This window comes from Serratia sp. CY44782 (assembly GCF_052168715.1).
In the GTDB taxonomy this organism is placed as follows: domain Bacteria; phylum Pseudomonadota; class Gammaproteobacteria; order Enterobacterales; family Enterobacteriaceae; genus Serratia; species Serratia nevei.
On record NZ_JBJNME010000004.1, the window covers coordinates 277,001 to 334,434 of the forward strand.

General features: G+C 60.2%; 50 protein-coding genes and 6 tRNA genes (1 of these 56 cut by a window edge). 25 read left to right on the plus strand and 31 right to left on the minus strand.

Going from position 1 to position 57,434, the window contains the following annotated elements; all coding sequences use genetic code 11:
• The 8 genes from ACJ8HT_RS09590 to miaB form a co-directional block, all read right to left on the minus strand.
• Positions 1–547, minus strand: partial view of an amino acid ABC transporter permease gene (locus ACJ8HT_RS09590; RefSeq protein WP_019454074.1) — the 5' portion only. It extends 194 nt beyond the left edge of the window; the window shows 547 of its 741 coding nt (coding positions 1–547); it begins with the start codon at positions 545–547; the stop codon falls past the left edge of the window.
• A 212-nt stretch (positions 548–759) separates the two neighbouring features.
• Positions 760–1,656 (minus strand): amino acid ABC transporter substrate-binding protein, encoded by an 897-nt coding sequence (locus tag ACJ8HT_RS09595; protein WP_038877465.1) that lies wholly within the window; start codon positions 1,654–1,656, stop codon positions 760–762.
• Positions 1,657–2,048: 392 nt separating this feature from the next.
• The gene (gene lnt, locus ACJ8HT_RS09600; RefSeq protein ID WP_197652258.1) at positions 2,049–3,578 is read right to left on the minus strand and encodes an apolipoprotein N-acyltransferase; all 1,530 of its coding nucleotides are present in this window, start codon (positions 3,576–3,578) and stop codon (positions 2,049–2,051) included.
• A 7-nt stretch (positions 3,579–3,585) separates the two neighbouring features.
• The gene (gene corC / locus ACJ8HT_RS09605; protein ID WP_004939973.1) at positions 3,586–4,464 is read right to left on the minus strand and encodes a CNNM family magnesium/cobalt transport protein CorC; all 879 of its coding nucleotides are present in this window, start codon (positions 4,462–4,464) and stop codon (positions 3,586–3,588) included.
• Positions 4,465–4,548: 84 nt separating this feature from the next.
• On the minus strand, positions 4,549–5,022 hold the full coding sequence (gene ybeY, locus ACJ8HT_RS09610; RefSeq protein WP_033637441.1) for an rRNA maturation RNase YbeY: 474 nt from the start codon (positions 5,020–5,022) through the stop codon (positions 4,549–4,551).
• A complete protein-coding gene (locus ACJ8HT_RS09615; RefSeq protein ID WP_004939969.1) occupies positions 5,019–6,074 on the minus strand; it encodes a PhoH family protein in 1,056 nt (351 codons plus the stop codon). Before ACJ8HT_RS09615 ends, ybeY begins: the two co-directional genes overlap by 4 nt.
• A 234-nt stretch (positions 6,075–6,308) precedes the next feature.
• Positions 6,309–6,644, minus strand: a complete 336-nt coding sequence (locus ACJ8HT_RS09620) for a zinc ribbon domain-containing protein YjdM (RefSeq protein ID WP_004939967.1) — start codon at positions 6,642–6,644, stop codon at positions 6,309–6,311.
• 117 nt (positions 6,645–6,761) lie between these two features.
• Positions 6,762–8,186 carry a tRNA (N6-isopentenyl adenosine(37)-C2)-methylthiotransferase MiaB gene (miaB, locus tag ACJ8HT_RS09625; RefSeq protein ID WP_197652257.1) on the minus strand — a complete coding sequence of 475 codons (1,425 nt, stop codon included), beginning with the start codon at positions 8,184–8,186 and terminating at the stop codon, positions 6,762–6,764.
• Between the two features lie 197 nt (positions 8,187–8,383).
• Between miaB and ubiF the strand changes: the two genes are divergently transcribed.
• Complete coding sequence (ubiF, locus tag ACJ8HT_RS09630) at positions 8,384–9,565, plus strand: 3-demethoxyubiquinol 3-hydroxylase (RefSeq protein WP_197652256.1); 1,182 nt, start codon at positions 8,384–8,386, stop codon at positions 9,563–9,565.
• 87 nt (positions 9,566–9,652) lie between these two features.
• Here ubiF and ACJ8HT_RS09635 read toward each other — a convergent pair.
• The 12 genes from ACJ8HT_RS09635 to nagB all read right to left on the minus strand — a co-directional run bounded on the left by ACJ8HT_RS09635 (position 9,653) and on the right by nagB (position 18,074).
• Positions 9,653–9,727: transfer RNA gene (locus tag ACJ8HT_RS09635), tRNA-Gln, on the minus strand.
• 4 nt (positions 9,728–9,731) lie between these two features.
• Positions 9,732–9,808, minus strand: a tRNA-Met gene (locus ACJ8HT_RS09640).
• A 41-nt stretch (positions 9,809–9,849) separates the two neighbouring features.
• A tRNA-Gln gene (locus ACJ8HT_RS09645) sits at positions 9,850–9,924 on the minus strand.
• A 44-nt stretch (positions 9,925–9,968) separates the two neighbouring features.
• Positions 9,969–10,043: transfer RNA gene (locus tag ACJ8HT_RS09650), tRNA-Gln, on the minus strand.
• A 30-nt stretch (positions 10,044–10,073) separates the two neighbouring features.
• Positions 10,074–10,158, minus strand: a tRNA-Leu gene (locus tag ACJ8HT_RS09655).
• Positions 10,159–10,173: 15 nt separating this feature from the next.
• A tRNA-Met gene (locus ACJ8HT_RS09660) sits at positions 10,174–10,250 on the minus strand.
• Between the two features lie 219 nt (positions 10,251–10,469).
• A complete protein-coding gene (gene asnB / locus ACJ8HT_RS09665; RefSeq protein ID WP_004939961.1) occupies positions 10,470–12,134 on the minus strand; it encodes an asparagine synthase B in 1,665 nt (554 codons plus the stop codon).
• A gap of 284 nt (positions 12,135–12,418) precedes the next feature.
• Positions 12,419–13,858 carry a carbohydrate-binding protein gene (locus ACJ8HT_RS09670; RefSeq protein ID WP_197652255.1) on the minus strand — a complete coding sequence of 480 codons (1,440 nt, stop codon included), beginning with the start codon at positions 13,856–13,858 and terminating at the stop codon, positions 12,419–12,421.
• A gap of 189 nt (positions 13,859–14,047) precedes the next feature.
• On the minus strand, positions 14,048–14,800 hold the full coding sequence (locus ACJ8HT_RS09675; protein WP_004939957.1) for an HAD-IIA family hydrolase: 753 nt from the start codon (positions 14,798–14,800) through the stop codon (positions 14,048–14,050).
• A 67-nt stretch (positions 14,801–14,867) separates the two neighbouring features.
• Positions 14,868–16,088 (minus strand): DNA-binding transcriptional regulator NagC, encoded by a 1,221-nt coding sequence (gene nagC, locus ACJ8HT_RS09680; protein ID WP_194572726.1) that lies wholly within the window; start codon positions 16,086–16,088, stop codon positions 14,868–14,870.
• 27 nt (positions 16,089–16,115) lie between these two features.
• Positions 16,116–17,255, minus strand: a complete 1,140-nt coding sequence (gene nagA, locus ACJ8HT_RS09685; protein ID WP_174137927.1) for an N-acetylglucosamine-6-phosphate deacetylase — start codon at positions 17,253–17,255, stop codon at positions 16,116–16,118.
• An 18-nt stretch (positions 17,256–17,273) separates the two neighbouring features.
• On the minus strand, positions 17,274–18,074 hold the full coding sequence (gene nagB, locus ACJ8HT_RS09690) for a glucosamine-6-phosphate deaminase (RefSeq protein WP_004939952.1): 801 nt from the start codon (positions 18,072–18,074) through the stop codon (positions 17,274–17,276).
• A gap of 335 nt (positions 18,075–18,409) precedes the next feature.
• Here nagB and nagE point away from each other — a divergent pair, with 335 nt between their 5' ends.
• From nagE to ACJ8HT_RS09715, 5 genes are all read left to right on the plus strand, one after another.
• Positions 18,410–20,446: an N-acetylglucosamine-specific PTS transporter subunit IIBC gene (nagE, locus tag ACJ8HT_RS09695; protein ID WP_197652254.1), complete on the plus strand. Its 2,037-nt coding sequence runs from the start codon at positions 18,410–18,412 to the stop codon at positions 20,444–20,446.
• 240 nt (positions 20,447–20,686) lie between these two features.
• Positions 20,687–22,351 (plus strand): glutamine--tRNA ligase, encoded by a 1,665-nt coding sequence (gene glnS, locus ACJ8HT_RS09700; protein ID WP_060440515.1) that lies wholly within the window; start codon positions 20,687–20,689, stop codon positions 22,349–22,351.
• A 578-nt stretch (positions 22,352–22,929) separates the two neighbouring features.
• On the plus strand, positions 22,930–24,333 hold the full coding sequence (gene chiP / locus ACJ8HT_RS09705) for a chitoporin ChiP (protein WP_038877490.1): 1,404 nt from the start codon (positions 22,930–22,932) through the stop codon (positions 24,331–24,333).
• Positions 24,334–24,379: 46 nt separating this feature from the next.
• Positions 24,380–24,706, plus strand: coding sequence for a ChiQ/YbfN family lipoprotein (gene chiQ, locus ACJ8HT_RS09710; RefSeq protein WP_004939944.1), 327 nt, complete (start codon positions 24,380–24,382; stop codon positions 24,704–24,706).
• Between the two features lie 13 nt (positions 24,707–24,719).
• Positions 24,720–27,377, plus strand: coding sequence for a beta-N-acetylhexosaminidase (locus ACJ8HT_RS09715; RefSeq protein ID WP_060423601.1), 2,658 nt, complete (start codon positions 24,720–24,722; stop codon positions 27,375–27,377).
• A gap of 245 nt (positions 27,378–27,622) precedes the next feature.
• Here ACJ8HT_RS09715 and fur read toward each other — a convergent pair whose 3' ends face one another.
• The 4 genes from fur to ybfF all read right to left on the minus strand — a co-directional run bounded on the left by fur (position 27,623) and on the right by ybfF (position 30,520).
• Positions 27,623–28,069, minus strand: coding sequence for a ferric iron uptake transcriptional regulator (fur, locus tag ACJ8HT_RS09720; protein WP_019454058.1), 447 nt, complete (start codon positions 28,067–28,069; stop codon positions 27,623–27,625).
• A 329-nt stretch (positions 28,070–28,398) separates the two neighbouring features.
• Entirely contained in the window at positions 28,399–28,938 is a 540-nt protein-coding gene (fldA, locus tag ACJ8HT_RS09725) for a flavodoxin FldA (protein ID WP_004939938.1), read from the minus strand.
• A gap of 264 nt (positions 28,939–29,202) precedes the next feature.
• On the minus strand, positions 29,203–29,490 hold the full coding sequence (ybfE, locus tag ACJ8HT_RS09730; protein WP_004939936.1) for a LexA regulated protein: 288 nt from the start codon (positions 29,488–29,490) through the stop codon (positions 29,203–29,205).
• Between the two features lie 256 nt (positions 29,491–29,746).
• Positions 29,747–30,520, minus strand: coding sequence for an esterase (gene ybfF / locus ACJ8HT_RS09735; RefSeq protein ID WP_197652253.1), 774 nt, complete (start codon positions 30,518–30,520; stop codon positions 29,747–29,749).
• Between the two features lie 224 nt (positions 30,521–30,744).
• Here ybfF and seqA point away from each other — a divergent pair, with 224 nt between their 5' ends.
• From seqA to ACJ8HT_RS09755, 4 genes are all read left to right on the plus strand, one after another.
• Entirely contained in the window at positions 30,745–31,287 is a 543-nt protein-coding gene (seqA, locus tag ACJ8HT_RS09740) for a replication initiation negative regulator SeqA (protein WP_197652252.1), read from the plus strand.
• A 77-nt stretch (positions 31,288–31,364) separates the two neighbouring features.
• Positions 31,365–33,008, plus strand: coding sequence for a phosphoglucomutase (alpha-D-glucose-1,6-bisphosphate-dependent) (gene pgm, locus ACJ8HT_RS09745; RefSeq protein ID WP_197652251.1), 1,644 nt, complete (start codon positions 31,365–31,367; stop codon positions 33,006–33,008).
• Between the two features lie 192 nt (positions 33,009–33,200).
• Complete coding sequence (locus tag ACJ8HT_RS09750) at positions 33,201–33,842, plus strand: PadR family transcriptional regulator (RefSeq protein ID WP_197652250.1); 642 nt, start codon at positions 33,201–33,203, stop codon at positions 33,840–33,842.
• Positions 33,842–34,141 carry a DUF3861 domain-containing protein gene (locus tag ACJ8HT_RS09755; RefSeq protein ID WP_038877504.1) on the plus strand — a complete coding sequence of 100 codons (300 nt, stop codon included), beginning with the start codon at positions 33,842–33,844 and terminating at the stop codon, positions 34,139–34,141. The genes ACJ8HT_RS09750 and ACJ8HT_RS09755 overlap by 1 nt, the downstream gene beginning before the upstream one ends.
• A gap of 27 nt (positions 34,142–34,168) precedes the next feature.
• Here the strand turns inward: ACJ8HT_RS09755 and kdpE are convergent, their stop codons facing one another.
• The 6 genes from kdpE to ACJ8HT_RS09785 all read right to left on the minus strand — a co-directional run bounded on the left by kdpE (position 34,169) and on the right by ACJ8HT_RS09785 (position 42,106).
• Positions 34,169–34,858 carry a two-component system response regulator KdpE gene (gene kdpE / locus ACJ8HT_RS09760; protein WP_038877506.1) on the minus strand — a complete coding sequence of 230 codons (690 nt, stop codon included), beginning with the start codon at positions 34,856–34,858 and terminating at the stop codon, positions 34,169–34,171.
• Positions 34,859–34,874: 16 nt separating this feature from the next.
• On the minus strand, positions 34,875–37,571 hold the full coding sequence (gene kdpD / locus ACJ8HT_RS09765; RefSeq protein WP_197652249.1) for a two-component system sensor histidine kinase KdpD: 2,697 nt from the start codon (positions 37,569–37,571) through the stop codon (positions 34,875–34,877).
• Positions 37,572–37,644: 73 nt separating this feature from the next.
• Positions 37,645–38,214: a potassium-transporting ATPase subunit KdpC gene (gene kdpC, locus ACJ8HT_RS09770; protein WP_055311935.1), complete on the minus strand. Its 570-nt coding sequence runs from the start codon at positions 38,212–38,214 to the stop codon at positions 37,645–37,647.
• Between the two features lie 18 nt (positions 38,215–38,232).
• A complete protein-coding gene (kdpB, locus tag ACJ8HT_RS09775; protein ID WP_197652248.1) occupies positions 38,233–40,302 on the minus strand; it encodes a potassium-transporting ATPase subunit KdpB in 2,070 nt (689 codons plus the stop codon).
• A 26-nt stretch (positions 40,303–40,328) separates the two neighbouring features.
• On the minus strand, positions 40,329–42,017 hold the full coding sequence (gene kdpA, locus ACJ8HT_RS09780; protein WP_038877511.1) for a potassium-transporting ATPase subunit KdpA: 1,689 nt from the start codon (positions 42,015–42,017) through the stop codon (positions 40,329–40,331).
• Positions 42,017–42,106 carry a K(+)-transporting ATPase subunit F gene (locus tag ACJ8HT_RS09785; RefSeq protein WP_016928742.1) on the minus strand — a complete coding sequence of 30 codons (90 nt, stop codon included), beginning with the start codon at positions 42,104–42,106 and terminating at the stop codon, positions 42,017–42,019. Before ACJ8HT_RS09785 ends, kdpA begins: the two co-directional genes overlap by 1 nt.
• 441 nt (positions 42,107–42,547) lie before the next feature.
• On the opposite strand from ACJ8HT_RS09785, the gene ACJ8HT_RS09790 reads away from it, so the two are divergent.
• The 12 genes from ACJ8HT_RS09790 to nei all read left to right on the plus strand — a co-directional run bounded on the left by ACJ8HT_RS09790 (position 42,548) and on the right by nei (position 52,845).
• Positions 42,548–42,757, plus strand: a complete 210-nt coding sequence (locus ACJ8HT_RS09790) for a YbfA family protein (RefSeq protein WP_004939916.1) — start codon at positions 42,548–42,550, stop codon at positions 42,755–42,757.
• A gap of 140 nt (positions 42,758–42,897) precedes the next feature.
• Entirely contained in the window at positions 42,898–43,854 is a 957-nt protein-coding gene (locus ACJ8HT_RS09795) for a YbgA family protein (RefSeq protein WP_197652247.1), read from the plus strand.
• Positions 43,855–43,869: 15 nt separating this feature from the next.
• Positions 43,870–45,300 carry a deoxyribodipyrimidine photo-lyase gene (gene phrB, locus ACJ8HT_RS09800; protein WP_194572717.1) on the plus strand — a complete coding sequence of 477 codons (1,431 nt, stop codon included), beginning with the start codon at positions 43,870–43,872 and terminating at the stop codon, positions 45,298–45,300.
• Between the two features lie 22 nt (positions 45,301–45,322).
• Positions 45,323–46,303 carry an MBL fold metallo-hydrolase gene (locus tag ACJ8HT_RS09805; RefSeq protein WP_197652246.1) on the plus strand — a complete coding sequence of 327 codons (981 nt, stop codon included), beginning with the start codon at positions 45,323–45,325 and terminating at the stop codon, positions 46,301–46,303.
• An 18-nt stretch (positions 46,304–46,321) separates the two neighbouring features.
• Complete coding sequence (locus ACJ8HT_RS09810; RefSeq protein WP_025301873.1) at positions 46,322–47,065, plus strand: type 2 GTP cyclohydrolase I; 744 nt, start codon at positions 46,322–46,324, stop codon at positions 47,063–47,065.
• Between the two features lie 159 nt (positions 47,066–47,224).
• Positions 47,225–47,881, plus strand: coding sequence for a 5-oxoprolinase subunit PxpB (pxpB, locus tag ACJ8HT_RS09815; protein ID WP_004939909.1), 657 nt, complete (start codon positions 47,225–47,227; stop codon positions 47,879–47,881).
• Positions 47,875–48,807, plus strand: coding sequence for a 5-oxoprolinase subunit PxpC (gene pxpC / locus ACJ8HT_RS09820; RefSeq protein WP_060440510.1), 933 nt, complete (start codon positions 47,875–47,877; stop codon positions 48,805–48,807). Before pxpB ends, pxpC begins: the two co-directional genes overlap by 7 nt.
• Positions 48,797–49,537, plus strand: a complete 741-nt coding sequence (gene pxpA / locus ACJ8HT_RS09825; protein ID WP_060423628.1) for a 5-oxoprolinase subunit PxpA — start codon at positions 48,797–48,799, stop codon at positions 49,535–49,537. Before pxpC ends, pxpA begins: the two co-directional genes overlap by 11 nt.
• Positions 49,538–49,599: 62 nt before the next feature.
• Positions 49,600–50,331 (plus strand): DUF969 domain-containing protein, encoded by a 732-nt coding sequence (locus ACJ8HT_RS09830; RefSeq protein ID WP_016928734.1) that lies wholly within the window; start codon positions 49,600–49,602, stop codon positions 50,329–50,331.
• Positions 50,328–51,347 (plus strand): DUF979 domain-containing protein, encoded by a 1,020-nt coding sequence (locus ACJ8HT_RS09835; protein WP_197652245.1) that lies wholly within the window; start codon positions 50,328–50,330, stop codon positions 51,345–51,347. The genes ACJ8HT_RS09830 and ACJ8HT_RS09835 overlap by 4 nt, the downstream gene beginning before the upstream one ends.
• Before the next feature lie 8 nt (positions 51,348–51,355).
• Positions 51,356–52,000 (plus strand): pyroglutamyl-peptidase I, encoded by a 645-nt coding sequence (pcp, locus tag ACJ8HT_RS09840; RefSeq protein WP_060423632.1) that lies wholly within the window; start codon positions 51,356–51,358, stop codon positions 51,998–52,000.
• A gap of 53 nt (positions 52,001–52,053) precedes the next feature.
• Positions 52,054–52,845, plus strand: coding sequence for an endonuclease VIII (gene nei / locus ACJ8HT_RS09845; protein WP_069100738.1), 792 nt, complete (start codon positions 52,054–52,056; stop codon positions 52,843–52,845).
• A 57-nt stretch (positions 52,846–52,902) separates the two neighbouring features.
• Here nei and ACJ8HT_RS09850 read toward each other — a convergent pair whose 3' ends face one another.
• Complete coding sequence (locus tag ACJ8HT_RS09850; protein ID WP_016928730.1) at positions 52,903–54,195, minus strand: citrate synthase; 1,293 nt, start codon at positions 54,193–54,195, stop codon at positions 52,903–52,905.
• A gap of 730 nt (positions 54,196–54,925) precedes the next feature.
• On the opposite strand from ACJ8HT_RS09850, the gene sdhC reads away from it, so the two are divergent.
• From sdhC to sdhA, 3 genes are read left to right on the plus strand one after another with little or no spacing between them, the layout of a single operon-like run.
• A complete protein-coding gene (gene sdhC, locus ACJ8HT_RS09855) occupies positions 54,926–55,315 on the plus strand; it encodes a succinate dehydrogenase cytochrome b556 subunit (RefSeq protein ID WP_004939893.1) in 390 nt (129 codons plus the stop codon).
• Positions 55,309–55,656: a succinate dehydrogenase membrane anchor subunit gene (gene sdhD / locus ACJ8HT_RS09860; RefSeq protein WP_004939891.1), complete on the plus strand. Its 348-nt coding sequence runs from the start codon at positions 55,309–55,311 to the stop codon at positions 55,654–55,656. Before sdhC ends, sdhD begins: the two co-directional genes overlap by 7 nt.
• A complete protein-coding gene (sdhA, locus tag ACJ8HT_RS09865) occupies positions 55,657–57,423 on the plus strand; it encodes a succinate dehydrogenase flavoprotein subunit (RefSeq protein ID WP_148874559.1) in 1,767 nt (588 codons plus the stop codon).
• Positions 57,424–57,434 lie beyond the last annotated feature (11 nt).

Here is a 57,434-nt window from a genome sequence, read left to right on the forward strand (position 1 = left end):
AGTTTTTGACCAGGTTAAGCATTTCCGAGGTCATCGGCGGCACGATCACCCGGTAGGCGTTCGGCAGCAGCACGTAGCGGTAGGTTTGCGGCAGCGTCAGGCCCATCGCCAGCCCGGCGGCTTTCTGGCCGCGCGGCAGGGACTGAATGGCGGCGCGCACCTGCTCGCATACGCGGGCGGCGGTAAACAGCCCCAGGCAGAGCATGGAGGAGACGAAGAACTGCACGTTGGGATCCAACTCGCTTTTAAACCAGGTGCCGATATTGGCCGGCAGCAGCTCGGGGATCACCAGATACCAGGTAAAGAATTGCACGATCAGCGGCACGTTGCGGAACAGTTCGACGTAACAGGTGCCGAGGGCGGAAAGAAAGCGGTTGGGCACGGTACGCAAGATACCGAACAGCGAACCGACGAAGAAAGCGATAATCCATGCACAGACGGAGAGGGCCACCGTGACCTGAAAGCCGGACCAAATCCAGCCGAGGTAAGTGGTGTTCCCAAACGGGGCCTGCTGCAGGAAGATACCCCAGTTCCAATCTATTGACATAACAAACTCCGGTAAACGGGCGCAGGGCGCCGAAGATTGATGACTTGATGAGCGCCGATCGCCGTGCGGCCAGTCTGGCTGGCTTGTTGTGTGCGGAGATCGGTGATGCGCGTTGGGGAAAATGAGGGAGGGGAACGGCCCCCCTCATACCTGTCTGTCCCAGTCATCAACTGGGCCGGTTTGGCCTGCGGCCGCCCCGGCTCTTGTTCTATTTAGTTCAACGCTTTGTCGTTAGGCTCTTTGAACAACTGCTTCATGTCGTCCGACAGTTCGAAGTTCATGTTGAGGTTTTTCGGCGGAATAGGCTGTTTGAACCATTTGTCAAACCACTTGGCCGCTTCGCCGGAGGTTTGCGCCTGAGCGATGGTGTCATCAACCAGCTTTTTGAATTCAGGATCGTCTTTGCGCAGCATGCAGCCGTAGGCCTCTTTCGACTGCGGCGTGCCGATGATTTCCCACTGATCCGGCTTCTTGGCCTTGGCGCGCTCGCCCGCCAGCAGGGCGTCATCCATCATGAAGGCCACGGCGCGCCCGCTTTCCAGGGTGCGGAAGGAGTCACCGTGGTCTTTGGCGCTGATGATGCGCATGTTCATTTTGTCGCTGTCGTTCAGCTTGTTCAGCAGCACTTCGGAGGTGGTGCCGGAGGTGACCACCACCGGTTTGCCGGCCAGGTCTTTAAAGTCTTTGATGTCGGAGCCTTTTTTCACCAGCAGACGGGTGCCGACCACGAAAATGGTGTCGGAGAAGGCGGCCTGTTTTTGGCGCTCGAGGTTATTGGTGGTGGAGCCGCACTCGAAGTCATAGGTGCCGTTTTGCAGCAGCGGGATGCGGTTCTGCGAGGTAATCGGCAGCATTTTCACCTGCAGATTCGGCGCATTAAGCTTTTTCTTAACAGCTTCAACGATTTGGTTGGAGTAGTCCTGAGAGTAGCCCACAACTTTTTGTTGGTTGTCGTAGTAGGAAAAGGGCACTGACGATTCGCGGTGGCCGACAACGATCACGCCGTTGTCTTTGATTTTCTTCAGCGTACCGGACAGGTCTTCCGCATGCGCCACGCTACCTGCCATACCGAGCAGCAGTAACGATAACGCCAATTTACGCATTTGCATGGTCCAACTCCTTTGCTGTTGTGGTGGCTCTGACTAAAGAGCGTCAGGTTAAATCGACTATTTATTGCTCAAGTTATAAAGATAGTCTTAGAACGGATAGCCGTTAAAAAATAACCGATTGTGAATACCTTGAAACTAAAATGTTTCATTTTTTGAGACGCCGCGCGCACCAAATCAATGCAACGAAACCCTAACGCCCCTGCGTGGTGCGCTCAATGCACCCAAAATGTGCGCAGGTGCGACAAAACGTCAGCAAAAGTAAATCGGCGCGCGCTGTCACCATAGTTAAAGCAAGGAGTGTGCCAGCCGCGTTGATTTAACGGCGTTTTCTGACCAAGGAGGGGATAGTGACGGGAACGCGGGGCGCGGCGGGCGCGCCCCGGCGAGAAGGACTATTTGCGGCGCAGGCCCAACATCAGCGCCCAGCCGCCCAGCAGCAGGGTTATCACCCACAGCGGCGTGGCGCCGAAGCGCGCGTAAGGCGTGACGCCGGTGGTCGGTGTGACCTTCACTTCGAGCACCTGACGGGTAAACTGCGGGATCTCGGCGATCACCTCGCCGTTCGCATCCACCGCGGCGGTAACGCCGTTATTGGTGCTGCGCAGCAACGGTCGGCCGAGCTCCAGCGCCCGCATGCGCGCCATCTGAAAGTGCTGCCACGGGCCAATGGAGTGGCCGAACCAGGCATCGTTGGAAATGGTCAGCAGGAAGTTGGTGTCCGGGCGGAAGTTATCGCGCACCTGCTGGCCCAACACGATTTCGTAGCAGATGGCCGCCGTCAGATTGTACCCGCGCACGCTGAGCTGCGGCTGCACGTAGTCGCCGCGGCTGAAGGAGGACATCGGCAGATCGAAGAACGGCGCCAGCGGCCGCAGCAGGGTTTCCAGCGGCACGAACTCGCCGAACGGCACCAGGTGGTGCTTATTGTAGCGATCCTTGGCTGGGTAGCTGTACGGCGTCGGTTCGCCGAGCACGATGGCGCTGTTGTAGATCTGCTGGCCCTGTGGCGTGGCGCGCACGTCGACGATGCCGGTGATCAGGCTGCTGTTCTTCGCCCGCATCAGATCGTCCATCATGGTCAGGAAGCCGTTCTGGTTGGCTTCATAATCCGGGATGGCGGACTCCGGCCAGATGACGATCGGCGCCTTCCCCACGTACGGACGGGTTTCGTCCAGATAGGTTTGCAGCGTGCTGACCAGCGCTTTCGGATCCCATTTCATCGACTGGGCGATGTTGCCTTGCACCATGGCGACGTTCACCGCTTTTTCCGGCTGCGGAGTAAACCACTGCAGCTGGCGCAGCGGCCACGGCAACAGCAGCAGCGCGGCAGCGATGACCGCAGCCGACAGGCGGCGCTGATTGACGGCGTACACCAACAGGCCAGCGATGGCCATCAGCACAAAGGTGATGGCGTCGACGCCCAACAGCGGCGCGATGCCCTTCAGCGGGCCGTTGATCTGACTGTAGCCGAACTGCAGCCACGGGAAGCCGGTCAGCACCCAGCCGCGCAGGAATTCGGTCACCTGCCACAGCGCCGGCGCGGCGATGGCCAGCCGCCACCAGCGGGTGGCCGGCCACAGGCGCGTCAGCAGCCCGGCGAACAGCCCGGTATACAGCGACAGGTAAGCGGCGAGCAGCACCACCAGGAAGACGTTGACGGCGAAAGGCATGCCGCCGAAATCGGCGATGCTGACATACACCCAGTTGATGCCGCTGCCGAACAGCCCGAAGCCCCAGACAAAGCCGAGCAGGGCAGACTGTTTGGTGGTGCGATTGAGGGTAACGGTCAGCAGGCCGAACAGGGAGACGATGGCCGCGGGCCAGAAGTCGTAGGGCGAGAACGCCAGCGTCCCGCCGGCACCTGACAACAGCGCCAGCAGGGCGCGAACCCGCTGGCGTTCAAGTAATGAGGCTTTAGCCATGTTGGATTTAATCTTCCAGTTTCGGTGGTGGAGAATCGTCCGGAATTTTTACATGAACCTGGATAATACGTCGACTGTCGGCCATGGCAACTTTAAATAGGTAACCTTCGATTTCAATGGTTTCCCCGCGCGCCGGCAGGTGACCGAAGGCCTGCATCACCAGACCGCCGATGGTATCGACCTCGTCATCGCTGAAATGGGTGCCGAAGGCTTCGTTGAAGTCTTCGATCGGGGCCAGCGCGCGCACGGTGTACATGTGGCGGCTGAGCTGGCGGATATCCAGATCGTCTTCGTCGTCGTATTCGTCTTCGATCTCGCCGACGATCAGTTCCAGAATGTCTTCGATGGTGACCAGGCCGGATACGCCGCCGAATTCGTCAATGACAATCGCCATGTGATAGCGCTGGGAGCGGAACTCTTTCAGCATCCGGTCGACGCGCTTGCTTTCCGGCACCACCACCGCGGTGCGTAGCACCTTGTCGATGCTGAACGGCTCGGAGTCCGCGCGCATGAACGGCAGCAGATCCTTGGCCATCAGGATGCCTTCGATGTGATCTTTGTCTTCGCTGATCACCGGGAAGCGCGAGTGGGCAGAGTCGATAATCACGTCCAGGCACTCTTCCAGCGTCTGGTTGCGCTTGAGCGTCACCATCTGGGAGCGGGGGATCATGATGTCGCGCACGCGCTGCTCGGCGATATCCATCACGCCTTCCAGCATGTCGCGGGTATCGGGATCGATCAGGTCGTTTTGTTCGGAATCACGGATCAGCTCGACCAGATCGCCACGGTTTTTGGGCTCGCCGTGGAACAGCTGGTTAAGGATAAGAGTAAAGAACCCCTTCTTGGGACTGGGGCTGTCATTGCTTTGTGAATGGTCGTCGCTCATGGCGTTTTCGTTACTGTCACTCATGTCAGAGTTAAGGGGCGTCAGCGACAGCCCCGCAGGGGGCTGTAGGGTAAACGGCTGACGTCAGACGGGGTCTTTTTCCGCCAGGTACGGATCAGGGTAACCCAGTCCGTGCATGATTTCGGTTTCCAAAGACTCCATTTCTTCGGCTTCATCGTCTTCGATGTGGTCATACCCTAGCAGATGAAGACTGCCATGGACAACCATATGCGCCCAGTGGGCCTCCAGCGCTTTGCCTTGCTCAATCGCTTCCTGTTCAACCACCTGGCGGCAGATGATCAGATCGCCGAGCAGCGGCAGCTCGATGCCCGGCGGGGCCTCGAACGGGAAAGAGAGCACGTTGGTCGGCTTGTCTTTGCCGCGGTAGGTCAGGTTCAGCTCGTGGCTTTCCGCTTCGTCCACCAGACGCACGGTTACCTCGGCTTCTTCCTGAAATTGCGGCAGCACGCCTTCCAGCCAGCGCTGGAAGGTGGCCTCATCCGGCAGGCCGTCGCCGCTTTCACAGGCAATCTGCAGATCCAAAATCACCTGGCTCATGGTGTCTCCTGCTCGGAGGCGGCGAGCGCCTCGCGCTTACGTTGTTCGGCAATCGCGTCTTTGCGTTTCTGTTCGGCCGCTTCCCAGGCCTCATAGGCGATGACTACGCGGGCCACCACCGGATGGCGCACCACGTCTTCGCTGTGGAAGAAGTTGAAGCTCAGTTCTTCCACGTCCGACAGCACTTCCACCGCGTGGCGCAGGCCGGATTTCTGGTTGCGCGGCAGGTCGATCTGGGTGACGTCGCCGGTGATGACCGCCTTCGAGTTGAAGCCGATGCGCGTCAGGAACATCTTCATCTGTTCGATGGTGGTGTTCTGGCTCTCATCCAGAATGATAAAGGCGTCGTTCAGCGTACGGCCGCGCATATAGGCCAGCGGCGCGACTTCGATCACGTTGCGCTCGATGAGCTTCTCCACGCGCTCGAAGCCCAGCATCTCGAACAGGGCGTCGTACAGCGGGCGCAGGTAAGGATCGACCTTCTGGCTCAGATCGCCGGGCAGGAAGCCCAGTTTTTCGCCGGCTTCGACCGCAGGGCGCGTCAGCAAAATGCGGCGAATTTCCTGGCGCTCCAGCGCATCCACCGCGGCGGCGACCGCCAGGTAGGTTTTGCCGGTGCCCGCCGGGCCGATGCCGAAGGTGATGTCGTGATCGAGAATGTTGGCGATGTACTGCGCCTGGTTAGGCGTACGCGGTTTCACCATGCCGCGCTTGGTTTTAATGGTGACCGCCTTGCCATAATCCGGCACGCTGTCGGCCACCTGTTCCAACACCCGGCTCTCTTTGATAGCCAGGTGGATTTGCTCTGGGTCGATATCCGGGATCACGCCGCGAATCGGCGCGGTATCCACGTACAGATGGCGCAGGATATCGGCGGCGGCAACCACGCACAGGTTTTTGCCGACCAGCTTGAAACGGTTGTCGCGGCGATTGATTTCAATGCCCAATCGGCGCTCGAGTTGCTTGATGTTGTCATCAAACGGGCCGCACAGGCTGAGCAAACGCTGGTTGTCTGCGGGCTCTAACAAAATTTCTTGTGTTGCGACGTTCAAACTATTCCTCTAGGTCACATCGGGCCTGGTTGATGTCACATAGCGCGTTCGGGACGCGCGCGTTCAGGACGAGCCTGAATACTCTCTTTCTTGAATTATTCATGGTGCGCCGCAACGGCGCAAGTTTACCGCTGATCTATCTGTGCGCCATCGGCGGAATTCAAGGGAAGATAAGGAAAAAACGCGGCGGGGCGCAAAGCCCGCCGCGTCATCACAGAACAAGGCCGCCGTGAATCAGTTCTTTTTCACGAACTCGGATTTCAGCTTCATCGGGCCGAAGCCGTCGATTTTGCAGTCGATGTTGTGATCGCCTTCGACCAGGCGAATGTTTTTCACCTTGGTGCCGATCTTCAGCATCGAGGAGCTGCCTTTGACCTTCAGGTCTTTGATTACGGTGACCGCATCGCCGTCCGCCAGCAGATTGCCGTTGGCGTCTTTGACGATCAGCGCGTCCTGATCTTCCGCCGGGGCGCTGTCGCTCCACTCGTGGGCGCACTCAGGGCAGATGAACAGGGCATTGTCCTGGTAGGTGTATTCGGAGTTGCACTTCGGGCAGTGTGGGAGTTGCATGTTATGTCGCCTCTTCAACAATAAAAAATAAAAAAGAAAATCACCGGGCGCGGGCGCCCGGCGGAGAAACGGTAAGGAGTAGCGCGAATGGGCGGCGATAAGGCGGCCGCCGCGGCGTCAGGGCTGGTAAATGCCGACGCCCAGCGCGTTTTCTTTGCGGGTACGGGCGATCACCGACTGCGGGGATTCATGTACGCGCAGATCCATCTGCTGTTCGGTGCGCACCACTGCGCCACGCAGGGTGTTGGTCAGCACCTCGGTAATTTCCACGTCGACGAACTGGCCGATCATGTCGGGCGTGCCCTCGAAGTTTACCACACGGTTGCACTCCGTGCGCCCGGCCAGCTCCATCACGCTTTTGCGCGAGGTGCCCTCCACCAGAATGCGCTGGACGGTGCCGAGCATGCGGCGGCTGAACTGCAGCGCCTGCTGGTTGATGCGATCCTGCAGAATATACAGCCGCTGTTTTTTCTCTTCTTCGCTGACGTCGTCGACCATGTCCGCCGCCGGGGTGCCCGGGCGCGACGAATAGATGAAGCTGAAGCTGACGTCGAAATTGACGTCGGCGATCAGGTTCATGGTCTGTTCGAAGTCGGCCTGGCTTTCGCCCGGGAAACCGACGATGAAATCGGAGCTGAGCTGAATGGCCGGCCGCGCCTTGCGCAGCTTGCGGATAGTCGCCTTGTACTCCAGCGCGGTGTGCGCGCGTTTCATCATGGTCAGGATGCGATCCGAACCGCTCTGCACCGGCAGATGCAGGAAGCTGACCAGCTCCGGCGTGTCTTCGTACACCGCGATGATGTCATCGGTGAACTCGATAGGGTGGCTGGTGGTGAAGCGAATGCGATCGATGCCGTCGATGGCTGCCACCAGGCGCAGCAGTTCGGCGAACGAACAGATCTCGCCGTCATGCGTGGCGCCGCGGTAAGCGTTGACGTTTTGGCCGAGCAGGTTGACCTCGCGCACGCCCTGCGCCGCCAGTTGGGCGATTTCGAACAGCACATCGTCGCTCGGGCGGCTCACTTCTTCACCGCGGGTGTAAGGCACCACGCAGAAGGTGCAGTATTTGTTGCAGCCTTCCATGATCGACACGAATGCGGTCGGGCCTTCGGCGCGCGGTTCCGGCAGACGGTCGAACTTTTCGATCTCCGGGAAGCTGATGTCGACCACCGGGCTGCGGGTACCCTGAACGTGATTGATCATTTCCGGCAGGCGGTGCAGGGTCTGCGGGCCGAAGACCACGTCGACGCAGGGCGCGCGGCTGCGGATCAGTTCGCCTTCTTGCGAGGCCACGCAACCGCCGACGCCGATGATCACCGACGGATTCTTTTCTTTCAGCAAGCGCCAGCGCCCCAGCATGGCGAAAACTTTCTCCTGCGCTTTTTCACGGATCGAGCAGGTGTTCAGCAGTAGCACGTCCGCCTCTTCGGCGTTTTCGGTCCACTCGAAGCCGTGCGTGCTGTTCAACAGGTCGGCCATTTTCGATGAATCGTACTCATTCATCTGGCAGCCCCAGGTTTTGATATGTAGTTTTTTCGTCATTGACTTGCCATTACTCAGTGCGGAGCGAAAGTTGCGTTACGCGACATGCAGGGCGCGTATTGTAATCATTTGCCGCCGTTGTGACCAGCGTGGGGGAAAATGGCACGCGACCTGAAGCCGGAGCGAAAATCCGGTACACTGCGCAAAACGCCATGCCGGGTGGGATGGCGAGCATCCACATAGAAAACATAGCCAATATGAAGACATCTCAAAATCGGTATGACGCGGTGGTGGTGGGCGGCGGCATGGTCGGCGCGGCGGCGGCCCTGGGGCTGGCGCAGGCGGGCTGGTCGGTGGCGTTGCTGGAACATCAGGCGCCGCAGGCGTTCGAGGCGCAAAGCCCGCCGGATCTGCGTATTTCCGCTATCGGCTGCACCTCGGTGGGGTTGCTGAAACAGCTCGGCGCCTGGCAGGCCGTGACGGCGATGCGCACGGCGCCGTATCGCCGGCTGGAGACCTGGGAATGGGCGTCGTCGCGCGTGGCGTTCGACGCGGTGTCCCTGGGGCTGCCGGAGCTGGGCTTTATGGTGGAAAACCGCATTCTGCAGCTGGCGCTGTGGCAGCAGTTCGCGCAGTGCGCCAACCTGACGCTGCTGTGCCCCGCCAGGCTGCAATCGCTGCAGCGGGCGGACAATGCCTGGCAGCTGACGCTGGACGGCGGCGAGATGCTGCAGGCACGCTTGGTTGTCGGCGCCGACGGCGCCAACTCGCAGGTGCGCAAGCTGGCAGCGATCGGCACCAACGGCTGGCAGTATCGTCAGGCGTGCATGTTGATCACCGTCGATACCGGCGCGCCGCAGCAGGATGTGACCTGGCAGCGCTTCTTCCCGTCCGGGCCGCGCGCCTTCCTGCCGCTGTACGACAGTTGGGCGTCGCTGGTGTGGTATGACAGCCCGCAGCGCATTCGCCAGCTGCAGGCGATGCCGCCGGCGCAGCTGGAGCGCGAGATCGCCGCCGCTTTCCCGGCGCGACTGGGCCCGGTCAAGGTGCACGCCGCCGGTTCGTTCCCGCTGACGCGGCGTCATGCGCAGCGTTACGTGCTGCCGGGGCTGGCACTGCTGGGGGATGCGGCGCATACCATCAACCCGCTGGCGGGGCAGGGCGTCAATCTGGGGTATCGCGACGTGGATGCCTTGCTGAACGTATTGAGCGATGCGCGGGAGCAGGGAGAGGACTGGAGCAGCGAGGCGGTACTGCTGCGTTATCAGCGCCGCCGCCGTACCGACAATCTGCTGATGCAGAGCGGCATGGATCTGTTTTATACCGCTTTCAGCAATAACCTGGCACCGCTGAACATTGCGCGCAATCTGGCGCTGATGGCCGCGCAGCGGGCGGGTAAGCTGAAAGAGCATGCGTTGAAGTACGCGTTGGGATTGTAACCGACAGGGCTCAGCTGCGGCTGGGCCCGTTAGGATTGGCTGAACGCCAGACAGCAAAAAGCCCGCCGAAGCGGGCTTTTCTAAATATGGCTGGGGTGCCAGGATTCGAACCTGGGTATGCTGGTATCAGAAACCAGAGCCTTACCGCTTGGCGACACCCCAATTATGGTGGCTACGACGGGATTTGAACCTGTGACCCCATCATTATGAGTGATGTGCTCTAACCAGCTGAGCTACGTAGCCGATGTTACTTTTTACTTCTTTGATTTGCAAGCAGTTTGTTATGGCTGGGGTACCTGGATTCGAACCAGGGAATGCCGGTATCAAAAACCGGTGCCTTACCGCTTGGCGATACCCCACCTGCAAACAAATCTTATGTTGAAACCCCATTCTCGAAAGAATATGGCTGGGGTACCTGGATTCGAACCAGGGAATGCCGGTATCAAAAACCGGTGCCTTACCGCTTGGCGATACCCCATCAACATACTGCGCCGACGATGAAGAGAAATGGTGCGGGAGGCGAGACTTGAACTCGCACACCTTGCGGCGCCAGAACCTAAATCTGGTGCGTCTACCAATTTCGCCACTCCCGCAATGCAAAAAATAGATGGTGGCTACGACGGGATTCGAACCTGTGACCCCATCATTATGAGTGATGTGCTCTAACCAGCTGAGCTACGTAGCCCTCTTTTTTTTGCTTTGCCTTCATCGGCGTTGCGGGGCGCATTATGCGTATATGACCGATTTGCGTCAACAAGTTTTTTCCCGAAAAAGTGCCGGGAAGCGCCGTTTGTCTGGGTTGTGAACATTATGGCGATAAAATCGGCAATTCAGGCAGTTGGCGGGGGGAAAAGGCAACAAAAAGGCGGGCCAAAAGGCCCGCCTTGGGGAAAACGCTGCGCGATTATTTATAGGCGGCCTGGTGCACGCCGACGGCGCGGCCGGAAGGATCGTCCATCTTCTTGAACGACTCGTCCCATTCGATGGCCTTGGCGGACGAGCAGGCGACGGACGGGCCGCCCGGCACGCATTCGGCGGCGCTTGGCAGCGGGAACAGCTCTTCGAAGATCTCGCGGTACAGGTAGCCTTCTTTAGAGGTCGGCGTGTTGTACGGGAAGCGGAAACGCGCGGTTTCGAGCTGTTGATCGCTGATTTGCTGCGCAGCGACCTCTTTTAGCGTGTCGATCCAGCTGTAGCCGACGCCGTCGGAGAACTGCTCTTTTTGGCGCCAGGCCACGCTGGCCGGCAAATAGGACTCGAAACATTCGCGGACGATGTGTTTTTCCATTTTGCCGTTGCCGCACATTTTATCTTTCGGGTTGATGCGCATCGCCACGTCGAGGAATTTCTTGTCCAGGAACGGCACGCGGGCCTCAACGCCCCAGGCGGACATCGCCTTGTTGGCGCGCGCGCAGTCAAACATATGCAGCGCCAGCAGCTTGCGCACGGTCTCTTCGTGGAATTCGCGGGCGTCCGGCGCTTTATGGAAGTAAAGGTAGCCGCCGAACACTTCGTCCGCGCCTTCGCCGGAAAGCACCATCTTGATGCCCATCGCCTTGATTTTGCGCGACATCAGGTACATTGGCGTCGAGGCGCGAATGGTGGTGACGTCATAGGTTTCGATGTGGTAAATCACGTCGCGGATGGCGTCCAGCCCTTCCTGCACGGTGAAGTGGATCTCATGGTGCACGGTGCCCAGATGGTTGGCGACCTCCTGCGCGGCGCGCAGATCCGGCGAGCCTTCCAGGCCGACGGCGAAGGAGTGCAACTGCGGCCACCAGGCTTCGCTGCGTTCCTGATCTTCCACGCGGCGCGCGGCGTACTTCTTGGTGATCGCCGAGATGACCGAGGAATCCAGCCCGCCCGACAGCAGCACGCCGTAAGGCACGTCGGACATCAGGTGGCTTTTCACCGACTCTTCCAGCGCGGTGCGCAAGGCGGCGGCGTCGGTCACGTTGTCTTTGACGCTGTCATAATCAAACCAGTCGCGGCGATAGTATTCGCGGATCTCACCGTCCTGGCTCCACAGGTAGCTGCCGGCCGGGAATTCCTTGATGGTGCGGCACACCGGCACCAGCGCTTTCATTTCCGAAGCGACGTACAGGTTGCCGTGCTCGTCGTGGCCCATGTACAGCGGGATGATGCCCAGGTGATCGCGGCCGATCAGATAGGCGTCTTTTTCGGTGTCATACAGGGCGAAGGCGAACATGCCTTGCAGATCGTCGAGGAAGTCCGGGCCTTTCTCCTGATACAGCGCCAGGATCACTTCACAGTCGGACCCGGTCTGGAACGCGTAGCGGTCGCTCAGCTGTTGGCGCAGCGCCTGGTGGTTGTAAATTTCGCCGTTGACCGCCAGAACGTGGGTGTGCGCGGCGTTGTACAGCGGTTGAGCGCCGTTGTTGACGTCGACGATCGACAGGCGTTCGTGGGCCAAAATGGCTTTGTCGCTGGCATAAACGCCGGACCAATCCGGGCCGCGGTGGCGCATCAGGCGCGAGAGCTCCAGCGCTTTCTTACGCAGTTCAACGGGATCGGACTTCAGATCGAGCACACCGAAAATAGAACACATACAACTCTCCTAACGGGCTTTCATGACTGTGATGTTGTTTTTTACTGTTATGGGCAGCATTGCCGATTCATCAGTGATAACGCGGTTTTGCTGCGCTGTGGTTATGAAAATGCGCCTAAAGCTGCAGGAGATGCAAGCGTTTTAGCCATACGCTGAGAAATAGTTGTTTGCGTGGCTGCGATTTTTAACGGATTTTCAGTTATTGGCGGGAAAATTTAACGATTATGCAATTTTTAACGTGATGACGGGATTGCCGGCCGGTTTGGCCGGCAATCGATTAGCGATTAGGCGATGAGCTGCCACAGGGTGAAGGCGGCGTCCGGCGTCCAGCCGGCGTTGGAAGTGTGCGCCTGGATACAGGTGTATTTCTTGCCTTTATAACTCACCACGTCGCCGGCTTTGTAGCTGTGGTTGTTCTGCCACTCGGGCGCACCCGGATCGGGCGGCGTGCCGTCGTTGGCGGTTTTAACCGCCAGCGCGCTGCTCGGCAGCGAGGTATTGCCCTGGCTGTCGGTCGCGGTAACGAAGTAGCTGTACTGGGTGGCCGGGGTCAGGCCGCTGTCGGCCAGCGACAGGGTGGCGGTCTGGCCGATCGGGTTGCCGTTGCGGTAGACGGTGTAGCTGGCGATCGGTAAGGCGCCGGTGGCGGCGGCCCAGCTCAGCTTCAGCGAGGTGGCGCCCAGATCGGCGACCGTCAGCGCCGTTGGCGCATTAGGCTTTCCCGGCGGCGGGGTGACGCCACCCTGAATCAGCGGCGCATAGCGGGTTTTGAACTCCCAGTTGTAGGCCACGCCGGCTTTGCTCTTGCCGTTGTCCCAGTTGATTGACCAGGTCATCAGGCCCTTGATCGACAGGTTCTTGGCGTCGAGACGGGAGAAGGCGTTATACACCGCCTGTTTGTTGACCACGTAGCCGGTGGCGGCGGCATCGTTATTGCTCGGCAGACCGATGACGAATTTTGCTGCCGGGATCTTTGCATAGCCGCGGGTGCCGGTGACCAGGCTTTCCGTCAGGTAGTAGAGGAATTCCTCTTTCATGGCGTCGTTATTCTGCGTGATCCAGGCGTTGAGTTCGTCCACCCAAATACCGTCGCCACCCTGGTTATAATATTGCGGCGCGATAAAGTCATAATAGCCTTCGAGGGCGTTGATATAATCCAGATAGGTGCCGTTGGTGCGTAAATACGGGAATTCCGGCGCCATGCTGATAATAAAGTTTTTCCCCTGAACGGCGTAATAGTCTTTTACTTTTTTCAATGCCGCAGGCAAGACGGTTTTATTATTGGCGGCGCCGATTGCCGCCTGTTCCAAATCGATATCCAGGCCGTCGAAGCCATAGACTTCCACCAGACGAATAATCTCGTCTTTCAGCTTATCTTCGTCGCCGGTTTTCAGCTCGATATGCGCGTCTGCGCCGCCGAGGGAGATCAGCACCGCGCGGCCCTGGCTGTTCAGCACGCCCACCTGGCGGCGGAACTCGGCGTCGGACAGGTTGTACGGTTTGAAGGTTGGGATGCCCTGGCCTTTCATAAAGGCGACGGCCACCACGTTGTATTCGGCGGGAATGTCGGTCAGGTTCATATTGGCGAACTGGCCTTGCCGATAGCCGTCACTGGCGCCGGCGGCCCAGTTGTGCCAAAAACCCATCAGGATTTTTTTATTGGCGATAGTCGGCATAATGGCTGCGTCATCGGCGGCGGCATTAATCATGTTATTTGTGCTCATGGTAGCCTCATTAATTAGGGGTAAAGGTTTTTCGCTGGCCGGCAATATCAGCTATTGGCGGGGCGTAAGGTTATAATGAGGATTTTTAGCGCAGGCAGGCTGAAACCTTTTGTGGCCATGAACGAATTAAATTCAAACTGCGGTCAGGAAGAGAGAAATAATGGCGGCCGGGCAGCCGCCATAAATGCATCAGAAGATGGTGATATCGGCAACGGAAGGGTAGACGTAGCTCGGGCGGAACGGCATGGTTTCGATGTCGCTCAGCGTGGAGACGCCGGACAGCACCAGCACGGTTTCCAGGCCGGCCTGGAAGCCCGCCAGAATGTCGGTGCGCAGGTTGTCGCCGACGATCACCGTCTCTTCCGAGTGCGCCTGCATTTTGTTCAATGCGGCGCGAATGATCCACGGGCTGGGTTTGCCGACGTAAAACGGCTTGCGGCCGGTGATCTTCTCGATGGGGGCGCACAGCGCGCCGCAGGCCGGCGAGAAGCCGTGGCCGTGGCTATCCGGGTTGGTGGCGATAAAGCGTGCGCCGTTACTGACGAAGTAGGCGGCCTTGTGCATCATGTCCCAGTTGTAAGAGCGGGTTTCACCGACGATCACGAAATCCGGGTTGATGTCGGTGATGGTGAAACCGGCTTTGTACAGCTCATGGATCAGGGCGCCTTCGCCGACCACGTAGGCTTTTTTGCCTTCCTGGCGGCGCAGGAAATCGGCGGTGGCCATCGCCGAGGTATAGAACGCGCTCTCCGGCACTTCCAGCCCGGCGGCGGCGAAGCGGTTCGCCAGATCCTGCGCGGTCTGTGACGGGTAGTTGGTCAGCACCACCAGCGGCATGCCTTGTTCCTGGATGCGCGCCAGGAACAGATCGGCGCCGGGCACCGGCGTATTGTCATGCAGCAGCACGCCGTCGATATCGCATATAACGTTTTTGATTTTCATTTGTCGCTGTTTCTCATGATTACGGCAGGCAAGGGGTGACGATAACACACCTGCCAGAAGCGGCGGATCAGCTTTCCAGCAATCGCTGCAAGAGCACGCCGTTAAGCATCGCGCGTTTGGCCAGGGCGAAAGCGCCGATCGCCGAGCGATGATTGAGTTCGGAGGTCACCACCGGCAGATTTTTGCGGAAGTCCTTCAGCACCTGGGTATTGATGCAGCTCTGGATCGCCGGCAGCAGCACCTTGTCCGCTTCAGTGATCTCACCGGCGATCACCACCTTCTGCGGGTTAAACAGGTTGATGGCGATAGCCACCGCCTTGCCCAGATAGCGACCGACGTGTTCGATCACTTCGCTGGCCAGCAGATCGCCGCGGTTGGCGGCCTTGCAGATGGCGTTGATGCCGCAGTCTTCCAGCGTCAGTTTGCTCGGGTAGCCCTGGTTCAGCAGCTGGCGCACGCGCTGTTCGATCGCCGCGTTGGCGGCTACGGTTTCCAGGCAGCCGAAGTTGCCGCAGTGGCAGCGTTCACCCAGCGGATCGATCTGGATATGGCCGATTTCGCCAACGTTGCCGTTATTGCCGAGAAAAATCTGCCCGTTGACGATGATGCCGGCGCCGGTACCGCGGTGCAGGCGCACCAGAATCGAGTCTTCGCAGTCGCGGGTAGCGCCGAAGTAGTGCTCCGCCAGCGCCAGGCTGCGGATGTCGTGGCCGACGAAGCTGGTGACGTTGAAGCGCTGCTGCAGGTTGTCGACCAGCGCCCAGTTGCTGACGCTGATGTGCGGCATGTAGCGCACCACGCCCAGCGCCGGATCCACCAGGCCGGGCAGGATCACCGCGATGGCGATCAGCTCGCGCAGGCGGCGCTGGTTTGCTTCGATGAATTGGGCGATGGCGGCGAACAGCGCATTTTCCAGCGTTTCCTGGGTGCGTTCCGGCAGCGGATAGTGTTCTTCGCTGAGCGATTTACCGCTCATGTCATACAGGGTGATGGTGGCGTCGTGGCGGCCGAGACGCACCGCGACGGTATGGAAATGACGGGTTTCCGACACGATGGAGATCGCGCGGCGGCCGCCGGTGGAGGCTTGCTGATCGACTTCTTTGATCAGCCCGCGCTCCAGCAGCTGGCGAGTAATTTTGGTGACGCTGGCGGGGGCAAGCTGGCTGAGTTCGGCAATTTGAATGCGCGAGATCGGGCCCTGCTGGTCGATCAGGCGGTAAACTGCCGCGCCGTTAAGTTGTTTGACTAAGTCAACGTTCCCTATTTGTGCTTGTCCGCCAGTGCTCATCAATAATGTTACTCGCTGTTCATTGAATTAAACCTCGTTACCGTTAACGAGCGTTTTGGTGATCTTGAAATCACGGGTGAAGGCGGTCAGGTTAGCCACCTTGCCGGCTTCGATGGTGCCCAGACGCTGCTCGACGCCGATGGCGCGCGCCGGATACAGCGTCGCCATGCGCAGCGCTTCGTCCAGCGCGATGCCGATATGCTCGACGCTGTTTTGCACCGCTTCGATCATGGTCAGCGCGGAACCGCTCAGGGTACCGTTCTCATCCACGCACAGCCCATCCCGATAGTATATTGTTTTACCGGCGAAAATAAATTGGTCAATATCTGCACCTGCCGGTGCGGTCGCGTCGGTGACCAAGACCAATTTATCACCTTTCAGGCGTTTGGCGTTACGGATACTCGCCCAGGCCACGTGATGGCCGTCGGCGATGATGCCGGTATAGACCTCCGGCGTATCGAAGATCGCCCCCATCAGCCCCGGTTCGCGGCCGGTGATATACGGCATGGCGTTGTACAGGTGGGTGGCGAAGCTGATGCCGGCGGCGAAGCCGGTGCGCGCCTGATCGTAGGTGGCGTTCGAGTGGCCGGCGGAGACGACGATGCCGGCCTCGGTCAGCTGTTTGATAAAGTGCGGCTCAACCATTTCCGGCGCCAGCGTCACCTTGGTGATCACGTCGGCATTGGCGCACAGGTAATCGATCATGTCCTGAGTTGGCTTGCGAATGAACGCCGGGTTATGGGTGCCTTTTTTCACCGGGCTGAGATATGGCCCTTCCAGGTGCAGGCCCAGCGCCTGGTTTTGGTGCTTTTTCAGATAAGCGCGCATCACGTCGACGCTGTGCTTCATGAATTCGTCGCTGCTGGTGATCAGCGTCGGCAGATAGCTGGTGCAGCCGGATTTCTCGTTGGCGCGCTGCATGATCTCCAGCGTTTCTTCCGAAATCGCTTCCAGCGAATCGTTGAACTGGACGCCGCCGCAGCCGTTCAACTGCACGTCGATAAGTCCGGGGGCCAGGATGGCGCCACCCAGGTCGCGCGTTTCGATGCCGGCGGGCAATTCAGCCGCCGGGCAGACTCTCTCGATCAGCCCATCAGCGATAATGACTGCATGGTCATCAAGTACGTCGTGGCCGGTATAGATACGGCCGTGGGTTAAAGCGAACATCGTAGCCCCCTGCAAAGATTAAAGACTTTTCACGCTTTCCGCTTCTAACTCGCGGAAATATTTGACGGTTTTGACTTTCAGCTCCATGGTAGCCGGCTCGTCGCACACCACGACCGCTTTGGCGTGCAGCTGCAGGCAGCTGATGGTCCACATGTGGTTGATGTTGCCTTCCACCGCAGCTTCCAGCGCCTGCGCCTTGGCGTGGCCGGTCACCAGGATCATCACTTCTTCCGCGTCCAGCAGCGTGCCCACGCCGACGGTCAGCGCATATTTCGGCACCAGGCTGACGTCGCCGCCGAAGAAGCGCGAGTTGGCGATGCGGGTGTCTTCGGTCAGCGTTTTGATGCGGGTGCGCGAAGCCAGAGATGAAGCCGGCTCGTTGAACGCGATATGGCCGTCGATGCCCACGCCGCCCATGAACAGGTTAATTTTGCCGTAAGACTTGATCTTCTCTTCGTACTGGCGGCACTCGGCGTCGACATCCGCGGCGTTGCCGTTCAGCAGGTTGATATTTTCACGAGGGATATCAACGTGGTCAAAGAAGTTGCGGTACATGAAGGTGTGGTAGCTTTCCGGGTGTTCCTGCGGCAGGCCAACGTACTCGTCCATGTTGAAAGTCACAACATGCTTAAAGCTTACTTCACCTGCTTTGTGCATCGCAATCAGATGTTTGTAGGCTTCCAGCGGCGTGCCGCCGGTAGGCAGGCCGAGGACAAACGGGCGCTCTGCGGTTGGCTTGAATGCGTTGATGCGTTGAACGATATGACGCGCGGCCCATTTGCCGACTTGTGCGGTATCTTTCAGTGGGATAAGTCTCATCTAACACCTCTTGGGATAAGTAAACTAAAGCTATACTGTACGGGCCTGCGGGAGTCCTAAGCGTAACCCAGCTTTATGATTCTCGCGTGAATCGTCCGTCCGGTTGATTTTTTGAATGATAAAATAAGTTTTGTGTGATGGCCAGCAATCTGGGAGGTAAAGACTACTTTTTGGTGATATTTATCACAAAAAGGGAGGTTTTAATTTGCGATACAAAATAAATTTTTTACACTCGGCATTGAGTGATACGTGCCAAGCATTGTTTCTAAAAAGGTAGTGAGAGCTCCAAATAAACTACTAATAGGGTCCGTCCGCGGACAACATAGGGGGAAAAGGTGAACATTCTTAGTTACTTGCAAAAGGTGGGACGGGCGCTGATGGTGCCGGTCGCCACGCTGCCCGCCGCCGCCATCTTGATGGGCGTCGGGTACTGGATTGACCCTGTTGGTTGGGGCGGCGACAACGCTTTCGCTGCCTTATTGATTAAATCCGGCTCTGCGATTATCGATCATATGGCGGTGTTGTTCGCCGTTGGTGTCGCCTACGGCATGTCCAAAGACAAGGACGGCTCTGCCGCACTGACCGGCTTCGTCGGTTTCCTGGTGCTGACCACCCTCTGTTCACCGGCCGCCGTGTCGATGATTCAGAAGATCCCGCTCGACCAGGTGCCCGCCGCGTTCGGCAAGATTGAGAACCAGTTCGTCGGTATTCTGGTGGGTATCATCTCCGCCGAAGTGTACAACCGCTTCAGCGGCGTCGAACTGCCTAAGGCGCTGTCGTTCTTCAGCGGCCGCCGCCTGGTGCCGATCCTCATTTCCTTCCTGATGATCCTGGTCGCTTACATCCTGATGTTCGTCTGGCCAGTCGTGTTCGGCGCTCTGGTGAGCTTCGGCGAACACATCCAAAAATTGGGCTCGGTCGGCGCGGGCATCTATGCCTTCTTCAACCGTCTGCTGATCCCGGTCGGCCTGCACCACGCGCTGAACTCGGTGTTCTGGTTCGACGTGGCCGGTATCAACGATATCCCTAACTTCCTCGGCGGCCAGCAGTCGATCGACGCGGGTAAAGCGGTTGTTGGCATCACCGGCCGTTATCAGGCGGGCTTCTTCCCAATCATGATGTTCGGTCTGCCGGGCGCGGCGCTGGCCATCTATCACTGCGCGCGTCCTGAGAATAAGGCGAAAGTGCTGGGGATCATGATGGCGGGGGCATTCGCCGCCTTCTTTACCGGCATCACCGAACCGCTGGAATTCTCCTTCATGTTCGTGGCGCCGGTGCTGTACGTGATCCACGCCGTGTTGACCGGTATCTCGGTGTTCATCGCTGCTAACATGCATTGGATTTCAGGCTTCGGCTTCAGCGCCGGCCTGGTGGATATGATGCTGTGGGTGCGTAACCCGCTGGCGACCCACTGGTACATGCTGATCCCGCAGGGTCTGGTGTTCTTCGTTATCTACTATGTGGTGTTCCGCTTCACCATCAATAAGTTCAACCTGATGACCCCAGGCCGCGAGCTGGCGGTTGCCGGTGACGAAACCGACGGTTATGACGTCAACGTCAACAGCAACGCCGGTAAAGACGAGAACGAAACTACCACGCTGGCCCGTCGCTACGTCGGCGCGATCGGTGGTTCCGACAACCTGACCGGCATCGATGCCTGCATCACTCGCCTGCGTTTGAACGTGAAAGACTCCGCGCTGGTGAACGACGCATTGGCGAAACGCCTCGGCGCATCCGGTGTTATCCGTCTGAACAAGCAGAGCGTGCAAGTGATCGTCGGCACCCGTGCTGAACTTATCGCCAGCGCAATGCGCAACGTGATTGCCGCCGGCCCGGTAGCGGCAGCGGCGGCCCCGGCGGCGGCTCCTGCAGCGGAAGCCAAACCGCAGGCGGTACCGAACGCACCGAAAGTCGCGTTTGAAACGCTGGTGGCGCCGGTGACCGGTGAAGTCGTGGCGCTCGATCAGGTGCCGGACGAAGCTTTCGCCAGCAAGGCGGTAGGTGACGGCCTGGCGATTCGCCCGACCGACAACATCGTCGTGGCGCCGGCGGACGGCACCGTGGTGAAAATCTTCAATACCAACCATGCGTTCTGCCTGGAAACCGACAAGGGTGCCGAGATTGTGGTGCACATGGGGATCGACACCGTCGCGCTGGAAGGCCAGGGCTTCAAACGCCTGGTGGAAGAGGGCGCGGAAGTGAAAGCCGGTCAACCGATTCTGGAACTGGATCTGGATTATCTGAACGCCAACGCGCGTTCGATGATAAGCCCGGTGGTGGTCAGCAACTCTGACGACTACGCCGGCCTGGCGGCGCTGGCCAGCGGCTCTGTCGTCGCCGGTCAGACCAAGCTGTACGAGATCCAAAAGTAAGGCCGTTTTTACCTGAGTAGTACCGGGGGCTGGCCACGCACCATGGTGGAGTTTGCCCCGACTTGGCGGGAAGAGAGCGATCTCTTCCCGCTTTTTTTATTCCGTTTCGCCCCACGGCGGTGCGCTGCGCGCCGAGGGTGCAACGCGCCGCATTTTTCGTGAAACAAACGGTTGTTTCCAGACGTGGCTTGTTGGATCATAGGCGGTTATGTGTAGCGCTTTGCATTGAGGAACAGTGAAATGAGTGAGGCTGAAGCCCGCCCAACCAATTTTATCCGTCAGATCGTCGATGAAGATCTGGCGTCGGGGAAACACACGTCGGTACATACCCGCTTCCCGCCGGAGCCTAACGGCTATCTGCATATCGGCCACGCCAAGTCCATCTGCCTGAACTTCGGCATCGCCAAGGACTATCAGGGCCAGTGCAACCTGCGTTTCGATGACACCAACCCGGTGAAAGAAGACATCGAGTTCGTGGAGTCAATCAAGCACGACGTGGAGTGGCTGGGCTTTGAGTGGAGCGGCAACGTTCGTTACTCCTCAGACTATTTCGATCAGCTGCACCAGTATGCGGTTGAGCTGATCACCAAGGGGCTGGCCTACGTCGATGAGCTGTCGCCGGAGCAGATCCGTGAATATCGCGGCACCCTGACCGCGCCGGGCAAAGACAGCCCGTACCGCGGCCGCAGCGTGGAAGAGAACCTGGCGCTGTTCGAGAAGATGCGCAACGGCGAGTTCGCCGAAGGCGCCGCCTGCCTGCGCGCCAAGATCGATATGGCTTCGCCGTTTATCGTGATGCGCGATCCGGTGCTGTACCGCATCAAGTTCGCCGAACACCACCAGACCGGCAATAAATGGTGCATCTATCCGATGTACGATTTCACCCACTGCATTTCCGATGCGCTGGAAGGGATCACCCATTCGCTGTGCACCCTGGAATTCCAGGATAACCGCCGTCTGTATGACTGGGTGCTGGATAACATCACCATTCCTTGCCACCCGCGTCAGTACGAGTTTTCGCGCCTCAACCTCGAATACGCCATCATGTCGAAGCGCAAGCTGCACCAGCTGGTGGCCGAGAAGATCGTCGAAGGCTGGGACGATCCGCGTATGCCGACCGTCTCCGGTCTGCGCCGTCGCGGTTATACCGCCGCCTCGATTCGTGAGTTCTGCCTGCGCATCGGCGTGACCAAGCAAGACAACAACGTCGAGATGGTGGCGCTGGAATCCTGCATCCGCGACGATCTGAACGAGAACGCGCCGCGCGCCATGGCGGTGCTGGATCCGGTGAAAATCGTCATCGAGAACATGGGCGATGCGGTGGAAATGGTCACTATGCCTAACCACCCGAACAAACCGGAAATGGGCAGCCGCGATGTGCCGTTCAGCCGCGAGATCTATATCGATCGCGCCGACTTCCGCGAAGAAGCCAACAAGCAGTACAAGCGTCTGGTGCTGGGCAAGGAAGTGCGTCTGCGCAATGCGTACGTGATCAAGGCCGAGCGCGTCGAGAAGGACGAAGCGGGCGAGATCACCACCATCTTCTGCAGCTACGATGCGGAAACGCTGAGCAAAGATCCTGCCGACGGCCGCAAGGTGAAGGGCGTGATCCACTGGGTGTCAGCGGCGCACGCGCTGCCGGCGGAAATTCGCCTGTACGATCGCCTGTTCAGCGTGCCTAATCCGGGCGCGGCGGAGGACTTCCTCTCCACCATCAACCCGGAATCGCTGGTCATCAAGCACGGCTTCGTCGAGCCGAGCCTGGCGGCTGCACAGCCGGAGAAAGCCTATCAGTTCGAGCGAGAAGGTTACTTCTGCGCCGACAACCGTCACTCGTCGGCCGAGCATCTGGTGTTTAACCGCACCGTCGGCCTGCGTGACACCTGGGCGAAAATCGAAGGCTAATCTTATTCGCCTCGAAAATTAATGAATTAGCGCGGCTTTAAGCCGCGCTTTTTTATGCCTGCGCTCAGCTCGCGATCTATTCCTCTCTCATTTTATCCGGGGTGCGTTTAATTAATGGCGATGCATTAACCCATTAGTTCTCTTATATTGGTCCTATTAGTCTTCATTTTTTCTTATATATTCGTGATGCGAATTAATTTCATTTGGAGAGCGCTCTCAATTTTTATCGTCTGACTGACGAATTTAGCCAGGCTGAAACCATTAATCGTCTCTGGTTGACCTTGTATCTCAATTTATTCTGATTTAATTGAATTTTTTATTCGACACCCTCTATGATCACCAGCGTAACAAATTCTCACTGATATGTGCTCCTTGTCATACTTTGACAAATCTCCCTCATTTTTCATTTGATAATTCGCGTCGCGAAAAATAGTCTGTCTGTAGCAATTAGTGCTGTGGGAATAACATCTCGTCGGCAATATTTTTTACCCGTTCGGGTTTTTTATTGGCAGTCGTGCAGGGCAGTGGTGAACACAGGCGGCTGCAACTTTTAAGTTAAGTCAAAGAGGAATTTCAATATGGGTACGCACGGTGCTCAGCGTAAAACGCTGGCGCTCGCAGTTGCGGGCGCGCTGTTGGGAACAGGGTTTGCCATGGCGCCTGAGGCGAAAGCCGCAGGGTTTATCGATGATTCCACGCTGACCGGCGGCATTTATTACTGGCAACGTGAGCGCGACCGTAAAGATCTTAATCCGGACAGCAAGGATTACAACCAATACACCACCAACCTGTCGCACTCCACCGCCAACCTGAGCCTGGATTTCGCTTCGGGCTACGCCTGGGACATGTTCGGTCTGGACGTCGGTGCCTTTACCGCCATCGAGCTGGCGGAATCCAGCGCCAGCGGCCACCCGAACGAGATCGCGTTCTCCTCGAAAAACCGTACCTACGACGAAGACTATTCCGGTGACAAAGGCGGCGTCAGCCTGTACAAAGCCGCCGCCAAATTCAAATACGGCCCGGTCTGGGCGCGCGCCGGCTATATTCAGCCGAGCGGCCAAACCCTGCTGGCGCCGCACTGGAGCTTTATGCCGGGCACCTATCAGGGGGCCGAAGCCGGCGCCAAGTTCGACTACGGCGACGCCGGTGCGTTGAGCTTCTCCTACATGTGGACCGACAAATACAAGGCGCCGTGGCATATCGAGATGGACGACTTCCGCCAGAACGATAAGAAAACGCGCGTCTCCTACCTGCACTCGCTGGGCGCCAAGTACGATTTCAAAAACGATCTGGTGCTGGAAGCCGCCTTCGGTCAGGCGCAGGGTTATGTGAATCAATACTTCACCAAGGCGTCTTACAAATTCGATGTGCTCGGCAACCCGCTGACCACCAGTTACCAGTTCTACGGTGCGGAAGACCGCATCAGCGACAAGAACGATCCGAACAGCATCTACGACGGCCTGGCCTGGCTGCAGGCGCTGACCTTTGGTTACACCACCGGGCAGTTCAACTGGCGTCTGGAAGGCACCATGGTCAAGGCGGAAGGCAACCAGGGCTTCTTCCTGCAGCGCATGACCCCGACCTACGCCTCATCCAACGGTCGTCTGGACGTGTGGTGGGATAACCGCTCCGACTTTAACGCCAACGGTGAGAAAGCGGTGTACGCCGGCGTGATGTATGACCTCAGCAACTGGAACCTGCCGGGCATGGCGGTCGGCGGCTCCTACGTTTACGCCTGGGACGCCAAGCCGAGCACCAACCCAATCTACGATCAGAGCCAGCGCCTGAAAGAGAGCGCCTGGAGCCTGGATGCGATGTACACCATCCAGGAAGGGCGCGCCAAGGGCACCCTGATCAAGCTGCACTACACCCAGTATGACAACCACACCAACATCCCGAGCTGGGGCGGCGGTTACGGCAACATCTTCCAGGACGAGAAAGACGTCAAGTTCATGGTCATCGCGCCATTCACCATCTTCTGATGCGTTCCCCGGCCTCGCCGCCGGGGGCAGTTAAGGGAATTCAACGATGAAAAAAATCATGCTGATGTTGGCGGCCGCCGCGGCCTTGAGCGCCTGTGCGCAACCCGCCGCACCGCCGGAAGACGCCAAATTGAAGCAGGCTTACAGCGCCTGCATCAACACCGCCGAAGGTTCGCCGGAGCGTCTGCAGCCCTGTAAGGCGGTGCTGAACGTGCTGAAACAAGAGAAGCAGCACCAGCAGTTCGCCGCGCAGGAAACGGTGCGGGTGATGGATTATCAGAACTGCATTATGGCGGTGCACAGCGGTAACGGTCAGGCTTACGACGCCAAGTGCGGCAAGCTGTGGCAAGAAATTCGCGATAACAATAATTAAGAAGGACAAGAACATGAACGCATTCAAACTGAGCGCATTAGCCGCGTTGACGGCAACGATGGGATTTCTGGGCGGCATGGGAAACGCCATGGCCGATCAACAGCTGGTGGATCAGCTGAGCCAGCTGAAGCTGAACGTGAAAATGCTGGATAACCGCGCCGGCGAAAACGGCGTGGATTGCGCGGCGCTGGGCGCCGACTGGGCCTCATGCAACCGGGTGTTGTTCACCCTCAGCAACGACGGCCAGGCGATCGACGGCAAAGACTGGGTCATCTATTTCCACAGCCCGCGCCAGACCCTGCGAGTAGACAACGACCAGTTCAAGATTGCTCACCTCACCGGCGATCTGTACAAGCTGGAGCCGACCGCCAAATTCAGCGGCTTCCCGGCCGGTAAGGCGGTGGAAATCCCGGTGGTCGCCGAATACTGGCAGCTGTTCAGAAACGACTTCCTGCCGCGCTGGTATGCCACGTCCGGCGACGCCAAGCCGAAAATGCTGGCGAATACCGATACCGAAAACCTGGACCAGTTCGTGGCGCCGTTCACCGGCGACCAGTGGAAGCGCACCAAGGACGACAAAAACATTCTGATGACGCCGGCTTCGCGCTTTGTCAGCAATGCCGATCTGCAGACGCTGCCTGCCGGCGCGCTGCGCGGCCAGATCGTGCCGACGCCGATGCAGGTGAAGGTTCACGCGCAGGACGTCGATTTGCGCAAAGGGGTATCGCCGGATCTGAGCACGCTGGTCAAGCCGGCGGCGGACGTCGTCAACCAGCGCTTCGCGCTGCTGGGCGTGCCGGTTCAGGCCAACGGTTACCCGATCAAAACCGACATCCAGCCGGGCAAGTTTAAAGGCGCGATGGCGGTGCCGGGCGCCTATGAGCTGAAAATCGGCAAGAAAGAGGCGCGGGTGATCGGCTTCGATCAGGCCGGGGTGTTCTACGGGCTGCAGTCGATCCTGTCGTTAGTGCCGAGCGACGGCAGCGGCAAGATTGCCACGCTGGATGCCAGCGATGCGCCGCGCTTCCAGTATCGCGGCATTTTCCTCGACGTAGCGCGCAACTTCCATAAGAAGGACGCGGTGCTGCGCCTGCTGGATCAGATGGCGGCCTACAAGCTCAACAAATTCCACTTCCACCTGAGCGATGACGAAGGCTGGCGTATCGAGATCCCCGGTTTGCCTGAGCTGACTGAGGTCGGCGGCCAGCGCTGCCACGATCTGAGCGAAACCACCTGCCTGCTGCCGCAGTACGGCCAGGGGCCGGACGTCTACGGCGGCTTCTTCAGCCGTCAGGACTATATCGACATCATCAAATACGCCCAGGCGCGCCAGATTGAGGTGATCCCGGAGATCGACATGCCGGCACACGCCCGCGCCGCGGTGGTCTCGATGGAAGCGCGCTATAAAAAGCTGCATGCCGCCGGAAAAGAGCAGGAGGCCAACGAATTCCGCCTGGTGGATCCGACCGATACCTCCAACACCACCTCCGTGCAGTTCTTTAACCGCCAGAGCTACCTGAACCCGTGCCTGGACTCTTCCCAGCGCTTTGTCGACAAGGTGATCGGCGAGATCGCCCAGATGCATAAAGAGGCCGGCCAGCCGATCAAGACCTGGCACTTCGGCGGCGACGAAGCGAAAAACATCCGCCTGGGCGCCGGCTACACCGACAAGGCGAAACCGGAGCCGGGCAAAGGCATCATCGATCAGAGCAACGAAGACAAGCCGTGGGCCAAGTCGCAGGTGTGTCAGACGATGATCAAAGAAGGCAAGGTGGCCGACATGGAGCATCTGCCGAGCTACTTCGGCCAAGAGGTCAGCAAGCTGGTGAAGGCGCACGGCATCGACAGAATGCAGGCCTGGCAGGATGGCCTGAAAGACGCCGAGAACGCGAAGGCGTTCGCCACCTCGCGCGTGGGCGTCAACTTCTGGGATACCCTGTACTGGGGCGGTTTCGATAGCGTCAACGACTGGGCCAACAAAGGGTATGAAGTGGTGGTTTCAAACCCGGACTACGTCTACATGGACTTCCCTTACGAGGTGAACCCGGACGAGCGCGGTTACTACTGGGGCACCCGCTTCAGCGACGAGCGTAAGGTGTTCAGCTTCGCGCCGGATAACATGCCGCAGAACGCGGAAACTTCGGTCGACCGCGACGGCAACCACTTCAACGCCAAGAGCGACAAGCCGTGGCCGGGCGCCTACGGGCTGTCCGCTCAGCTGTGGAGCGAAACCCAGCGCACCGATCCGCAGATGGAATACATGATTTTCCCACGCGCGCTGTCGGTGGCTGAACGCGCCTGGCACCGCGCCGGTTGGGAGCAGGACTATCGCGCCGGCCGCGAATACAAAGGCGGGGAAACCCACTTTGTCGATACCAAGACGCTGGAGAAAGACTGGCTGCGCTTCGCCAATATCCTGGGGCAGCGTGAACTGGCCAAGCTGGACAAAGGTGGCGTCGCTTACCGTCTGCCGGTGCCGGGCGCACGCGTAGCGGGCGGCAAGCTGGAGGCGAATATCGCGCTGCCGGGATTGGGCATCGAGTACTCCACCGACGGCGGCAAGCAGTGGCAGCGCTATGACGCCAAGGCCAAGCCTGCGGTGTCCGGTGAGGTGCAGGTGCGTTCGGTTAGCCCGGACGGCAAGCGCTACAGCCGTGCCGAGAAGGTCTAAGCCCGGTGCAACGGCCTGCTGCTCTGGCGGCGGCCGTATAACGAAGGGGGAATGCGTTCGCCCGCGCGTGTCGGCGTAGGGCGGACGTTGTAGTGAGAGTAGTACGTGGAGTAGCAGTGCCGCTGCAATTGTGATATTTCATGACATGATTTTCCCCCGGCTTGTCCGGGGATTTTTTTGCCCGTTGCACGGCGGGCATAAAAAAACCGCCTCGGCGTGAGGCGGTTTTTCATAGCCGGTCAGGCTTATTTCTTGTCGTGCAGCGTTTCGTCTTCGCGACAGTCACCGGTTTCACAGTGGCCGTACAGGTACAGGCTGTGGTTGGTGAGCTTGATGCCGTGCTGCTTGGCGATGTCACGCTGGCGCACTTCGATGGATTCGTCGCTGAATTCGATCACTTTGCCGCAGTCCAGGCAAATCAGGTGATCGTGGTGATGCTGTTGGGTCAGCTCGAACACGGACTTGCCGCCTTCGAAATTGTGACGTGTCACAATGCCCGCATCGTCAAACTGGTTCAGTACGCGATAAACCGTTGCCAGCCCGATCTCTTCGCCCATATCAATCAGTTTTTTGTACAAATCTTCCGCACTGACGTGATGGCATTCCGGATTTTGCAGTACTTCCAGGATTTTGAGTCGCGGAAGCGTGACTTTTAAGCCGGCCTTCTTCAATGCGATGTTGTTGTCGGTCATGCGAATTCAGTCCTGTTACTATGCTAATCAAGTTGAGGCGTACTCGCCTGTGGCATCGGTCGGCACAAAGAGTTAATGCGTCTCATTATAGAACCGGTTGTACTAAATGGAAACCGCCGGTTGTTAACAAAGATATAATTGCACTATTGCATGTTTTGCATGCAACGCCTTGATGGATGGGATAAACCGATATCTCAGTCTACCGTGACGGGGTGGGAAGTTACAAATCTGTAGCTTCTATCGCAGCAATCCCTGCTGCCGATGACGGCCCTGTGGGCACACTATGCACTTTACAGGGCCTTTGTTCAACCTTTCGCCAGTGCCGGGGCTTAGCCGACGATATCGGCCAGGCTCAGCTCTTCGACGATTTGTTTGACCCAGGCGTCCACGCGCTCGTTGGTCAGCTCAGGCTGACGGTCTTCGTCGATCGCCAGACCGATGAAGTGGTTGTCGTCCGCCAGGCCTTTGGAGGCCTCGAAGTGGTAGCCTTTGGTCGGCCAGTGGCCCACGATGGCCGCGCCGCGCGGTTCGATAATGTCGCGGATGGTGCCCATCGCGTCACAGAAGTATTCCGCGTAGTCTTCCTGATCGCCGCAGCCGAACAGCGCCACCAGTTTGCCGTTGAAGTCGACTTCTTCCAGCGTCGGGAAGAAATCATCCCAGTCACACTGCGCTTCACCGTAGTACCAGGTCGGGATACCCAGCAGCAGGATATCGAACCCTTCCAGGTCTTCTTTGCTGCTTTTAGCGATGTCATGCACTTCAGAGACGTCGTCGCCAAACTGTTTCTGGAGAATTTTCTGGATCATTTTGGCAATGTTTTCGGTATTGCCAGTGTCGCTGCCAAAGAAAATGCCTACAGTAGCCATATCGCGTATAACCTTTAAATTCAAGTAATTGCATTACTCGACGCCGGCACTGCCGCCGCTGACGCCGATTAAAATGATGCCATGGCAAGAGCCTTTCGCCTCCGGGGCGGGCGCCGACAGGCGCAGTCTCTTACCGGTAAATGCGTATCATGCCAGAAAGTGGCGCCGGGGTTTTATCGCATTTATGCGATGCCGGAGAATGAAGAAAAGCGTGGTCGATCCGGCGTTGTCCTTAACGCCGCGCCGCGCGTGCGGCCGAAGAGATCAATGTTCCGGCTGTTCTTCCGCCAGTTGTGCCAACAGCATCTGCTCGATGAGTTCGCTGCGGCTGATGTTGCGCTGTTCCGCCAGTTTGTTCAGGGCGTCCACCGCATCCGCGTTGATTTTCAGCTCTACGCGCCGCAATCCACGCACTTTATCGCGCCGTAACTGATTGCGCTTATTGATTCTAAGCTGTTCATCGCGGGAAAGCGGGTTGGTTTTCGGGCGCCCCGGACGGCGTTCATCTGCGAACAGATCCAGCGTCGTGCGATCCGTTTGTTCTTTTGCCATAGGTAGCGGTACTGCAAGGGAGTTTGCATCAAAAAGCGCTCGCACGCTTCCGGAGGCATCGGTTAACACACTTCGGGCCAATAAACCCTAACCCAAATTCACCCCCGAACCGGCGTTCGCGAACGCGCTGGCGCGGCGGCAAAATTATAGCGCGCCATATTACCCCAGCAGATGGAGCGGCGACAATGCCTAACTGCGGGCTAAACGCGCTAAGCCGTTATCTTTAGCGCGTTTTTTCGCCAGATGAGCGCGCTTTTCAGGCTTCGTCGAGGAAACGGTGGATGGCGCGCAGCACCGCTTCCGGTTTTTCGGCGTGCACCCAATGGCCGGTGCCGGCGACGACGTGTGCGCGGGCCTGCGGGAACTGGCGCGCGATGTCCGCACGGTAGCTGTCCTGCACGTACGGCGACAGGCCGCCGCGAATGAATAGGGTCGGGTGCGGCCAGGCCGGCACATCCTGCCAGCCGGTGATGTCTTTGTAGCGTTCGATCAGCACCGGCAGGTTGAAGCGCCATTCGCCGTTGTGGAAGGACTTCAGCAGGAACTGGATCACGCCTTCTTCCTGCAGGTAGTCGCGCATCAGCTGGGCGGCCGCCTGGCGCTGGGTGATACCGGCGGCGCTGACTGCCTTCAGCGCGGCGAAGATCTCGTCGTGGCGGCGGGTCTGGTAATCCACCGGCGCGACGTCGATGACGATCAGCCTGGCGACGCGCTCGGGCGCGATGGCGGTCAGCGCCATCGCCGCTTTGCCGCCCATCGAATGGCCGATGACGATCGCTTTCTCCAGCTGCAGTTCGTCGAGCAGCGCCAGCAGATCCTGCGCCATGGCGGGGTAGTTCATGTCGTCGGCGCGCGGGGAGAGGCCGTGGTTGCGCAGATCGACCTTGATCACCGTGTGCTGTTTATGCAGATCGCGCGCCAGCACGCCCAGGTTGTCCAGATTGCCGAACAGCCCGTGGATCAGCAGCACCGGCAGCGCGTCTGACTCGGCGGCCAGCAGTTGATAATGTAATTTCATGGCGAAGTTCATACTGAGAGAGATTCAGATTAGGGTATCATGATTGAATCGCACGATGAATCATGCGGAATTTTCGCGGCGCGGGCTTGGCAGTGCCGGCTATAGGTATTAGTCTGCATTTTCCGTCCGGAGGCACATTGTTGTGTTCGCCCCAGCGCTTTTAACCTTATAATCCCATGGCTTGAATGCAGGATCTGGCTTCAGGTTCTAAGTAGAAAAAACAGTATTGGATAAAGATGAAAACTATTGAAGTCGACGAAGAGCTTTACCGTTATATTGCCAGCCACACGCAACACATCGGTGAAAGCGCGTCCGATATTTTACGCCGCATGTTGAAATTCACCGCCGGGCAACCGGTGCGCGCGTTGCCTGCCGCCAGTGTGCCGCAGTCCGTCGAGCTGGAAAAAACGGCGCCGGCGCAGCGTCCGCGCGATCGCGTGCGCGCCATGCGCGAGCTGCTGTTGTCGGATGAATATGCCGAGCAGAACAAAGCGGTCAACCGTTTCATGCTGGTGCTGTCCACGCTGTATACCCTCGATGCCGCCGGTTTCGCCGCCGCTACCGAGGCGTTGACCGGCCGTACCCGCACCTATTTCGCCGGCGATCAGCAGACCCTGCTGGCCAACGGCACGCACACCAAGCCGAAGCATGTACCAGGCACCCCTTACTGGGTGATCACCAATACCAATACCGGCCGCAAACGCAGCATGATCGAACACATCATGCAGGCCATGCAGTTCCCGACGGAACTGATCGAGAAAGTTTGCGGTACCGTCTAATTTAGCGAACAGCCCGTCACGATGGCCGTGCGCGACGTATTTGCCCGGTCACCGACAGGGATGAGGGAGATATGTCGATGGCGAATAATCCACGTGCCGGGCAGCCCGCCCGCCAAAGCGATCTGATCAACGTAGCCCAGCTGACGTCGCAGTACTATGTGTTGCAACCGGAAGCCGGCAATCCCGCACATGCGGTGAAGTTTGGCACCTCCGGCCACCGCGGCAGCGCGCAGCGCCACAGCTTCAACGAAGCGCACATCCTCGCCATCGCTCAGGCGATCGCCGAAGTTCGTCATCAGCAGGGCACCACCGGCCCGTGCTACGTGGGCAAAGACACCCATGCGCTGTCCGAGCCGGCCTTCATTTCCGTGCTGGAAGTGCTGACCGCCAACGGCGTCGATGTGATCGTGCAGGAAAACAACGGCTTCACGCCAACGCCGGCGGTATCGCACGCCATTCTGTGCCACAACCGCCGCGGCGGCGCGCAGGCCGACGGCATCGTCATTACGCCGTCCCATAACCCACCGGAAGACGGCGGCATCAAGTACAACCCGCCGAACGGCGGCCCGGCCGATACCAACCTGACGTCGGTGATCGAAAAGCGCGCCAACGAACTGCTGGCGCAACAGTTGAAAGGCGTTCAGCGCCAGTCGCTGGACAAGGCCTGGAACAGCGGCCACCTGCACGCCAAAGACCTGGTGCAGCCTTATGTCGAAGGTCTGGTTGAGGTGGTCGACATGCCGGCCATCCAACGCGCCGGCCTGAAACTGGGCGTGGATCCGCTTGGCGGTTCCGGCATCGCCTATTGGCAGCGCGTGGCGGAGCACTACAAGCTGGATCTGACGCTGGTGAACGATTCCATCGATCAGACCTTCCGCTTTATGCACCTGGACCACGACGGCATCATCCGCATGGACTGTTCGTCCGAGTCGGCGATGGCCGGCCTGCTGGCGCTGCGCGACAAATTCGATCTGGCGTTCGCCAACGATCCGGATTACGACCGCCACGGCATCGTCACGCCGAAGGGCCTGATGAACCCGAACCATTATCTGGTGGTAGCCATCAACTACCTGTTCCAGCATCGCCCGCAGTGGGGCGCTGATGTCGCAGTCGGTAAAACGCTGGTGTCCAGCGCGATGATCGACCGCGTGGTGGCCGACCTGGGCCGCAAGCTGGTGGAAGTGCCGGTCGGCTTCAAGTGGTTCGTGGACGGCCTGTTCGACGGCAGCCTGGGCTTCGGCGGCGAAGAGAGCGCCGGGGCCTCGTTCCTGCGCTTCAACGGCAAACCGTGGTCGACGGACAAAGACGGTATCATCATGTGTCTGCTGGCGGCTGAAATCACCGCGGTAACCGGTGAAAACCCGCAGCATCACTATGACGATCTGGCCAAACGCTTCGGTGCGCCAAGCTACAACCGCATCCAGGCACCGGCAACTGCGGCGCAAAAAGCGGCGTTGTCCAAGCTGTCGCCGGAGATGGTCAAGGCCAATACCCTGGCGGGCGACCCGATCACCGCACGTCTGACCGCGGCACCGGGCAACGGCGCGTCGATCGGCGGCCTGAAAGTGATGACCGACAACGGCTGGTTCGCGGCCCGTCCTTCCGGTACCGAAGAGGCTTACAAGATCTACTGCGAGAGCTTCCTCGGAGCGGAACACCGCGAGAAGATTGAGCACGAAGCGGTCGAGATCGTCAGCGAAGTGCTGGCTTCTGCCAAGTAAATCGCTTTTCTTGATTGATAATAAGCGCTGTTTTTACAGCGCTTTTTTTATGTCTGCAATTTAGATATATCTTTTTATCGGCGCACGCTTGCGCATTTAGATATATCGATCTAGATTAGCGTTATCGACGCTGTTTAGATATATCTAAACAACCTCGTATTGATGTTCACTGTTAAAGCGAGGTATCACCCTATGTTTCATCGATTAGGTTTACACCGGCATCACCACCACCATCATGAATGCGAAGAGGGTCGCCGTCATCGCGGTGGGCGCCATCACTTCGGCGGCGAAGGCGAAGAGCACGGCAGGGGTGGGCGCGGCGGCCGGGGCGGGCGTCACCGTCTGTTCGAGCACGGCGATCTGCGTCTGGTACTGCTGGCGCTGGTGGCGCGCAAGCCCAGCCACGGCTATGAGCTGATCAAGGCGATTGAGGAAGCTTCATCCGGCCTGTACGTGCCGAGCCCGGGGGTGATTTACCCCACGCTGACGCTGCTGGAAGAGCAGGATTTCCTTGAGCCGCTCACCACCGGCAACGGCCGCAAAAGCTACCGCATCACTGCCGCGGGCGAGGGCGAGCTGCAAAAGCATCAACAGGTAGTTGACGTCATTCTGGCGCGCCTGGCGGGCGCTGGCCGCGAGCATCATCGGCACGGCAATCTGGCGGAAGGCATCTACGACGCCATGAACCGCCTGCGCAGCCTGCTGCGCGGCAACGTGATGCGCGCCGATCTCACGCCGCAGCAGGTGGAGCGCATTAACGCCGTGTTGCTGACCGCCGTGGCGGCAATCGAAAGCGAAATGCATATTCAACCCACGCAGCAGGAGAAGAACTGATGCCCGGCCACCGTTTTACTATTACCGTTGAAGCCCTGAGCGATCGCCAGGGCAATCCCGTCGAGAAAGCGCCGCTGAGTTTTGAAGTGACCAACCACGACGATATTCTCGATATCGTCGAGCGCATCCGGGCGCGTGACGATCTGAACTTCGGCCCCGAGCAGAGCGCGGCCTTCGCCGTAGGCTTGAAGCTGTTCTCCGAAGTGATGATCGAAAACCGCAAACACCCGGTGTTCGCTCCGCTGCGCGATGCGTTTAAAGAATTTATGGTCGGATTGAAGAAGGGGCCGGCGGCGTAAAGGCGCGGCAAACCGCGCCCGCCGGGGTTAAGGCATGAAGCGATAGCCGACGCCGGTTTCGGTCAGCAGGTGTTTGGGCCGGGCCGGATCGGCTTCGAGCTTCTGCCGCAGGTGGCCCATGTAGATGCGCAGATAGTGGCTGTGCTCCACGTAGTTCGGTCCCCAGACGTGGCTCAACAGCTGGCGTTGGGTGATCACTTTGCCGGCGTTGGCCAGCAGCTCCGCCAACAGGCGAAACTCGATCGGCGTCAGATGCAGATCTTCGTCGTTGCGCAGTACCCGGCGATTCACCAGATCGACGGTGATTTCCGAAAAGCTTATCAGCGGGCTTTCCTGTTGGCTGGCGGAGTGGCGACGCAGCGCGACCCGCACCCGCGCCAGCAGCTCGCCGATGCCGAACGGTTTGCTGAGGTAGTCGTCGGCGCCGGCGTCCAGCGCGGCGATTTTGTCCTCTTCGGCGTTGCGCGCCGACAGCACGATCACCGGAATGGCGCTCCACTGCCGCAGATCGCGGATGTAGCTCAGCCCGTCGCCGTCCGGCAAGCCCAAATCAAGAATGATCAGATCCGGTTTGCGCGTGCCGGCTTCAATCAACCCACGCTGCAGCGTTTCACTTTCAAATACCCGCAGGCCTTCGCTCTCCAGTGCGGTGCGCACGAAGCGGCGGATCTCTTTTTCATCTTCAACAATCAGAATGTTGGTTGGCGTTATGCTCACGTTTCCCCTGCGTTGATTACAGATCGAAGGCGTCGCCGTCGATCTCGGGCGGTTTTTCCAGCGGCAGCACGAAGCGGAAGCTGGCGCCGCCGTTGGCGCCGTTTTCCGCCCAGATGCGGCCATCATGCACTTCAATAATGGCACGGCAAATCGCTAACCCCAAGCCGACGCCGGGGATCGCCGACTCTTTATTGCCGCGTGAAAACTTGTCGAAAATCAGCTGCAGCTGATCGGCGGGGATGCCGGGGCCGTTATCCCAGACCTCGACTTCCAGCCACTCGGGCAGCGTGCGTGCGCGAATGCCGATGGTGGCCTCGGCGCCGGCGTATTTATTGGCGTTTTCCAACAGGTTGGTGAACACCCGCTCCAGCAGGCTGCCGTCGCAGTTCACCAGGATCTGTTCCGGCGGCAGCTCGACCACGATAGGATGCTGGCTGAGCAGCGGCTCCAGCATGTGCAGCGAGGCGCCGACGATCTCTTCCAGCGACTGCCACTCTTTGCGCAGGCTGAAACCGCCGGACTGGATGCGCGCCATATCCAGCAGGTTGTTCACCAGCCGGGTGGTGCTCAGCACCTGCTGGCGGATCTGGCTGGCCTGGGTGGCGTGATTGGAACCTTCGGCCGCCAGATCCAGCGTGAGAATTTCCGCCTGGCCGAACAGCACGGTCAGCGGCGTGCGCAGATCGTGCGACAGCGCCGCCAACAACGAGTTGCGCAGCTGTTCGCGCTCGGTGTCCAGTTTGGCTTCTTCGGCGCTGCGCGCCAGGTGCAGCCGCTCCAGCGCGCTGGCGATCAGCACCGCGAAGGTCTGCAACAGCCGCTGCTGTTCCGGCACCATCAGCTGGCGCAGGTTGTTGGGCTCGATCGCCAGCAGGCCGAAGGTCTGTTTGGGGGTATTGAGCGGCAGCAGCTGGTAAGGCACGCCGGGCAGGGTGTCGGTGCCGGCGCCGGCCGGCAGGCCTTTGTCGAAGCTCCAGCGCGCGATGGCCTCGTCTACCGACAGCAGCCCGCCTTCCTCGCCGACCATCTGTTGCAGGCGGCCGTCTTCCTGCGGCAGCAGCAGCACGGTTTTCGCCTGGAAACTGCTGGAGAGGAAGTGGCGGCTGGTGTTGGCGATGTCGGCCACGGTCAGCGCGCGGCTCAGCCCGCGCGACATTTCGTACAGGTGGCGCGCCCGCTGCTCGCGGTAGCGCGCCACCCGGGCCTGATAACGCACCCCGGCGGTCAGGTTGCCGATGATGATGCCGACGGCGAGCATCACGCCGAAGGTCAACAGGTACTGCATGTCGCTGACGGCGAACGACCATTCGGGCTGGACGAAGAACAGATCGAAACTGGCGACGTTAATCACCGCCGCCAGCACCGACGGCCAGCGGCCGAAGAACAGCGCGACGATCGCCACGCCGAGCAGATAGACCATCACCAGGTTGGCCTGATCGAAGCCCGGCAGCAGCCACTGCGAGAGCAGGGTAATCAGCGCGCACAGCGCCACCGCCACCACGCAACCGCGCAGCTGCATGCGCCATTTATCATTGAAGCTGCGGCCGTCGTGTTCCTTGCCCGGCGGCGGTTGTGCGGTGTCGCTCTCCAGCGCCACGATCACCAGATCGAGATCCGGGCCCAGCCGGCCGAGGCGATCGGCGAAGCTGCCGCGCAGCTTCCAGCGCTGCTCGCTACGGCGGCCGATGATGATTTTGCCGAGGTTATGCTCGCGGGCATAGCGCAGCACCGCGCGCTCTTCGGACGGATCGGCCAGCGTGGCGGTTTCTGCCCCCAGTTCCTGCGCCAGCCGCAGCGCGCGCAGAATGGCGCGGCGCTGGTTTTCCGGCAGCCGGTGCAGCTTGGGGGTTTCCACATAGACCGCATGCCAGTGGCAGCCGAGCCGCGCCGCCAGCCGGGCGGCGATGCGCACCAGCTTTTCGTTGCCGCTGTTGTGGCCGACGCACAGCAGAATGCTGTCGCGGGTGTGCCACACTTTCTCGCGCCCCTGGGTGTCGCGAAACTCGCGCATCTGGTCATCGACCCGATCGGCGGTGCGGCGCAGCGCCAGCTCGCGCAGGGCGATCAGGTTGCCTTTGCGGAAGAAGTGCTCGATGGCGCGCTCGGCCTGGCCGGGAATATACACTTTGCCTTCGTGCAGCCGCCGGCGCAGATCGTCCGGCGGCAGATCGACCAGCACCACTTCGCTGGCCTCGTCAAATACGTGGTCGGGCACCGTTTCACGCACCCGCACGCCGGTCACGCCGCCCACTACGTCGTTCAGGCTTTCCAGATGCTGTACGTTGACGGTGGTCAGCACGTCGATGCCGGCATCCAGCAGCTCTTCCACATCCTGCCAGCGTTTGGGGTGGCGCGAACCGTGAGCGTTGCTGTGCGCCAGTTCATCCATCAACACCAGCGCCGGGTGGCGCGCCAGCGCGGCGTCGAGATCGAATTCATGCACCAGCCGGCCGCGATGCTGGATGCGTTTTTGCGGCAGCAGCGTCAGGCCGTCGAGCAGGGCGGCGGTCTCGCTGCGGCCGTGGGTTTCCACCACGCCGACCAGCACGTCCAGCCCCTGAGCGCGCAAACGCTGGGCTTCCTGCAGCATGGCGTAGGTTTTGCCGACGCCGGCGCAGGCGCCGAAGAATACTTTCAATCGGCCGCGCGGTTTTTCATTGGCCATCGCCAGCAGGCTATCGGGATCGGGGCGCTGCTGCTCTTCTTCGACCATGACAATTCCTTGTGTTACCAAGCAAAAAGGGGTTCGGCATGCCGAACCCTATCACTATGCTGAATACGGCGCGTTACTTCAACGCATCCAGCGCCAGGTTCAGCTTCAGTACGTTCACCACCGATTCCCCCATGAAGTTGGGTGTGGCCCGATCGGTGTTGTCTTCGATCAGTTTGGCGATCTGTTCCGGCGGCAGATGCCGTGCCGCCGCGACCCGTGCCAGCTGATACTGTGCGGCGGCGATCGAGATTTGCGGATCCAACCCGCTGCCGGAGGCGGTCAGCAGATCGACCGGGATCGGGCCGCTCATCGCAGGGTTGGCCTGGCGCAGCTGCGCTGCGCGCTCGGCGATAGCCTTATCCAACGCCGGATTGGTGGCCGCCAGGTTGCTGCCGGCAGAGGCCAGTGGATTATAGGCCGAATCGCCGGTGGCCGATGGGCGGCCCCAGAAATAGTCGGCGCGCGTGAAGTTCTGGCCGATCAGCGCGGAGCCGACCGCCTTGTCGCCCCGGTACAGCAGCGAACCGTTGGCCGCACCCGGAAACAGCAGCTGCGCCAGCCCGGTGGTCAGCAGCGGATAGGCGATGCCGGTGATCAGCGTCAGCAGGATCAGCATCACCAGCGCAGGTCGTAAATAAGTCATGTTCATTTCCCTCAATGGTTAACCGGCGACGTGCAGCGCGACCAGGATCAGGTCGATCAGTTTGATGCCGACGAACGGCACCAGCAGGCCGCCGACCCCGTACAGCCACAGGTTGCGGCGCAGCAGGGCCGCGGCGCTCATCGGTTTGTAGCTCACTCCTTTCAGCGCCAGCGGGATCAGGAACACGATCACCAGGGCGTTGAAGATCACCGCCGACATGATGGCGGAGGCCGGGGAATGCAGATGCATCACGTTCAGCGCGTTCAGCTGCGGATAGGTGGCCGCGAAGGCCGCCGGAATGATGGCGAAGTATTTGGCCACATCGTTGGCGATGCTGAAGGTGGTCAGCGAGCCGCGCGTCATCAGCATCTGTTTGCCGATGTGCACCACTTCGATCAGCTTGGTCGGGTTGGAATCCAGATCGACCATGTTGCCCGCCTCTTTGGCGGCCTGGGTGCCGGAGTTCATCGCTACCGCCACATCGGCCTGCGCCAGCGCCGGGGCGTCGTTGGTGCCGTCGCCGGTCATCGCCACCAGGCGGTCTTCCGCCTGGTACTGGCGGATCAGCGCCAGCTTGGCTTCCGGCGTGGCTTCCGACAGGAAGTCGTCCACCCCGGCCTCGGCGGCGATCGCCGCCGCGGTCAGCGGGTTATCGCCGGTGATCATCACCGTTTTGATGCCCATCTTGCGCAGCTCATTGAAGCGTTCCTTGATGCCGCCCTTGACGATATCCTTCAGCGCCACCACGCCCAGCACTCGGGCGCCTTCCGCCACCACCAGTGGTGTACCGCCGGTGCGCGCCACGCTTTCCACCAGATCGTCCACCGCCCGCGGGAAGTGCCCCTGATTGGATTCGACGTGACGGCGAATGGCATCCACTGCGCCTTTGCGGATCATGCGCTCCTGCACGTTGACGCCGCTCATGCGGGTCTGGGCGGAGAAGGGCACGAAGGTGGCGTTCAGCGCCTGCAGATCGCGTTCGCGCAGGTTGAATCGCTGTTTGGCCAACACCACGATGCTGCGGCCTTCCGGCGTTTCGTCCGCCAGCGAGGCCAGCTGCGCGGCATCCGCCAGCTCTTGCTCTTTCACGCCCGGCGCCGGCAGGAACTCCGAAGCCTGTCGGTTACCCAGCGTGATGGTGCCGGTTTTATCCAGCAGCAGCACGTCCACGTCGCCGGCGGCTTCCACCGCGCGGCCGCTGGTGGCGATCACGTTGGCGCCGAGCATGCGGCTCATCCCGGCCACGCCGATGGCGGACAGCAGGCCACCGATGGTGGTGGGGATCAGACAGACCAGCAGCGCGACCAGCACGGTGATGGTGACCACGCTGCCGCTGCCGGCCGCTTCCACGCTGTATTGCGAGAACGGGAATAGGGTGGCGGTGGCCAGGACGAACACGATGGTCAGCGCCACCAGCAGGATAGTCAGTGCGATCTCGTTCGGCGTTTTGCGGCGTTTGGCGCCTTCCACCATGGCGATCATGCGATCGAGGAAGGTTTCCCCCGGGTTGACGCTGCACTGCACCACCAGCCAGTCGGACAGCACGCGGGTGCCGCCGGTGACCGAGGAAAAGTCGCCGCCGGACTCGCGGATCACCGGCGCGGACTCACCGGTGATGGCGCTTTCATCTACCGAGGCGCCGCCTTCCAGCACTTCGCCGTCGCACGGGATGGTGTCGCCGGCTTCCACCAGCACGATATCGCCCTTGCGCAGGCTGTCGGCGGCCACTTTCTCCGTGGTGCCGTCGCGGCGCGGGCCGGCCAGTTTTTTCGCCCAGCTGGTTTTCTTGGTGCCCTTCAGGCTTTCCGCCTGGGCCTTGCTGCGCCCTTCGGCCAGCGCTTCCGCGAAGTTGGCGAACAGCACGGTGAACCACAGCCACAGGGAGACGCTGCCGGTAAAGGCGGCGGCACCGTCGGTTTGGCCGGTGAGGATCGCCAGCCAGATGGCGGTGGTCAGAATGCTGCCGATATACACCACGAACATCACCGGGTTGCGCCATTGAACGCGAGGGTCCAGTTTTTTCACCGCATCGATCAGCGCGGTACGCACCAGGGCCGGTTCAAACAGCGCGCGTTGTTTGCGAGTCATCTCTTATTCTCTCTCTGTGACGTCGGTTAGTTTGCCAACCAAAGCTGCAAATGCTCGGCCACCGGGCCCAGCGCCAGCGCCGGCACGAAGGTCAGCGCGCCCACCAGCAGCACGGTGCCGATCAGCAGGCCGATAAACAGCGGCCCATAGGTCGGCAGGGTGCCGTTGCCCGCCGGTTGGCGTTGTTTGGCGCTCAGCGAACCGGCGATCGCCAGCACCGGCAGGATCACCCCGAAGCGGCCGACAAACATGGCGAAGGCCAACAGCAGGTTGTAGAACGGCGTATTGACGCTCAACCCGGCGAAGGCGCTGCCGTTGTTGTTGGCGGCGGAGGACAGGGCGTACAGCACTTCGCTGAAGCCGTGGGCGCCCGGGTTGAGGATGCCGGCGCGGCCCGCGTCGGTGCCGATGGCCAGCGCGCTGCCCAGCAACACCAGCGTCGGCGTGACCAGGATCGCCAGCGCGGTCATCTTCATGTCGTAAACGTCGATTTTCTTGCCCAGATATTCCGGGGTGCGGCCGATCATCAGGCCGGCGATAAACACCGTCAGCAGCACGAACAGCAGCATGCCGTACAGGCCGGAGCCGACGCCGCCGAACACCACTTCACCGATCTGCATCAGCCACATCGGCACCATGCCACCCAGCGCGGTGAAAGAGTCGTGCATGGCGTTAACCGCCCCGCAGGACGCGGCGGTGGTCACCACCGAGAACAGGCTGGTGGCAAGAATGCCGAAGCGCGACTCTTTGCCTTCCATATTGATGTTGCTGTCGGCGCCCAGCGCGCTCAGGTGCGGGTTGCCCGCCAGTTCGGCGTACATCACCACCACCACAGCTACCACGAAGATCAGCGCCATTGCCCAGATCAGCGCATGGCCCTGGCGGTTTTCACCGGCCAACTGGCCGAAGGAGAAGCACAGTGCGCAGGGGATCAGGAAGATGGCCAGCATCTGCACGAAGTTGGTCAGCACGGTCGGGTTCTCGAACGGGTGCGCCGAGTTGGCGCCGAAGAAGCCGCCGCCGTTGGTGCCGAGCATCTTGATCGCTTCCTGCGAGGCCACCGGCCCCATGGGCAGCGTCTGCTGCGCGCCTTCGAGCGTGGTGACGTGCAGGTAAGGCAGGAAGTTTTGCAGTGTGCCCTGGCTGACGAAGAACAGGGCGATCAGCAGCGCGATTGGCAGCAGCACATACAGCGTGATGCGGAACAGATCGGCCCAAGCGTTGCCGACGGTGTTGCCGGCGCGGCGGGTAAAGGCGCGGATCAGCGCAAAGGCCACGGCGATGCCGGTGGAGGCGGAGACGAAGTTCTGCACTGCCAGCCCGGCCATCTGGCTGAAATAGCTGAGGGCGCTTTCGCCGCTGTAGGCCTGCCAGTTGGTGTTGGTGACGAAGCTGACGGCGGTGTTGAGCGCCAGATCCCAGGAGAGGCCCGGGAAGCCTTGCGGGTTGAGCGGCAGTGAGCCCTGCGTCATCAGCAGGGCGAACAACAGCGCCAGGCCGAGCAGGTTGAACGCCAGGATCGCCAGCGCGTACTGCCACCAGTTCATCTCGGTGGCGCGGATGCCGCAGGCGCGCCAGACGCCGGCTTCCACCCCGCGCAGCGCAGGCAACGGCTCACCTTCGATCAGGCGCGCCATAAAGCCGCCCAGCGGCCGGGCCAGCAGCAGAAGCACCAGCAGGAAGCTGGCGATCAGTAAAAAGGCTGAAGCCGCCATCAGAAATCCTCCGCGTTAAACAGGGCGTAGACCAAATAGGCCAACAGCAGCAGAACCAACAGCGCACCACCAATAACGCTGAAACTCACGGGACACCTCCAGAGGTGTTGTTTTTGATAGAGGCAGTGTAGGGAGAGGGGTAGAAAGAAGATGAAAAAATCGCGCGGGCAGGTGTAAAAAAAGTATAAAAATGGCTGAAATTTCAGCGGAAATTCAGCGCTTCAACCATCAGGCCGGTGGCGAGATTGCCCCTGATGGGGGAGGGCGAACGGGCGTAAGCGGGAAATAACGAACCGGATAATAACCACAATGTAACCCATGGTAAGTTAAAAATTAACCTGACTGTAACAAAATTACGGATCGCTGCGACGATTAGCGATTTTTTGCGCGATTTAGTGGTCGGATGAGTAGTAAACTTTCATCAAGTGCGCTAAAATTTTGCTCAGTTACCAAATTACCGATTGTTCATTTGATACGCCGACGCCGTTTTCCCTGACAAATCAACGGCAGGCGTTTTTAAGGAGGTTCGCATGTCTACTACCTATCACGCTTATTCACTGCATCGGATTCTCCTGCGCCGCAGCGCAGTGGTCATCGCGGGCATTTTGGCCCTGCCGGTGATGCTGTTCCGCAGCGATCGCGGGCGTTTTTACAGCTACCTGCACCGCGTCTGGTCAAAAACCAGCGATAAGCCGGTCTGGCTGCAGCAGGCGGAACTGGCGTCCTGCGATTTCTACTGAGCCACTGCTGATTCACGAAAACCCTCGCCCTGCGGCGGGGGTTTTTTTATGCCTATAGCCGCCCCGATCAAGCGCAAGGTCGTATTCGGCAAGCCATTCTTCTACACTTTCCTCATCGGCCAACAACACGGGAGAGCGGTATGAGCGACAAGATCCCTATCGGTATCAGCGCCTGTTTACTGGGCGAAGCGGTGCGTTTCGACGGCGGTCACAAGCGGCTGGCCTTTGCGGTGGAACAGTTGGCGCCCTATGTGCGCTTTGAGCCCGTTTGCCCGGAAATGGCGATTGGCCTGCCCACGCCGCGCCCGGCGCTGCGCCTGGTGAAACAGGCGCAGTCGTGGCCGGCGATGCGCTACAGCAACGACGCCGGCGTGGATCTGACCGAGGAGATGCGCGGCTTCTCCGCGCAGCGCGTGGCGGCCTTGCAGCATCTGTGCGGCTATATCGTCTGCGCCAAGTCACCGAGCTGCGGCCTGGAACGGGTGCGGGTCTACAGCGAAAACGGCAAGGACTCGCGTAAAAACGGCGTCGGTCTGTTTACCGCCGAACTGCTGCGCCAGATGCCATGGCTGCCGGTGGAAGAGGATGGACGATTGCAGGACGCGGCACTGCGGGAAAACTTCATTGAACGGGTGTATGCGCTGTACGAGCTGAACATGCTGTGGCGTCAGGGGCTGACCCGCGGCGGGCTGATCGCGTTTCACAGCCGCTATAAGCTGTCGCTGCTGGCGCATTCGCAGCCGGCGTATCGCGAGCTGGGGCGCTTCGTCGCCGATATTCACCGCTGGGACTCGCTGGAGGCCTTCGCCGTGGAATACCGCAACCGCCTGATGGCGCTGTTGGCGCACAAGGCGACGCGCCGCAACCACACCAATGTGTTGATGCACGTGCAGGGCTACTTCCGCCGTCAGCTCAGTACGGCTCAGCGCCAGGAGCTGGCGCACCTGATCGACCGCTACCGGCAGGGCATGCAGCCGCTGTTGGCGCCGATTGCGCTGCTCAAGCATTACATGGCGGAATACCCCGATCGCTATCTGGCGGAACAACGCTATTTCGAACCTTACCCGGAGGCGCTGCGTTTGCGTTACGGCCATTGATTGACAAGGAGTTTTATGACCACGCATCTGGTCTGGTTGCGTAACGATCTGCGTATCACCGACAACAACGCGCTGCACGCCGCCTGCAGCGATCCCGAAGCCCGGGTACTGGCGGTGTTTATCGCCACGCCGCAGCAGTGGCGGCAACATGAGATGGCGCCGCGGCAGGCGGCGCTGATCCACGCCAGCCTGCAGGCGGTGCAGCAGGCGCTGGCGCACAAGGGCATTGCGCTGCATTGCCATGCCTGTGCGGACTTTGCCGCGTCGATCGACTGGCTGGCGGACTATTGCGAGCGGGAGCAGGTGGATGCGCTGTTCTACAATCGCCAGTACGAACTGAACGAACGCCGGCGCGATGCGCGGCTGGAACAGCGGTTGAGCGGCCGGGTGAGGTGCCACGGTTTCGATGACAGCCTGCTGTTGCCGCCGGGCAGCGTACTCACCGGCGGCGGCGAGATGTACAAGGTCTATACGCCGTTTCGCAACGCCTTTCTTCAACGCCTGACCGAGTCCGACGTGAGTTGCCTGCCGGCGCCGAAGATCCGTGCCGGTGGCGCGTTGCCTGCGCCTGAGGCGCCGGCGGCGTTCGATTACCCTACGGCGGAGACTGGGGATGGTTATCCCGCCGGCGAGGAGGCTGCGTTGCAGCGGCTGCGCGCCTTTTGCCGCGAGCAGGTGCAGGATTACCTCCGGCAGCGCGATCTGCCGGCCCTCGCCGGCACCAGTAGCCTGTCGCCCTATCTGGCGATCGGCGTGCTGTCGCCGCGCCAGTGCTTCAATCGCCTGCGCGCCGAATGCCCGCAGCTGCTGGAAGATCGCGAAAGCGGTGCCTTCGCCTGGCTCAACGAGCTGATTTGGCGCGAGTTCTATCGCCATCTGCTGGTGGCCTATCCCGATCTGTGCCGCCATCGGCCGTTTATTGCCTGGACGGACAAGGTGCGCTGGTGCGATGACGCGGCGAAGCTGCACGCCTGGCAGCGGGGCGAGACCGGCTACCCGATCGTCGATGCCGCCATGCGCCAGCTGAACGCCACCGGCTGGATGCACAACCGGCTGCGCATGATCAGCGCCAGTTTTCTGGTGAAGGATCTATTGATCGACTGGCGCGCCGGGGAGCGCTATTTCATGTCGCAACTGCTGGATGGGGATCTGGCGGCCAACAACGGCGGCTGGCAGTGGGCGGCCTCTACCGGCACCGACGCTGCGCCGTATTTTCGCATCTTCAACCCGACGACTCAGGGTGAACGTTTTGATCCACAAGGCACTTTTATCCGTAAATGGTTGCCGGAACTGGCGGATGTGCCCGACAATGACATCCATCATCCCCATCGCTGGGCGGAAAAGCAGCGATGCACGCTGAACTACCCGCTGCCGATCGTCGACCATAAGCAAGCCCGGCTGGAGACGCTGGCGGCGTTTGAGGCGGCAAAACGGGGAGAGTCTTGAGGCAACTGCAAGGAGCGATGCAATGATGAAAAAGGTGCTGGCCCTGTGCCTGAGCGGCTATTCGGCGCTGGCGATCGCCGGCTTTGACGTGGTGGCGCTCGGCGTCGACGGCGGCGTCAGCGACGGCAATCTGACCTCCTACCTGATCCGCAGCGACAATCAGCCGCGGTATGTGGCGCTGGACGCCGGTTCGCTGCTGCCGGGCATCGCCAAAGGGCTGGAGAAGGGCAGCTTCCCGCAGGTGACGCCCGAGCTGGCCGCGCCTTACACGCCGCAGGGCTATGTGTTCCGGCAGTTGATCGGCAGCTACTTTATCAGCCACGGCCACCTGGACCACGTGGCGGGGCTGATCGTTGGCTCGCCCGAGGACAATAAAAAAACCGTTTACGCCCAGGCGGACACCGTACTGACCCTGCGTAATCACTACTTCAACTGGAAGGCGTGGCCGAACTTTACCGACGCCGGCAACGGCTCGCGGCTGGGCACTTACCGGCTGCAAACGGTGCGGCCGCAGCAGCGGTTTACCCTCGGCCTGACCGGATTAACCGGCGTGATGTACCCGCTCAGCCACGATCGCTATCCGTCGTCGATGCTGCTGATTTCCAACGGCAACGAGTTCTTCGCCTACTTCGGCGATACCGGGCCGGATAAGGTCGAGCAGTCGCGCGATCTCGATACCGTATGGCGCGCGCTGGGGCCGCTTGTCGAGCAGAAGAAGCTCAAGGGCATGATTATCGAAACCTCTTACCCTAACGGGGTGGAGGATAAACATCTGTACGGCCATTTGACGCCGGCCTGGCTGCTGAAGGAGCTGAAGAACCTGACGCAGTACAGCGGCGGCGATGGCTCGCTGAACGGTTTGCCGGTGGTGATCAGCCACATCAAGCCCAGCCTGAAGCAGGGCGAAGACACGCGCGCCGCCATTGAGCAACAGCTGGCGCAGGGCAACGATCTGGGCGTGAAATTCATCCTGATGGCGCAGGGCGACCGGCAGATATTTTGACTATGAAGAGAGAAGAGAATGCGTAACCTCGATCTGGAACAACTGATCAACACGGAACTGAACGCCGCGGCGTTTCAGGACTACGCCCCCAACGGATTGCAGGTAGAAGGCCGCCCGCACGTGCAGCGCATCGTGACCGGTGTCACCGCCTGTCAGGCGCTGCTGGACGCCGCGGTGGCGCATCAGGCCGACGCGATTATCGTGCACCACGGCTATTTCTGGAAAAACGAGGCGCCGGCGGTGCGCGGCATGAAGCGCAACCGCCTGAAAACGCTGCTGACCCACGACATCAACCTGTACGGCTACCACCTGCCGCTGGACGCGCATCCGGTGCTGGGCAACAACGCGCAGCTGGCGCAGGCGCTGGGCATTCGGGTGATTGGCGACGTCGAGCCGCTGGTGCCGCACGGCGAATTTGAACAGCCGCTGACCGGCGAAGCGCTGCAGCAGCGTATCGAAAGCCGGCTGGGGCGCGCGGTGCTGCACTGCGGCGATAACGCGCCTGAGCACATTCGCCGGGTGGCCTGGTGCACCGGTGGCGGCCAGGGCTTTATCGACAGCGCGGCGCGCTTCGGCGTCGATGCGTTCATCAGCGGTGAAGTGTCTGAGCAGACCATTCACAGCGCGCGCGAAATGGGCGTGCATTTCTTCGCCGCCGGCCACCACGCCACCGAGCGCGGCGGCGTGAAGGCGTTGGGCGACTGGCTGGCGCAGCACCACGGCTTTGATGTGACCTTTATCGATATCCCGAATCCCGCCTGATTTTTTTCTTCCCCGGATCCAGCCCGGCCTGTGCGCCGGCTGAATCCTTTTACCGCGCTATTTCCTTATTTTCCTTATGGTTGCGTTCTATTGACAGCCGGGGCCGCGTCACGCATAACTGGTGTGTTTTTCATCGCGATAATAATAAGGAGAATAAGGGTGCAACAAGCACGTTATTACCTGTTGGGTGAAAGAGCGGTAGTGCTTGAACTGTCGCCGCCGGTGACCTTACCGAGCCAGCAGCGCATCTGGGCGCTGGCGGAAAAGCTGAATCACCACCCCGACGTGCGGGAAGTGGTGCCGGGGATGAATAACCTGACGCTGTTGCTGCATACGCCGCAGGCCGACGCCGAAGCGATGCTCGCGCTGCTGCAGCAAGGTTGGGAAAGCAAAGAGAGCCTGACGCCGGAATCGCGCCAGGTGGATATTCCGGTGGTCTACGGCGGGGAGCAAGGCCCCGATCTGGATGAAGTGGCGCGCCATACCGGCATGACGCCGCGGCAGGTGGTGGAATGCCACGCGGCGGCGGCCTACGTGGTCTATTTCCTCGGCTTTCAGCCGGGTTTCTCCTATTTGGGCGGTATGCCGGAACAGCTGGCGACGCCGCGCCGCGCTGAGCCGCGTCTGGCGGTGGCGGCCGGCTCCGTCGGCATCGGCGGCGGCCAGACCGGCATCTATCCGCTGGTGACGCCCGGCGGCTGGCAGCTGATTGGCCGCACGCCGCTGGCGCTGTTCAATCCGCATGAAATGCCGCCGACGCTGCTGCGCCCGGGCGATAACGTGCGCTTCGTGCCGCAGAAGGAGGGCGTATGCTGATTATTCTGCGTGCCGGCATCTATACCACGGTGCAGGATTTGGGCCGCGAGGGATTCCGCCGTCTGGGCATCAGCACCGGCGGGGCACTGGATCAACCGGCGTTGAAGATCGCCAACCTGCTGGTGGGCAATGCGCCTGAGGCCGCCGGGCTGGAGATCACCCTCGGCCAGTTCAGCGCCGAGTTTACCCGCCCTGGCTGGATCGCCCTGACCGGCGCCGGCTGCGACGCGCAGTTGGACGGCAAGCCGCTGTGGACCGGCTGGCGCTACCCGGTGAAAAAGGGGCAGCGGCTGGCGCTGGGCACGCCAAAACGCGGCATGCGCAGCTACCTGGCGATCTCGGGCGGCATCGCCGTGCCGGAAATGCTGGGCTCGTGCAGCACCGACATGAAAGCCGCCTTTGGCGGCCACGAAGGCCGTAACCTGAAGGACGGCGATCGGCTGCCGCTGGGTAAATCCACCGCGCTGCCGCAACACCGCTGCGGCGTGAAGCAGCTGCTGTTCACCAACCGCATCCGCGCGCTGCCGGGGCCGGAGTACGCCGAATTCAGCGAAGAGGCGCAGGACACGTTCTGGCGCACCGCCTGGCAGCTCAGCCCGCAGAGCAACCGCATGGGCTACCGCCTGCACGGCGGCACGCCGCTGGAGCGCACCACCGACCGCGAGATGCTTTCGCACGGCCTGCTGCCCGGTGTGGTGCAGGTGCCGCACAACGGCCAGCCGATCGTGCTGATGGCCGATGCGCAAACCACCGGCGGTTACCCGCGTATCGCCTGCGTGATCGAGGCCGATCTCTACCACTTGGCGCAGATCCGTCTCGGCGAACCGATCCACTTCGTTCTCTGCTCACTGACGGAGGCGCAGCGCGCCAAGGCTGAGCAGGATCTCTTCCTTCGACAGATTGCCTGGGGGTTACATGATCGTTGATTTGAACGCCGATCTCGGCGAAGGCTGCGCCAACGACCAGGCGCTGTTGCAATTGGTGAGTTCGGCCAACATCGCCTGCGGCTTCCACGCCGGCGATGCGCAGACCATGCGTCAGTCGGTGCGCTGGGCATTGCAGTACGGCGTGGCGATCGGCGCCCACCCGAGTTTTCCCGATCGGGAGAACTTCGGCCGCACCCGCATGCAGCTGCCGCCGGAAACGGTGTACGCGCAGGTCGTGTATCAGCTCGGGGCGTTGGCGGCCATCGCCCGTGCCGAGGGCGGGGTGATGGTGCACGTTAAGCCGCACGGCATGCTGTACAACCAGGCGGCGGTTGAGCCGGCGCTGGCGGAAGCGATCGCCCGGGCGGTGCAGGCGGTCGATCCGGCGCTGCGGCTGGTGGGGCTTGCCGGCAGCGAGCTGATCCGCGCCGGGGAACAACTCGGTCTGACCACCCGGCAGGAGGTATTCGCCGATCGCGGCTATCAGGCCGACGGCACGCTGGTGCCGCGCGGTTTGCCGGGGGCGTTGATCGACGATGACGAACAGGCGCTGGCGCAAACGCTGGAGATGGTGCGCCATCACCGGGTGCGCAGCGTGGATGGCGTCTGGACCGCCGTTCAGGCGGAAACCGTCTGTCTGCATGGGGACGGCGAGCATGCGCTGGCGTATGCGCGCAAGCTGCGGGACAGTTTTGTTCAGCAGGGGATCCGCGTCAGCGCGGAGCAGTAAAGCAATAAAGCAAGACACAACATCACAAGCAAAAAACTATTAGAAAATATCGAGGGAAGACTATGGAACAGGCCGTGAATCTCTGGCCACTGATCGGCATCGCCGCCATCGTGGTCGGGTTTGTATTGCGTTTCAACCCGGTGCTGGTGGTGATCGCCGCCGGCATCATCACCGGTTTGGCGGCGCTGATGCCGCTGGACGTCATTCTGGAAAAGCTCGGCGAGGGCTTTCTCAACACCCGTAACCTGCCGCTGATCCTGCTGCTGCCGCTGGCGGTGATCGGCCTGCTGGAACGCCACGGGCTGAAAGAGCGTGCGCAGGCGTGGATCGCCAAGATCAAAAGCGCCACCGCCGGCCGTTTGCTGATCGTATACCTGTTCGTGCGCGAGATTACCGCAGCGATGGGGCTGACCAGCCTGGGCGGGCATCCGCAGATGGTGCGGCCGCTGCTGGCGCCGATGGCGGAAGGGGCGACGGAAAACCGCTACGGCGAGCTGCCGGAGCGCACCCGCCACCGTCTGCGCGCCATGTCGGCCGCGACCGACAACGTCGGGCTGTTCTTCGGCGAAGATATCTTCGTCGCTTTCGGCGCGATCATCTTCATGCACAACTTTATGCTGGAGTCCGGCGGCATTCAGACCGAGCCGCTGCATATCGCGCTGTGGGGGATTCCGACCGCGATTTTCGCTTTCCTGATCCACGCGTTTCGGCTGTATCGGATGGATAAGCAGCTGAGCGCCGAGCTGGCGCAGCTGAATCAGGCGGCGCTGCAGGCGAAGGGGGAGGCACGATGAACTTCCAGCAACAATATCTCTACTGGCTGGCCGGCGCGGTGCTGCTTATTGTGGCGGTGATGTCCTTCCGCGATCGCGCCAACCCGCGCCGCATCACCACCGGGCTGTTTTGGGGGCTGTACGGCCTGGTGTTCCTGGTCGGCGACTGGACTTACCGCCTGCTGGGCGACGTGCTGGGCGAAGGCAGCAACGAGAAACGCATGCTGCACATCATCGTTGGCGGGGTGGTGGTGGTGATGGCCCTGATTGCCGGCTTCGGCGGCGTGCGCCTCGGCAGCTATCACCAGCGAACGCCGCAGGAGCGCGAGGCCAGCGCCAAGCGCCTGGGCAATAAGCTGTTTATCCCCGCTCTGGCGATCCCGGTGGTGACGGTGATCGGCGTGCTGCTGTTCAACAACATTCCGGAGTTGCAAAGCGCGGTGTTCGGCAGCGGTAACCACGCGACGCTGATCACGCTGTTCTCGATGACCGTCGGCTGCCTGATTGGCCTGGTGATCGCGGTGAAAATGACCCATGAGAAGGCCCTGCAGCCGATACAGGAAGCGAGGCGCCTGCTGGATTCGATCGGCTGGGCGTTCATTCTGCCGCAGATCCTTGCCACGCTGGGGCTGCTGTTTACCGTCGCCGGCGTTGGCACCGCGATCTCGCATTTGACCCAGGAGTATCTGGCGGTCGATAACCGCTTTATCGCCGTGGCAGTCTACGCTATCGGTATGGCGGTGCTGACCATGGTGATGGGCAACGCCTTCGCCGCTTTCCCGATCGTTACCGCCGGCATCGGCATTCCGATCCTGGTGCTGCAGCACGGCGGCAACCCGGCGGTGATGGCGGCGATCGGCATGTTCTCGGGGTATTGCGGCACCCTGATGACGCCGATGGCGGCGAACTTCAACATCGTGCCGGCGGCGCTGCTGGAGCTGCCGGACAAGAATGCGGTGATCAAGGCGCAGGTGCCGACCGGCGTGCTGCTGCTGTTGGTTAACGTGTTCCTGCTGTATTTCCTGATGTTCCTGTAGGAGTAAGGATGCAAAAAGTATTGATTACCGGCTTTGAGCCGTTTGGCGGCGAGCGCCTCAACCCTTCCTGGGAAGTGGTGAAGCAGCTCAATGATATGGAGCTGGTCGGCGCGCGCATCGTGGCGCGCCAGCTGCCGTGCGTGTTCGGCGCGGCGCTGGACGCGCTCAATGCGGCGATCGACGAGGTGCAGCCGGTGATGGTGCTGGCTATCGGCCAGGCCGGCGGCCGCACCGATATCACGATTGAGCGGGTGGCGATCAACGTCGACGATGCGCGCATTCCCGACAATCAGGGGCAACAGCCAGTGGACGAGCCGATCGTCGCCGGTGGTCCGGCGGCCTATTTCAGCACCTTGCCGATTAAAGCGATGGTCAGTTCGATGCGCGAGGCCGGCATTCCGGCCTCCGTTTCGCAGACCGCCGGCACCTATGTGTGCAACCATGTCATGTATGGCCTGCTGCACCGTTTGAGCGGCCAGCGCGAGGTCAAGGGCGGGTTTATCCATATCCCGTACCTGCCGGAACAGGCGGCGGCGCACCCCGGTGCGCCGAGCATGGCGGCCTCGACGGTGCTGTTTGCATTGGAGCTGGCCGTTTCCATCGCTTTGCAAGTGGAGCACGATCTGAAAGTGGTGGGCGGCGCGACGCATTAATCATGTCATCCCCGGCGCATCGGGCTGCGCCGGGTCTACGCAAGGAGTGGTCTATGCCGGAAGGACCGGAGATTCGCCGGGCGGCGGACAAACTGGCGGCGGCGGTGATCGATCAGCCGCTGACCGCCGTCGATTTCGCTTTTCCCCAGCTGAAACACTATCGCCAGCGTCTGCTCGGCGAGCGCATCGTCGCCATTGAGCCGCGTGGCAAGGCGCTGCTGACCCATTTCTCCAATGGGCTGACGATGTACAGCCACAACCAGCTGTACGGCGTGTGGAAAGTGGCGGCGGCAGGGGAAACGCCGGAGACCAAGCGCGATCTGCGGGTGCGGCTGGAAACCGCCCGCAGCGCGATATTGCTCTATAGCGCTTCCGACATTACCGTCGGGCCGCGCGAGGAGATAGAGCAACACCCGTTTTTGCAACGCATCGGCCCCGACGTGTTGGACATGTCGTTGACGGTAGACGATGTGGCGGAGCGGTTGCTGACGCCGCGTTTTCGCCGCAGGCAGCTGGGGGGCATGCTGCTCGACCAGGCGTTTCTTGCCGGATTGGGCAATTATCTGCGCGCCGAGATCCTGTGGCAGGCCGAACTGGCGCCGCAGCATAAACCGCAGGATCTGACGCCAGAGGCGCTGCGCCACCTGGCGGAGGCATTGCTGGCGGTGCCGCGCCTTTCCTACCAGACGCGCGGGCAGGCGGATGACAACCGGCATCACGGCGCGCTGTTTCGCTTCAAGGTGTTTCATCGCAGCGGCGAGCCTTGCGAACGCTGCGGTGGGATGATCGTGCGTACCGAACTGTCGTCGCGGCCGTTTTATTGGTGCCCGGGCTGCCAGAAATAACCAAAAAAAACGCCGCCCGAAGGGGCGGCGCTGTGCGGTTTCAGCCGGGAAAGCGGCTTACTTGTTTTTCAGCTGGGATTTGAAATCGCGTTCGGCATAGCCGGTGTACAGCTGACGCGGACGGGCAATTTTGATGCCTTCGTCGTGCATTTCGTTCCAGTGGGCGATCCAGCCGATGGTGCGCGCGATGGCGAAGATCACGGTGAACATGGAAGAAGGAATACCCATCGCCTTCAGGATGATGCCGGAGTAGAAGTCGACGTTCGGGTACAGTTTCTTCTCGATGAAGTACGGGTCGTTCAGCGCGATGTGCTCCAGCTCCATTGCGACCTGCAGCAGGTTGTCGTCCTTCTTGTTCAGCTCTTTCAGCACTTCGTGACAGGTTTCGCGCATCACGGTAGCGCGCGGATCGTAGTTCTTGTACACGCGGTGGCCGAAGCCCATCAGGCGGAAGGAGTCGTTCTTGTCCTTGGCGCGCTTGATGAATTCCGGAATGTGCTCGACAGTCTTGATCTCTTCCAGCATTTTCAGCGCCGCTTCGTTGGCGCCGCCGTGCGCCGGTCCCCACAGGGAGGCGATACCGGCCGCGATGCAGGCGAACGGGTTGGCGCCGGAAGAGCCGGCGGTGCGCACGGTAGAGGTAGAGGCGTTCTGCTCATGGTCGGCGTGCAGGATCAGAATGCGGTCCATGGCGCGTTCCAGCACCGGGTTCACCACGTACTCTTCGCACGGGGTGGCGAACATCATGTGCAGGAAGTTGCCCGCATAGGACAGATCGTTGCGCGGGTAAACGAACGGCTGGCCCAGGGAATATTTGTAGCACATCGCGGCCACGGTCGGCATTTTGGACAGCAGACGGAACGCGGTGATTTCACGGTGACGCTCGTTGTTGACGTCCAGCGCATCGTGGTAGAACGCCGCCAGCGCGCCGGTCACGCCGCACAGCACCGCCATCGGGTGCGAGTCGCGACGGAAACCACGGAACAGATGGGTGATCTGGTCGTGGATCATGGTGTGGCGGGTGACGGTGGTCTTGAAGGTCTCGAACTCTTCCGGCGTTGGGGTCTCGCCGTACAGCAGGATGTAGCACACTTCCAGGTAGGAAGATTCTTTCGCCAGCTGCTCGATAGGGAAGCCGCGGTGCAGCAGCACGCCTTTGTCGCCGTCGATGAAGGTAATCTTGGATTCGCAAGAAGCGGTGGAGGTAAAGCCGGGATCAAATGTGAAATAACCTTTGGAACCCAGAGCGCGGACATCGAGGACATCAGGGCCCAGTGTCGGTGTCAATACGCCCAGTTCGATCGGAGCTTCGCTGTCGTTAATGGTTAGCGTCGCTTTCTTATCAGTCATTTACTGTCTCCTTAGCGCCTTATTTTAAAAACCACTAACAACTGAAATACCTTAAATCTCTGCAGGTTGCCCGCAAAAAAATGGTGCGGACGCTAACTCTGTGAGCGACTGCGCAACTGTGCGCGGGTAGGGTACAGAGTGCTGACCAGGCGAACGAGACGGGTGACCAGTTGTTAACGATTCATAGTAATTCGTTATAGTCTGTTAATCTTACCTATGAGCTGTTCGAAGAGATGTGAACCTATCCCAATAATCTGTTTTTATTTGCTTTATTTGCTTTTTGACGCCGGCAAAATCGAGCGGGAAACAACGGCTATTGGGATAGGTTCGTCAAATACACTGTTGCATAACTCGAACCCGGGGGGAAGTGTATCTGCTGACCCATAGCGCATCATAGGACCGTTTGTGCCCCTATATGTAATGGAAATGTTGATCTCTTGTCAAATCAGATAATTAATTTTGCACTAATTGTGAAATCCGTGATCTGAATCACTGTTCGGGGGAAATGTTATCAAAGCGGTTGTATGAGAATTGTAATCAGAATGTGATCCTCCTATACTGCCGCCAGGTCTCCGGATTACCCTGAAGTAGGAGCACCCAGCGTTATAAATGCGCGCCGTTTGAGCACAGAGGATGTTGATGTTTGAGCGCGTGACGTGTAAGGGTTTTAGGCTCTTAACGCTGTCTGATCCCCGCCCAGGCCCGGAGGAAGGAAAATAATAAGAGCTGTGTGGGCAAATACGTGAAAAAACAACGACCTGTCAACTTGGATCTGCAAACGATCCGGTTCCCCGTAACTGCGATAGCGTCTATCTTACACCGAGTCTCTGGCGTAATTACCTTCGTTGCCGTGGGTATCCTCCTCTGGCTGCTGGGCCTGTCACTCTCTTCCCAAGAGGGGTTCCTGCAGGCGGCCGCCATCATGAATAGCTTCATCGTCAAATTCATATTCTGGGGCATCCTCACGGCGCTGGCCTATCACATTTGCGGTGGCATCCGTCACTTGTTAATGGATTTTGGCTACATCGAAGAGAGTTTGGCCGCCGGTACCCGTTCCGCCCAGGTGGCGATCGGTCTGACCGTCGTGCTGTCAGTTCTGGCTGGAGTCCTCGTATGGTAAACAACGTTTCTGCATTAGGGCGCAACGGCGTGCACGATTGGCTGCTGCTGCGCGCTTCCGCTATCATCATCACCCTGTACGTCCTGTATATCCTGGGCTTCTTCGTCACGGCTCCGGAACTGACTTATGACATCTGGCGCGGTTTCTTCGCCACTTCCATTACGAAAGTGTTCACTCTGCTGACCTTGCTGTCGATTCTGGTGCACGCCTGGATCGGGCTGTGGCAGGTGCTGACGGACTACGTCAAGCCGCTGGCGGTTCGCCTGGTGTTGCAGCTGGCTGTCGTGGTCGCGTTGCTGGTCTATTTACTGTACGGAACAATCGTAGTGTGGGGTGCTTAAATGAAACTGCCAGTCAGAGAGTTTGATGCCGTCGTAATCGGCGCCGGCGGTGCGGGCATGCGTGCCGCGCTGCAAATTTCCCAAGCGGGCTCGACCTGTGCCCTGCTGTCCAAAGTTTTCCCGACCCGTTCCCATACCGTGTCCGCACAGGGCGGCATCACCGTCGCGCTGGGCAACAGCCACGAGGACAACTGGGAATGGCATATGTACGACACGGTGAAAGGTTCCGACTATATCGGTGACCAGGACGCCATCGAATATATGTGTAAAACCGGCCCGGAAGCGATTCTGGAACTGGAACACATGGGCCTGCCGTTCTCTCGTCTGGACGACGGCCGCATCTACCAGCGCCCGTTCGGCGGCCAGTCGCTGAACTTCGGCGGCGAGCAGGCGGCGCGTACCGCAGCCGCAGCCGACCGTACCGGCCACGCGCTGCTGCACACCCTGTACCAACAGAACTTGAAAAACCACACCACCATCTTCTCCGAGTGGTATGCGCTTGATCTGGTGAAAAACCAGGACGGCGCGGTGGTCGGCACCACGGCTATCTGCATCGAAACCGGTGAAGTGGTTTACTTCAAAGCCAAGGCCACCGTGCTGGCGACCGGCGGCGCAGGCCGTATTTATCAGTCCACCACCAACGCCCACATCAACACCGGCGACGGTGTCGGCATGGCGCTGCGCGCCGGCGTGCCGGTGCAGGACATGGAAATGTGGCAGTTCCACCCGACCGGCATCGCCGGCGCGGGCGTGCTGGTGACCGAAGGTTGCCGCGGCGAAGGCGGTTACCTGCTGAACAAACACGGCGAGCGCTTCATGGAGCGTTATGCGCCGAACGCCAAAGATCTGGCGGGCCGCGACGTGGTTGCTCGTTCGATCATGATCGAAATCCGCGAAGGCCGCGGCTGCGACGGTCCTTGGGGCCCGCACGCCAAGCTGAAGCTGGATCACCTGGGTAAAGAGGTGCTGGAATCCCGTCTGCCGGGCATTCTGGAACTGTCCCGCACCTTTGCGCACGTCGATCCGGTGAAAGAGCCGATCCCGGTTATCCCAACCTGCCACTATATGATGGGCGGCATTCCGACCAAAGTGACCGGCCAGGCGTTGACCGTGAACGAGAAAGGCGAAGACGTGGTGATCCCGGGGCTGTTCGCCGTGGGCGAAATCGCCTGCGTATCGGTGCACGGCGCCAACCGCTTGGGCGGCAACTCGCTGCTCGACCTGGTGGTGTTCGGCCGTTCCGCCGGCATGCACCTGCAGGAATCGCTGGAAGAGCAGGGTGTGAGCCGTGACGCCAGCGACTCCGACGTGGAAGCCTCGCTGGAGCGTCTGAACCGTTGGAACAACACCCGCTCCGGCGAAGACCCGGTCGAAATTCGCAAAGCGCTGCAGTCTTGCATGCAGCACAACTTCTCGGTATTCCGCGAAGGCGATGCGATGGCCAAGGGTCTGGAAGAACTGAAAGTGATCCGTGAACGTCTGAAGAACGCACGCCTGGACGATACCTCCAGCGAGTTCAACACCCAGCGCATCGAGTGCCTGGAGTTGGATAACCTGATGGAGACCGCGTATTCCACCGCCGTGTCGGCCAACTTCCGTACCGAGAGCCGTGGCGCACACAGCCGCTTCGACTACCCGGAACGCGATGACGCCAACTGGCTGTGCCATTCGCTGTATCTGCCGCAATCGGAAAGCATGACGCGTCGTGAAGTGAACATGCAACCGAAGCTGCGCCCGGCATTCCCGCCGAAAGTGCGTTCTTACTAATTGCGGAGATC

Coding starts and splice junctions, on each gene's coding strand:
- ubiF (WP_197652256.1), top strand. CDS start 8,384: ATGAAGACATCTCAAAATCGGTATGACGCGGTGGTGGTGGGCGGCGGC.
- corC (WP_004939973.1), bottom strand. CDS start 4,464: ATGAGCGACGACCATTCACAAAGCAATGACAGCCCCAGTCCCAAGAAG.
- pxpC (WP_060440510.1), top strand. CDS start 47,875: ATGCTGATTATTCTGCGTGCCGGCATCTATACCACGGTGCAGGATTTG.
- ACJ8HT_RS09670 (WP_197652255.1), bottom strand. CDS start 13,858: ATGAGCACAAATAACATGATTAATGCCGCCGCCGATGACGCAGCCATT.
- nei (WP_069100738.1), top strand. CDS start 52,054: ATGCCGGAAGGACCGGAGATTCGCCGGGCGGCGGACAAACTGGCGGCG.
- kdpA (WP_038877511.1), bottom strand. CDS start 42,017: ATGGCGGCTTCAGCCTTTTTACTGATCGCCAGCTTCCTGCTGGTGCTT.
- chiQ (WP_004939944.1), top strand. CDS start 24,380: ATGAAAAAAATCATGCTGATGTTGGCGGCCGCCGCGGCCTTGAGCGCC.
- kdpD (WP_197652249.1), bottom strand. CDS start 37,571: ATGGTCGAAGAAGAGCAGCAGCGCCCCGATCCCGATAGCCTGCTGGCG.
- ACJ8HT_RS09750 (WP_197652250.1), top strand. CDS start 33,201: ATGTTTCATCGATTAGGTTTACACCGGCATCACCACCACCATCATGAA.
- asnB (WP_004939961.1), bottom strand. CDS start 12,134: ATGTGTTCTATTTTCGGTGTGCTCGATCTGAAGTCCGATCCCGTTGAA.
- kdpC (WP_055311935.1), bottom strand. CDS start 38,214: ATGACTTATTTACGACCTGCGCTGGTGATGCTGATCCTGCTGACGCTG.
- ACJ8HT_RS09805 (WP_197652246.1), top strand. CDS start 45,323: ATGATGAAAAAGGTGCTGGCCCTGTGCCTGAGCGGCTATTCGGCGCTG.
- glnS (WP_060440515.1), top strand. CDS start 20,687: ATGAGTGAGGCTGAAGCCCGCCCAACCAATTTTATCCGTCAGATCGTC.
- ACJ8HT_RS09620 (WP_004939967.1), bottom strand. CDS start 6,644: ATGCAACTCCCACACTGCCCGAAGTGCAACTCCGAATACACCTACCAG.
- pxpA (WP_060423628.1), top strand. CDS start 48,797: ATGATCGTTGATTTGAACGCCGATCTCGGCGAAGGCTGCGCCAACGAC.
- fldA (WP_004939938.1), bottom strand. CDS start 28,938: ATGGCTACTGTAGGCATTTTCTTTGGCAGCGACACTGGCAATACCGAA.
- seqA (WP_197652252.1), top strand. CDS start 30,745: ATGAAAACTATTGAAGTCGACGAAGAGCTTTACCGTTATATTGCCAGC.
- chiP (WP_038877490.1), top strand. CDS start 22,930: ATGGGTACGCACGGTGCTCAGCGTAAAACGCTGGCGCTCGCAGTTGCG.
- kdpB (WP_197652248.1), bottom strand. CDS start 40,302: ATGACTCGCAAACAACGCGCGCTGTTTGAACCGGCCCTGGTGCGTACC.
- ybeY (WP_033637441.1), bottom strand. CDS start 5,022: ATGAGCCAGGTGATTTTGGATCTGCAGATTGCCTGTGAAAGCGGCGAC.
- ACJ8HT_RS09830 (WP_016928734.1), top strand. CDS start 49,600: ATGGAACAGGCCGTGAATCTCTGGCCACTGATCGGCATCGCCGCCATC.
- ACJ8HT_RS09850 (WP_016928730.1), bottom strand. CDS start 54,195: ATGACTGATAAGAAAGCGACGCTAACCATTAACGACAGCGAAGCTCCG.
- ACJ8HT_RS09810 (WP_025301873.1), top strand. CDS start 46,322: ATGCGTAACCTCGATCTGGAACAACTGATCAACACGGAACTGAACGCC.
- sdhD (WP_004939891.1), top strand. CDS start 55,309: ATGGTAAACAACGTTTCTGCATTAGGGCGCAACGGCGTGCACGATTGG.
- lnt (WP_197652258.1), bottom strand. CDS start 3,578: ATGGCTAAAGCCTCATTACTTGAACGCCAGCGGGTTCGCGCCCTGCTG.
- ACJ8HT_RS09675 (WP_004939957.1), bottom strand. CDS start 14,800: ATGAAAATCAAAAACGTTATATGCGATATCGACGGCGTGCTGCTGCAT.
- ACJ8HT_RS09835 (WP_197652245.1), top strand. CDS start 50,328: ATGAACTTCCAGCAACAATATCTCTACTGGCTGGCCGGCGCGGTGCTG.
- miaB (WP_197652257.1), bottom strand. CDS start 8,186: ATGACGAAAAAACTACATATCAAAACCTGGGGCTGCCAGATGAATGAG.
- sdhA (WP_148874559.1), top strand. CDS start 55,657: ATGAAACTGCCAGTCAGAGAGTTTGATGCCGTCGTAATCGGCGCCGGC.
- ACJ8HT_RS09790 (WP_004939916.1), top strand. CDS start 42,548: ATGTCTACTACCTATCACGCTTATTCACTGCATCGGATTCTCCTGCGC.
- nagC (WP_194572726.1), bottom strand. CDS start 16,088: ATGAGCACTGGCGGACAAGCACAAATAGGGAACGTTGACTTAGTCAAA.
- ACJ8HT_RS09595 (WP_038877465.1), bottom strand. CDS start 1,656: ATGCAAATGCGTAAATTGGCGTTATCGTTACTGCTGCTCGGTATGGCA.
- phrB (WP_194572717.1), top strand. CDS start 43,870: ATGACCACGCATCTGGTCTGGTTGCGTAACGATCTGCGTATCACCGAC.
- nagB (WP_004939952.1), bottom strand. CDS start 18,074: ATGAGACTTATCCCACTGAAAGATACCGCACAAGTCGGCAAATGGGCC.
- ybfF (WP_197652253.1), bottom strand. CDS start 30,520: ATGAACTTCGCCATGAAATTACATTATCAACTGCTGGCCGCCGAGTCA.
- fur (WP_019454058.1), bottom strand. CDS start 28,069: ATGACCGACAACAACATCGCATTGAAGAAGGCCGGCTTAAAAGTCACG.
- pcp (WP_060423632.1), top strand. CDS start 51,356: ATGCAAAAAGTATTGATTACCGGCTTTGAGCCGTTTGGCGGCGAGCGC.
- pgm (WP_197652251.1), top strand. CDS start 31,365: ATGGCGAATAATCCACGTGCCGGGCAGCCCGCCCGCCAAAGCGATCTG.
- ACJ8HT_RS09755 (WP_038877504.1), top strand. CDS start 33,842: ATGCCCGGCCACCGTTTTACTATTACCGTTGAAGCCCTGAGCGATCGC.
- ACJ8HT_RS09715 (WP_060423601.1), top strand. CDS start 24,720: ATGAACGCATTCAAACTGAGCGCATTAGCCGCGTTGACGGCAACGATG.
- ACJ8HT_RS09795 (WP_197652247.1), top strand. CDS start 42,898: ATGAGCGACAAGATCCCTATCGGTATCAGCGCCTGTTTACTGGGCGAA.
- nagA (WP_174137927.1), bottom strand. CDS start 17,255: ATGTTCGCTTTAACCCACGGCCGTATCTATACCGGCCACGACGTACTT.
- ybfE (WP_004939936.1), bottom strand. CDS start 29,490: ATGGCAAAAGAACAAACGGATCGCACGACGCTGGATCTGTTCGCAGAT.